The following is a 57,671-nucleotide window of genomic DNA, read 5'->3' as shown; positions in this document are numbered from 1 at the left end:
TCCCCATGTTCGGATGAAAAAAGAGCTGTAATCCTGCTCATCCCTGGCATGAAGAAGAGGCCCAGCGTTGGATCGCAGGGCCTCTTTATCGATCTTTTAGAATGTCGGCAGATTGTCCAAATTGTTGCTTGGATCGCCATCGGCATTCGAACGGAGATGCTCGTCACCGTCACGTCCGCGAAATACATTCACATTCTTGATTTGTTTATTCTTCGCCATTTGCTGGGCTGTTTTGTAATCGACGACCGTTCCGTCCTCGAGCTTCAGCTCGACGATATCGCCATCGCCGTTTTTCCGTACGCCTACGACTTCTTGAGAATTGTTTTCCATGATATATCGCCTCCCGGGTATAGAGTTCCCGGGTCCGATCCTATCTATGCACCCCAAAACCATGCAGTATTCTGAATCTTCCGTCGGTCTGCTGCGGATATTCAAGCCTCAGACAGCTTGGAATCTCTTTTCCCGTTTCGACCTATAACTCGTAGATGCGCTGCTGCTCCAGAAATTCCATCAATCCGGTCTTGCCGATATAATCTTTGGCATTGTCCCCATAGTGCATTAGATAAGTGCGTTCTTGAATATTCTCCGGCAGACTAAGCAGCTCCTCCAGCGTGGTGTGGACCTCGCCCGGCCCCTGCAGCTGACACTCATGCAGAATTACCTCGCACCCCCGGTCCTGTACCAGTGTACGAAGCAGCGCAGGATCGAATACCATATCGGCGCTGTAAAAAATCCGTTCATTCAAATAAAGCGAATAGCTGCTCTTCCCCGGGATATGCCGGGTTTGAATCAGCTCCACGGACAATCCGGACGAAATATCCGTCTTTACCCCCGGCTTCAGCGGATGGACGTCAAAGATATCGTCCAGCGAGGTGATTTGACCTTCTTGATACATGCCGCCCCGCAAGGTGTTCTCCCACAGCGGCTGGACAAGCGCTTCGCCGATGTAGAGCGGAAGCTTGCGCTTGTATTGCAGCTTTGTGATAAAAGCAAGCTCCTCCAAACCGCCGACATGGTCCCCATGAATGTGGGTGATCAGCACCGCATCGATGTCATTGAACGTAGCCCCGAGCTGGTGCAACGCCATAGGGGCTGTAATCCCGCAATCGACCATCAGCGTATACCCGTTGTCATCAATCAGCGCGTTATTGTTGTAGTACTGCTTGGCAAACGCACCGCCGGTGCCAAGCATTTGCAATTTCAAAGTCAATGTGCGTAACCTCCTGATGTATGATGTGAAAATCCTGGCAAGCTACTTTATATTGTACCGAAACCAGGGCGGAAGTACACGGTCTTTAAATACCTTCTTAGGCGGTAGTTTCATCAACAAAATTAGACAAATTTTTTTCCACAAACTGCTGGACAGAGCGCAACTTGTTATTTGGGTTGTAGTATACACATATAACAACATGATGAGCTATTGGGGGGAACGGATAAGATGAAGTGGAAGAAAGTGATGGCGTGCGTTCTGGTCCTTTCGTTAATGGGTGGCAGTACGCTTTTATTTGCGGATTCCGTACAAGAGCGTGTCCGGGTATGGCTCAACGGACGCGAATTAAAGGACGGCGGTTATGTGATCGACGGCAAAACCTACGTGCCGGTGCGGGAGTTTGACGGTGCCGTGGACTGGAATTCGAAGACAGGTAATGTCGAAGTGATTAAACCTAATGTGCATATTTTCCTGTTCAAAGGGGACACTGTATTCGGGAACGTCAACAGGGGCAAGCTGAAATTCAACGTATTCAGCCAGGTCGACAGCCTGAATAACGATATCCATGCGGTGAAGGTTGCGATCGAAGACCCATCCGGTCATGTCAAGGATATTCAATCCCAGGTCGTTCAAGACCGGAAGGACAATTTTTGGTTCCGCACCTATGATTTTACGTATGACTTTAAAACGTCAGGCAAATACTCGGTCGGCTTTTATGTCCAGGTTAAACCCGATTCCGGCTTCGTCAAGGTTGCCGAAAAGGTGATCACGGCGCTGAACTAAACGCAGGTTGTGGGCGCCTCAGGAAAAATTGACCTGAAGAAGCCTTACGTGATACGATACGAAAGTATGATAATTTAACCCGAAGTGAGGTTTTTTCAATGAGCGAACACAAACACGAACACGGAGATGCTTGCGGCTGCGGTCACGATCATGACCACGACCATGATCATGAGGAGTTTGTGCTTACATTGACGGATGAGCAGGGCAAAGAAGTGGAAATGGTTCTCGTAGAAACCTTTGATGTGGGCGAGAAGCTTTATGCACTGCTGCTTGAGCGCGACAATCCGGAAGCGGACGGCGTCATCCTGCGTATGGAAGAAGAGAACGAGGAAATGGTTCTTTACAATATCGAGGACGAAGCGGAATGGAACGAAGTAGAGGCCGCTTATAACGAGCTGGTCGCTGCAGCGAATCAGGAATAATATCCGCATAGGAGCAAGAAAGCAGGCTGCCTCTGGGAGATCTCCCGGAAGCGGCCTGTTTTTGCGTTCGATAAAGGAACCGGATTTCATCCTGGTATGCGCCGCTCTATGCGTTCACTCCATCAGGTTAGTGATAAGTATTTGTGCCACACCTCCAGATTACAGTATCGTTAATGGCCGCCCTTTCTTGCGAAGACGACCTCCGTCACGATCGGCAAATGATCTGATGCCTCTGTGTGGATGACACGCTGGTTTGCGTGCGAAACGCCGGGAGAGGTTAAAATATAGTCAATCGTCACCGACGGGTTGCGAACCGGAAAAGTATAGGCGTCCTCGATGCCTTGGAAGCTGTCGACGAATAAGCCGCTGTTCAGCAATAGCCCAACTTCCTCGCTTGCAGGCTCGGCGTTCAGATCACCAAGCAGCAGGGCCGGACCATCGGAGGCGGAGGTCGAAGCGAGATCGACGATTTCCTGCGCCTGCGCCAAACGGCTCGTTACATCAAGGCCAAGGTGCGTGTTATATACATTGACATGGACTCCTCGTACATTGATCACGGCATGCAATACACCGCGTTGCTCCTTGCCGAAGCTGCTAAGCCATACGTTTTCGGACTTCAGGATCGGATATTTGCTAAGAATCGCGGTTCCGTACTGACGGTTCTCAGTCTGTCCTTCGGCTGGAGCCAAATCCAGGTTTGCCCCGTAAGCATAATGATAGCCAAGCAATTCAGCCAATTCTTTGGCTTGATCCTGGAAGCCGCTTCGCTCCCCATAGAACCGGTCCACTTCCTGCAGACCGACGATGTCCGCTCCGGCATCCCGGATGACTCCTGCAATCCGTTCGAGACTTAATTGATTATCCAGGCCGACGCCATGGTGGATGTTGTACGACATAACGGTTGCCGGCACCTTGCCTCCATATCCGTTGTCCGCGGCCTGAGCGCCGAATGGAAGCATGGACATAAGCAGCAGGGCAGTGAAGAGCGAAACTACTTGTTTTTTCATCAACAAATCTCCCTTCTATGAATAGATGCTGGAAGAACAAATAACCATGATATGGATGGATGAAGCGGTTCCAAACTTATTATACATCGCTACTGTAAATGCCGGATGAAATTGGATAGAGGGAGGGGAAAATTGAGGAGAAGGACATAGCCTTCCGTTAAGCAAAGCCCTCGGGTGATTCAAACGGCCAGTGTCATTAGCCCGTGTTATTTGCAAAAAGGAGAGACTATGGTCCCTGATCACGCTGGTTAAATGGATGGTAAAGGACAAAAACCCGGAGCAAACCTGCTCCGGGTTAGACTAGCGTAAAATAAGTTTCATTAGAAGATCGGATCGGCTTCTACAATAACCTTAACATTCTGAATGCTGCGGTCCTCAGGGCCTTTCACCGGGAGTCCGACCTCGACGTGATCGATAATGTAGTCGATGTTTTCCTGGGAAATAACTTCACCCGGCAGCAGGATCGGGATTCCCGGCGGATAGACATAAATAAATTCGGCGATGATCCGTCCGGCCGATTCTTTAAATGGAATGATCTCGGTGTCCCCGTAGAAGGCATCGCGCGGGATAAGCGACAGCTGCGGAATCTCCGGTGTCTTCACAACAAGCTCATTGATTTCATTCACATGAATATATTCGTTGGACAGCTCGCGCAGAGCGGTCAGCAGCGTATCGATCGTATCCCGGTTATCCCCCGGGGTAATGAGGCACAGGATGTTGTACATATCGCTGAGCTCTACTTCGATATTATAATGATCGCGGAGCCAGTTCTCGGTCTCGTACCCGGTAATGCCCAGATGGCGGACATGGATCGTCAGCTTGGTCGGGTCATAGGAGTAAGTCGCCTCGCTGCCCAGAATTTCATCCCCGAAGCAATATAGCCCCTCAATCTCGTTGATCTGACGACGGGCATACTGTGCGAGCTCGATCGTTCTCGCAGCCATTTCCTTCCCGTGCAGCGCCAAATTGCGGCGTGACGTATCCAGCGATGCAAGCAGGATATAGGAGGTCGAGGTCGTCGTCAGCATGCTGATGATGGTCTGCACCCGATACGGATTAATATAGCCGTTCTTCGTGTTGACGTTCAGCACCGAGCTTTGCGTCATGGAGCCGCCGAGCTTATGGACGCTGGTCGCAGCCATGTCGGCGCCTGCTTCCATAGCGGACATCGGAAGCTCTTCATGGAAATGGATCAGCACGCCATGTGCTTCGTCCACCAGAACCGGCACGTTGTAGCTGTGGGCAAGATCGACAATTTCCTTCAGATTGGCGCTGACGCCGAAATAGGTCGGGTTGATGACTAAGACGGCTTTGGCGTCCGGATGGCGCTTCAGTGCTTTGCGCACCGAGCTGATCGTAATCCCGTGGTCGATCCCGACGTTGGGGTCCTGAGCCGGGGATACGAATACGGGCTTGGCCCCGGTGAAAATGATGGCGGACAAAACGGATTTATGCACGTTGCGGGGAACGATAATTTTATCCCCCGGGGCACATACGGACATGATCATGGTCATGATCGCCCCGCTTGTCCCTTGTACGCTGAAAAACGTATGGTCCGCGCCAAAGGCGTCGGCGGCCAGCTTCTGGGCCTCTTCGATAACACCGGTAGGCTGATGCAGGTCGTCCAGCGGCGCGATGTTGATCAGATCTATGGAAAGGGTGTTATCCCCTATAAATTCTCTAAACTCGGCATCGGTGCCTAAGCCCTTCTTATGCCCCGGAATGTGAAATTGAACCGGGTTTTTGGCCGCGTGTTCCTTGAGTGCGGTGAAGAGCGGTGTACGGCTATGGTCCATTGACGCTGTCACAACCTTTCCTTATGTGTATGGTTAATATTTGTCGGTTACTGCTTTTATATAAGCAAAATTGAGTATAGCAAAATGGGGGGGGAATGCAAGAAGTTTTCAAGCACGAAAAAAAGAGCTGCTCAAGCAGCCCTTTCGAATGATGATCCTGCGATCAAAACGACATTTTGTAAAGCGGCAGAAGCGTCTCGAAGGTCTCCTGGACCTTCTCCAGCAGCTTGTCCCCGCTCAGCTTGACCGCTTCCTCGCGCGGGATGCGAAGTCCGCACATCACTTCAGCCTTCTTGACCTCCTTCAGCTTATGAATAAGCTTCTCGAAGTCGCCTTGGCTCATCGATTGATGGGGCGTTCCCTCGGGGTTCATATGGTCCATAGACCAATAGAAATGACCCGGCAGCGCTTTGATCGTCTTCTTCAGCTTCGCTTCAAGGTTGGCTGCGAACACGGCTTTGTTCGGGCTTTCGTAAATGATCGCAAAAATAACAAACAGATGCGTGCCGAAGAGACCCACTTCAAAATGAGGGAGCGCTTTGTAGCCGCGCTTATTGGCAGCCCAGGCGACCCATGTATCGATCGGGGGGTTAACCTTGCGTCTGGCATGCTTCGCAACATGAACGAACATGTCCTCGCCTGCGAGAGCGGAAACAAGGGGGGCCAGCTCCGCTCCGATCAACTCCAGCTTTGGCCGAACGTGCTCGATGAGCGCTTCCATTCGAGCTTCGAGCCCAGGGACGGAGAATACGTCGAAATCTTGATCGTTAAATCCTGTGAACGCTGTTGTCATCTATGTGAAATCCTCCTGTTAAGTATCTTCATATGACCTATACTAGCTCTTTCCAATACCTTATTATACCATAGCTGACCCGTACTTCCCGCATGATGGGCATAAGCTTCACTGTAATTTCATCTGGGGAAAAATAGTCAATAAACCAAGTTACCGTTACATAAGATGGAGTATAAGATATAGATAAGACAACGTCAAAAAGCTGTGCAAGAGGGGGAATCTTCACCGTCGTTTTGTGATCGGTAGTAAACCGGAGGAGGGAGTGCCGTGAATAAGAGCGAGGAAGTGGAGTATTGCAACCTGGAGCTCCGGTTTGATCGCCGGCATATCCAGGACCTGATCAAGGAACTGATCCAAGAAGGATACTCACTGTATTGGAGCGAGAATGAGTCGCAGTTTATCATATCAATCCGGACAGGACGCAAGCTGGTAAAGCTTCGGTTTCAGCGCACAGGCAGCGGGTTTAAACTGGTCGGCGATTACATGATCCGGGATCCGAGGCTGGCGGAATGGATGGAGAAGCTGATCGAGAATACCCGAGGGCACGCTGTCGTCAAACGCTTCAAGGACCGGCAAATTTTAATCGAAAATATACTGTTCGGCGAAGTTATCCGCCTTGTGGAGATTACGGGCTATCGCCAGCGCGTCCTGTTCCAGAAGGGGACGCCGATGACAGAGCAGGAAATGATGCGATTATTCGAATCGGACGAAGGGGAACGAAGACTGCTGCTGTGCAGGCTGGAGACCGATGATGAGCTGGAGAAGCTGTATGAAGCGATGCAAGCGGGCGACAAGGAGAAGATCATGAGCTGCAAGCAGAGATTGAAGGAGCTTGCCTTAGAGCTGATGAGGCTTGAGTGGTAAGTCCCATTTTCATAGTTCCATGCCAAAAGCACGAACAACACTCCGAGTCAAAAGGGGTGTTTTCGCGCGCGTTCGCAGGTGATCCCCTTGAAGCCGGCGATCGACGTTTTTGTTACAGGGGTTCACTTCTCCACAGAAAAACGTTAAAATGAGAATAATGTAATCATCCCGATAGGGATTGGGTTGCTTATAAAATATACTGGAGTAAAGGATGGAGAACCAGATGTCAAAACAACAAATCGGTGTCATCGGCCTTGCTGTCATGGGTAAAAACCTGGCCTTGAACATCGAAAGCAAAGGTTTTACCGTTTCTGTATATAACCGCTCTCCGCAAAAAACGGAGGACATGCTGAAGGAAACCGTCGGCAAGCAGGTTAAAGGCACCTATTCGATCGAGGAATTCGTGGATTCCCTTGAGAAGCCCCGCAAAATTCTGATTATGGTTCAAGCCGGACAAGCTACGGATGCTACCATCGAGCAGCTGATCCCGCACTTGGACAAAGGCGATATCATTATCGACGGCGGTAACGCCTACTTCCCGGACACGCAGCGCCGCAGCAAGGAATTGGCCGAGAAAGGCTTTAACTTCATCGGTGCTGGGGTATCCGGCGGCGAAGAAGGCGCCCTGAAAGGTCCATCGATCATGCCTGGCGGACAAGAAAGTGCATACAAGCTGGTTGAGCCGATCCTGACGGCCATTTCCGCTAAAGTGAACGATGAACCTTGCTGTACATATATCGGTCCTGACGGTGCCGGACATTATGTGAAGATGGTTCACAACGGCATCGAGTATGGAGATATGCAGCTGATTTGTGAAGCATACCAATTGCTGAAAGACGTGCTTGGTCTGAATGCGAAGGATCTTCATGAAATCTTCACGGAATGGAATAAAGGCGAGCTCGACAGCTATCTGATCGAGATTACCGCCGACATTTTCTCCAAATACGACGAAGAAACAGGCAAGCCGATGGTGGATGTCATCCTGGATACAGCCGGACAAAAAGGCACGGGCAAATGGACAAGCCAAAGCTCCCTGGATCTTGGCGTGCCGCTCTCTATGATTACGGAATCCGTATTCTCCCGCTTCCTTTCCGCGATGAAGGACGAGCGCGTTGCGGCAAGCAAAATTTTGAATGGTCCGAAAACCGCTCCATTCGACGGCGACAAAGCGGAATTTATCGAAAATGTCCGCAAAGCGCTGTTCGCAAGCAAAATCGTATCTTACGCGCAAGGCTTCGCTCAGCTCCGCGTTGCATCCGATGAGTACGGCTGGAATCTGCAGTACGGCAATCTTGCTAAAATCTGGCGCGGCGGCTGCATTATCCGCTCCCGCTTCCTGCAGAACATCACGGACGCTTATGAGAACAATCCGGAGCTGAAGAACCTTCTGCTCGATCCGTTCTTCAAAGAAATTATCGAATCGTACCAAGATGCATGGCGTAAAGTCGTGGCATCCGCGGTATCGCTCGGTATTCCTGTTCCTGGCTTCTCCAGTGCGCTGGCTTACTACGACAGCTACCGTACGGCGAACCTTCCGGCGAACCTGCTTCAGGCTCAGCGCGATTACTTCGGGGCGCATACGTTCAAGCGTGTAGACAAGGAAGGAACGTTCCACTACAACTGGATGGAGTAATTGTCCATGGCAAGATGAGCTTGTCGTCTCACCAGGAGGAGGTCAATTCCCCTCCTCCGCCGGAGGGAGAAGCTGAGGTTTGCGGACCGGAGAGGGGGCTAACGCCTCCTGCAGCTCCGAAAGTCCGTGCATGGCCTCCAGCAGGCAAGTGCGAATGTCGCCGCTTTGGGCGTGGACATGGCTTCCGCTTCCAAACAGGAGCAGTGCGGCTTCGCAATAGCTGTAGAAGTTTTGCAGCAATCGTGGCTTTGAAAGATCCAGCAGGGCTGGATCCTTCGAAGCCACTTTTTTTTGTACAAAATGCAGCACCCAAACCACATCCTCTCTGCATAGAGGATAGGAGGGATCGAGGATCCGGCGGATACGCAAGGGCGCCGAGGCGATCGAGGAACGGTGATCGGACATATGGACGCGGTTCCTCCTTTCTTTCATTCTTGTATTCTTCCATTTCAGTATATGATCCGGATGTCCAAACTAGACTTTCTGTTAGATTTATCAGTTACCCTTACTAAAGCGGCGTGTTGTTCAGTAAGCCAGTAAGCCAGTAAGTCAGATCCATTGTCGAAAGTTTTCGGGCTATGGTATGATATGAACAACTTTATAGTGAAGCAGCAAATGGGGTGTAGCATTGAATACAAGGAGCGGGAACATCATCTTGATCGGGATGATGGGAACGGGGAAGTCAACCGTAGGGCGTCTCGTCGCCGATCATCTGAACTATTCGCTGGTCGATCTTGATGCCGAGATTGAGAGAATGGCCGGTAAAAGCATTCCGGATATATTCGCAGCGGACGGAGAGGGCTGTTTCCGGGATATCGAGACGGCGGCGCTTCGCGAGGTGCTGCATCGGACGAGCCAGATCATCGCGACCGGAGGGGGAGCGGTGCTCCGTCCCGAGAATTGCGAGGCGATGAAGCGGGGAGGCTGGGTCGTCGCATTGACGGCGGATGCCGATACGATTGTGGAACGGGTCCGGGGCGATGCCAACCGGCCGCTGCTTGCGGGCAATGTAGAGGAGCGAGTGCAGAGCATCCTAATGGAAAGAGCCGATAAATATCGTTTTGCCGATCTGATGGTGGATACCGCAGGGCTGACGGCGGATGAAGTCGCGGCTGAGATTTTAATGCATTACCGCGGCTAAGATGATCAGTGCTGGTCGGATGATAAAGAGCCTGTTCCAGGGAAAATGTGAACTGTTCTAGCGGGAGAGACAACAAGGCGGGGGAAACTGTAGCTTCCCCCGCCTTCCTGCAGACAATGAGCGGCTACTCCTCTTCATGCCACTGAAGCATGCCGCCTTTCAGGTTGATCACATTATGAATTCCTTGATGGCTCAGAAATTCGCACACATGCTGGCTGCGTCCGCCGCTGCGGCATATAATGACGACCTCTTCATTTCGAGGGATCTCATCGAGCCTGGCGGGGATTTCGCCCATCGGGATATGCTTGGCGCCGTTGATCATGCCGGCTGCCACTTCCTCGTCTTCCCGGACATCGATCATGTACACTTGCTCGCCGTTGTGAAGACGGCGTCTAAGCTCAGAAGTTTCCATCTGGGGAATCGGTTTCATCAGTTGACCTCTTTTCTGCAAAATGATAACGTCCCGAACAATCGGGCCGCCGGAAAATTAAAAAGTGATATGAACAATGATAACCAAGCGGCGATTTCTCTGTCAATCGACTGCCTTAGGATCATTTGGAAAACAGCGTACAAGCGCTATACTATATACAAGGAGAGATACATATTATGGATATCATTGTAAGGCCTACTCCCAAACTACAAGGCGAGATCGGGGCGTTGTCGTCCAAAAACTACACGACGCGCTACCTGCTTGCAGCCGCGCTGGCCGAAGGAACGAGCACGGTTTATTATCCGGCTCACAGCGAGGACAGCGATGCGATGAGACGCTGCATCCAAGATCTTGGAGCCGTCCTCGAGGAGGACGATGAGAAGGCGGTCATTACCGGCTTCGGCAAATCGCCGCGAAACGTGAAGGAATTGAATGTAGGGAATGCCGGAGCGGTGCTGCGTTTCTTAATGTGCGTAGCGGCTTTGTCCGAAGAGGTTACATTTGTAAACACATATCCGGAATCGCTAGGGAAGCGTCCGCATGATGACTTGATCGATGCGCTCGGGCAATTGGGCGTACAGGTGGAGCATAATGACGGGAAGCTGCCGATCACGATTCGCGGAGGCAGCCCGAAGGGCGGACGCATTACCGTCTCCGGCGAGGTCAGCTCGCAGTATTTGAGCGCCCTGCTGTTCCTGACGCCGCTGCTTGCCGAGGACAGCGAGATTACGGTGACCGGGGATCTGAAGTCGAAGGTGGTTGTCGGTCAGACGCTGGAAGTGCTGGAGCAGGCCGGGATTATGATCCATGCGGACGAGGACTACATGTTCTTCCGGGTTCCGGGCGGCCAGTCCTACAAAGCGCAGGTCTACACGGTTCAAGGCGACTATCCGGGTTCCGCCGCAGTCCTTGCCGCAGCAGCAGTAACGGAATCGGATGTAACGATCCGCAACCTCGCGGAGGACAGCAAGCAAGGGGAGCGCGCGATTATCGACGTGCTCCGCATGATGCAGGTTCCTCTTACGCACGAGAACGGCAATGTGCGCGTCCAAGGGAACGGGCGGCTCAAAGCGCTGGAATTTGACGGGGACACGGCGACGGACGCGGTGCTGGCGATGGTGGCGGCCGCCGTGTTTGCTGAAGGCACCTCCCGTTTTTACAATGTTGAGAATCTTCGGTACAAGGAATGTGACCGAATTACGGATTATTTGACGGAGCTGCGAAAGGCAGGCGCTAATGTGGAAGAACGTCAAGCTGAGATTATCGTTCACGGCTGTCCGGAAGGCGTCGAGGGCGGTGTCGAAATTAATGCCCACTACGATCACCGCGTAATTATGGCTTTGACGGTGGTGGGGCTTCGCTCCAAGCAGCCGCTGCGAATTCAGGACGCGCATCATGTCGCCAAATCCTACCCGCAGTATTTCGATCATCTGAAGGCGCTTGGGGCCGATGTGGAATGGGTAAAATAAGGGTAGCAAAGAGCCATTCGAAAAACTCCGAAAGGTGGTAACCATCCCATGGCATTTGAAAATCCGAGCCGCGAGCAAATTGCGGATATCTTGAAAAATGCAGGCAACATCGCCGTAGTCGGCCTGTCCGACCGCCCGGACCGCACTTCCCATATGGTAGCTGCGGCTATGCAAAGCCGGGGGTACCGGATCATTCCGGTAAATCCCGGAGCAGACGAAATTCTTGGGGAGAAATGCTATCCTTCCTTGAAGGACATACCGGAGCCTGTAACGATCGTGAATGTATTCCGGCGGAGCGAATATTGCGCCGACGTGGCACGGGAAGCTGCAGAGATCGGCGCCAAAGTGCTCTGGCTGCAGCAGGGCATCATCAGCGAGGAGGCGGCAGCGATCGCCGAGGAGAACGGCATGATCGCGGTCATGGACCGCTGCATTAAGGTAGAGGATTCGATCGCCCTGCGCGGCAAATAATTTTTTTATTTCGAGTGGATGGAAGAAGGGCAAGTCTTGCGAGAGAGTAACCGGCAGTCAAGGATGCGGCACAATCGCGAATCCTGATTGTTTTTGGTTCGATCAAGCAGGACTTGCTTTTTCGTGTGGGGGTGCGGTTTTCTTTTTGACAAAAAGAGGTGGAACGCTTACCATCAAGGATAGAAAGGAGGGCTCGCCTTGAATTGGTTGGGATCGTTGCAGCAGCTGGGCAGAGCCGTTATGCTCCCTACAATGGCGCTTCCGGCCGCAGCTCTCCTGCTTAGCGTGGGCAGTCTGCCGTGGGCGGCCTGGGGCTTCGGAACTTTGGGCGAGATTGCCCAAGCGGCGGGACACGGCGTGTTTTATTATATGCCGTATTTATTTGCCATCGGGGTTGCCTGGGGGCTCTCGAACCAGGGAGGGCCTGCAGGTCTTGCGGCTCTGGCCGGCATGTTTATATATGATCAGGTGATTTCCCGTCTGGGGGATGGAGGCGTTCAGCCCTCCACCTTGATCGGGATCATTTTTGGTGTGCTATCCGGATATGTCTATAACCGCTTCAAGCATATTAAATTGCCTGAGGCGATCCAATTCTTCGGAGGATCCCGCTTCGTGCTGTTGTTCATGGGGCTGTTCTCCGCCGTGTTCGCATGGTTCATGCTGGGGATGGCTCCGATCGTGCAGCGCGGTCTGGACTCCTTCTACGAGCTGACGGTGCATATGGGCGCTTTCGGTTTGTTCCTGTACGGCATCCTGTACCGGGTGCTTACGGCATTCGGCCTGCACCATTTGCTGAATAATGTATATTGGTTCCAGCTTGGAACGTACGAGACCAGTGACGGCACGATTGTTCAGGGGGATCTGCCGCGGTTCTTCGCCGGCGATCCGACGGCAGGCGATTTCATGGCCGGACTGTTTCCGATCATGATGTTTGCGCTGCCGGCTATCGCATTCGCAATCATCCAGGAGGCGCGCGAGGATTTAAAGCCGAAGGTAAAGAAAACGTTTATGCGTTCGGCCCTCGTCTGTTTTTTGACCGGGGTATCGGAGCAGATCGAGTTCGCGTTTTTATTCGCCTCTCCTTATCTGTATGTGCTGCACGCACTGATGGCGGGCTTCGCCATGGTGCTTACGTACATGTTTGATATCCATCACGGCTTTTCGTATTCGGCAGGCTTCATCGACTATGTGCTCAACTACCACCTGTCACAGAATGCCTGGATGATCATACCGATCGGCATCGTATACGGGCTGGTCTATTATTTTCTGTTCCGCTGGGCGATTCGCACCTTCGAAATTCCGACGCCGGGACGCGAGGAAGGCTCGGCTCTGGAAGGACGGGCCGGAGATATTCCGTATCAGGCGCCGCTCATTCTGGAAGCGCTGGGGGGCAAGGACAATATTGTTCAGGTGCAGTCCTGCATGACCCGGTTAAGATTGACCGTGTATAATGACCGCCAGATCGATTCCGACGCGCTCAAGCTGCTTGGCTCGGCAGGCATTATCAAGCTTGGCGGGGGCAATGTGCAAGTGGTGTTCGGGACCTACTCCGAGCTGATCCGCGAGGAAATTAACAAGCTGATGCAGCAGGATCTGCCGCGGGTGCTGTTCAGCGCTCCGGTACAAGGACGCATGCTGCCGATTGACGAAGTGCCGGACGATATTTTCGCCGCCAAGCTGGTTGGCAACGGGGTGGCATTTATACCCGAGAAGGGGGAGCTCGTCTCTCCGGTATACGGTACGGTAATGCATGTGTATCCGACGATGCATGCCATCGGGATTTCCACCCCGGATGGTCTTGAGGTGTTGATCCATATCGGCATCGATACCTCCCAGCTGAAGGGGCCGTTTACGGCTGTCGTCAGCGAAGGGGATACGGTCGAGCCCGGCCAGCTGCTGGTCAAATTCGACCTGGCGTATCTGAAGGCGCACGCCGCATCGCTGGCTACGCCGATGGTGATCACGAATCCGGATAAGGTCAGATCCTGGAGCTATGCTCCGTTCAAATCGGTCAAGAAAGGACAGTCATCCGTCATGTCCGTCGTATTAAATGAGAGTAACGCTGGGGGTAGAGAAACATGATACAAGGCATTGGCGCAGCAACAGGCGTAGCGATCGGAAAGGCTTTCGTATTGCCGCATTGGGAGCTGGATCTTCCGGATTCCGAATTGGACGCCGTCGATTTGGCCAAAGAGTTCGAGCGTCTATATGAAGGCATACGAACCTCCAAGAACGAAATCGAATACATCAAGAATGAATTCAAAGAAATGGTGGGGCATGAAGAGTCGCAAATTTTTGACGCGCATCTGGCCATCCTGGACGATCCGGTGTTCATGAATGAAATCCAAGGAATCATCGAACGTCAGTACAAGGCGGCCGAAGTGGCGGTTAAAGAGGCGATTGACCATTTTGTCTCCATGTTCGATTTGCTTGACGACGAATACATGAAGGAACGGGCGCTGGATATCAAGGATGTAGGCAACCGGCTGCTGAAGCATCTGCTCGGTGCGCCGGAGGTTAAGCTGCCTTCCGACACGCAGCCTTATATCCTGGTTGCCAAGGAGCTCTCGCCGTCCCAGCTGGTTCATCTCAATCCGTCCCATGTTCTCGGGATTGTCACCTTGAACGGGGGCAAAACCTCCCATTCTGCAATTATGGCCCGTGCCCTCGGCATCCCGATGGTATCCGGCATCGAGAACAAGCTGGAGAAGCCGATCCAGACCGGTGAGCTGCTTATTGTGGATGGGGATGCAGGGCATCTTTACCTTGAACCGGATCAGCTGACTTTGGAGCGTTATGAAGGCATTCGCGACGAGCAGCGGAAGCGTAAAGAGCAGCTCCAGCTGCTGGCCACGGTGGATGCCGTCACCAAAGACGGGACGTTCTTTAACCTGGCTGCCAACATGAGCTCGGTGAAGGAGCTTGATATCGCTCTGCAGAACGGGGCTAAAGGAGTGGGCTTGTTCCGGACGGAATTTCTGTATATGGACCGCCACAGCTTCCCGACGGAGGAGGAGCAGTTCGAGGTCTACCGTCATGTTGTGGAGAAGGCCGGGCAGTCCTCCGTCGTCATTCGCACCTTTGATATCGGCGGTGACAAGCAGCTTGATTATTTCTCGCTGCCGGAGGAGGATAATCCGTTCCTGGGCTACCGCGCCATCCGAATCTGCCTGGATCGCACGGAGCTGTTTCAAACCCAGCTGGCTGCGATTCTTCGGGCCAGCGCCTTCGGCAATGTCAAAATCATGTATCCGATGATTTCGTCGGTTGAAGAGATCCGGCAGGCCAACGGGATTCTCCATCAAGCGATGGCGGATCTTGACCGCCGTGGCATCGCTTATGATCCGAATATCAAAGTAGGCATCATGATCGAAGTGCCGGCAGCGGTGGCCATTGCGGATCTGTTGGCGGAGGAAGCGGACTTCTTCAGCATCGGCACGAATGATTTGGTTCAATATGTGTTGGCCGTGGACCGGATGAACGAGCAGATCGCCCATATGTACCATCCCTTTCATCCGGCTGTCTTGCGCATGCTCCGGACGACGGTTGAAGCGGCGCATCAGGCGGGGATTCCGGTCAGCGTATGCGGGGAGCTTGCCGGAGATGAGCGGGCGATCCCAATCTGGCTTGAGCTGGGCGTTAAAGACCTCAGCATGTCGCCGCAATCGCTGCTGCGCGTGAAGCACCGTATTCTGAATACCAATGCGGCGGAGGCGAAGAAGGAGGCGGCTGCCTGCTTCAAGCTGCGGACCAACACGGCTGTGGAGGAACGGCTGAATGCATTTGCCGAGCGATGCAGCTTTGCAAGCGGAGGCAGCGGCACCGACAGTTCGGCTTCATAGGAGCTTCCCTGCACGTTGTCCGGCTCTATCGTGCGACTCTTTTTTCGAAGGACAAGCTATAACGGACATACGGAAACCTTAGGACATAGGGAGCGTAGTCCGGGATATAGAAGCAAATGGAGTCATTAGAGCATATCCGATCAAAACGAGTATATCGTGGCTATAATAATCAAAAGCCGCCTGTTTCATGCGATTTTCAAGAAGGAATCGCATTCGAAACAGGCGGCTTTAGTGTTTAGAGATGGACGAAGCTTACCCGCGTTCGGCGAGCGCATCGCAAAAGGCCTTGCCGTATGGCGGCAAATCCGGCGGGCGGCGGGCGGATATGATGTGGCCGTCAGTCACGACCGCTTCATCCTTCCAGATCGCGCCGGCGTTCTCCATATCATCCCGGATCCCCGGCGTGGACGTGACGGTGACGCCGTTTAATATTTTGGCAGAAATGAGGACCCAGCCCGCATGGCAGATCTGGCCGATCGGTTTCTTGGCCGCATGCATTTCCTGAACCAGCTGGAGCACTTTTCCATAACGGCGCAGCTTGTCCGGCGCCCATCCGCCCGGTACGAGGATTCCGTCGTAATCGCTGCTGTCCAGCTCATCGAAACCGTATTCGGCTGTGGCAGGCACGCCATATTTGCCGATATACGTTTTTCCTTTTTCGGCACCGGCAAGATGAACTTCGGCCCCTTCCTCACGAACCCGGTATACCGGGTACCATAATTCCAGATCCTCGAATTCTTCATCCACAAGCGCAATGACTTTTTTTCCTGATAGTCTTGTCATCGTTATAAGCTCCTTTCCCGTGTGCACCTCTTGACTTCAGCACAGGCTGCGATCTCTTCATCATTGTAACAAAGATCGGCTGAGGTTTCATGGAAACCGTCACGTCCGCACACCGATTAAGAAATCGGATACATATTTGGTAAATAAAGCATTATCACATTTTTGAAGGAATCTCTGGTATGATAGTCGAATAGAACTAATTTAGGTGACAGATTTGTGACAATAGAGTTTGAAAAAGATTATGTTGTTAGATTTGGGGTGGGCGATTTGTTCAAAACCTGTAACTGCGGACAATCGATGAGGTTGGAACTGCGAAAGCTGATTCATGAAAAAAGGATCCGAATATGCCATGTACCAGTATACTCCTGCCAGGCCTGCAAGAAGTATGAGCTGCTTCCACTGATTAAACCGCATCTGCTTCGATATATTGCATCACTGGGCCATGGCACCGAGAGACTAAGGGTTTCGTTCGCGGACGTTAATGAAGCGGCTTACGTTCTGCGGGAGGTGTTCCGTACATACGTGGATGAATCAACGGTGGATGAAGAGGACCAAGAGCTGCAAGCACGCTGCAGGGAGGCTTTTGACGAAAGGATCAATATGCTGCTGGACCTGTTTTGCTGTGCGCAAGGAATGAAGGATGAGGAGTGGATGAAGCAAATCGAGGGACGTTTGGAGCAACTTAGCGCTTTGAAAACGCTGATTCCTGAAAATTCAGGCTATTTCGCCAGATAATTTTCAGAAAATTTTCGTGGTTGTTGGATTTTTCACGCACTTTTTGTTAGGATAGAGGGTAGGAACTTCAATACAATGATAGGGAATGTATATCCTACGGCGTCGTTGTCGAAAATGACTACTATTAAACAATTACGCGCCGCGCTTGATTCTACGGATAGAAGACCCTTGCTATTGTTCAAGCATAGTACCGGATGCCCAATTGTGTGCGTGAATCTACGGGAAGCGAAGGCAGTCTTGCTTTTGCGTCCCAGCGGGCAGCATGGCTATGATTTGACTTAGGCCACCCGCGATCCGTCCGGTATCGTACCAGGCAGCAGAGGATCTTGGCATCCGACATGAATCGCCTCAAGTTCAAGTTATACTTGTGTAGAAGGAGCGCCAGTCTGGCATACATCCATTCCCATATTACGACTGAAGCGCTGACCACCCGATTGAAACGGCATGAATTGCCGTGTCATTGCATGAAGCAGTAATTTGTCGTATCATAAATTCAATTGGTATTGAACGAATGAAAATCTATTGGCAATGGAGAGAAGGAATTTGACGGTAACCATTTACGATGTTGCGCGCGAAGCAGGCGTTTCCATGGCGACGGTATCCCGGGTTGTTAACAATAACCCGAACGTAAAGCCTCAGACCCGGAAGAAAGTTTACGAAGCGATTGAACGTTTGGGATATCGTCCGAATGCGGTAGCCAGAGGCCTGGCGAGCAAGAAGACGACAACCGTAGGCGTTGTAATCCCTGATATTTCGAACTCGATCTTTGCGGAAATTGCCCGCGGTATCGAGGATATTGCGAATATGTACCACTATAATATCATCTTGTGTAATGCCGATAAGCGGAAGGAGAAGGAGATCCGCGTCATTAACACCTTGCTCGAGAAGCAAGTGGACGGGCTCCTGTTCATGGGCGGAACCGTGACGGACGAGCATATCCAGGCGTTCCAGACCTCCGCTGTTCCGATTGTCCTGTGTGCCACCAGCGATGAGAAGGGCTCCTATCCGTCGGTAGATATCGACCATGAGCAGGCTGCATTTGATGCGGTGAACACCTTGATCCGGCACGGACATCGTGAGATCGCGATGATCAGCGGCACCCTTCAGGATCCAGCGAACGGCTATGCCCGCTTCCAGGGATACAAGAAGGCGCTGGAAGCTGCCGGTATCGAATATCAAGAGGATTTGGTCCGTATCGGCAACTATCGCTATGAATCCGGCGTTGAAGCGATGAAATATTTTCTCGGGCTGAAGAAGAAGCCGACGGCTATTTTTGCGGCTACCGATGAGATGGCGATCGGCGCCATCCACAGCATCCAGGATGAAGGCTACAAGGTTCCGGATGATTTCTCGATCATCAGCGTGGACAATATCCGTATGGCCTCCATGGTTCGTCCTCAGCTGACAACCGTGGCTCAACCGATGTATGATCTTGGTGCGGTGGCGATGCGGCTGCTGACCAAACTGATGAAAAAGGAAAATGTGGAGAATCCACGCGTGATTTTGCCGCACGAGACGATTCTGCGTCTGTCGGTAAGCCATGTAAACGAGTAGGCTTGAAATGGATGCATCGGATCGAGGCATCCATAAATTTGAAAAAAAGCTCCTGAAATCAAGGGGCTTTTTTCTGCTGAAAGCATTTTCGAATATCATTTGCGGAGGGGTACAGGAATGTCAACACAGGTAATCGGTCTGATCGGGGCCATGGACGAAGAAATCGAATTGCTGCTGCAGCAGCTGGAGAATAAGGATACAACGGTGAAAGCAGGCGTTTCCTATGCCGCCGGGACCATTCACGGCAAGCAGGTGGTCGTATGCAAGAGCGGCGTCGGTAAGGTGAACGCTGCGGTTACAACCCAAATCTTAATCGATGCCTTTGGCGTGTCGAAGATTGTGTTTACCGGTGTTGCCGGTGCCCTCCACCCGGAGCTTAACATAGGCGATATCGTCATTTCGTCCTCATGCATGCAGCATGATATGGATGTGACGCCGCTCGGTTTTGCGAAAGGGGTCATCCCTTACCAGGAGGTATCCGATTTCCCGGCGGATCAAGCGCTGATAACGCTTGCCGAGGAAGCGTGCAAGGAGCTGGCGGACGGGCATTATATCGTCGGCAAAGTCCTGTCCGGCGACCAGTTTATCGCAAGCCGGGATACCGTGCAGATGCTGTACAGCGAGCTGAACGGGGCGTGTGCGGAAATGGAGGGCTCTGCCGTAGCTCAAGTATGCCACATGAATGCGGTGCCGTATGTTGTCATTAGATCGATGTCGGACAAAGCGGACGGCTCGGCCCACGTCAATTTCCCCGAGTTTACGGTGAAAGCTTCCAAGCGCTCCCACGAGATTGTAAATCATATGCTGTCGAGGCTTTAAGAGGCCTCAAGAGGCGTCAGATCCCTTAGGCTTAGGCTAGGATGAACGCAGCGGACCTGCCCGCAGAACAATATCCCCGAGGGTAAGCCCCCGGGGATATATTGGTTTCTTAGTACATAAAGCGTTGCCTGAAGCGAATGCGGTCGAACTGCTCCTGCGATGACAGCGGGACTTGCCGGCCGATCCTCACCATAAGACAGTTGGCAGGATGGGAGCATATTTCCGGATCGTCGGTCGCGTACCATTCCATATCCACTACCTTCATCAGCCGTTCCATCATCTTGCGGTAGTCCCATACGTTCAAGCCGCTCCCCTTAAGATCCCAATGCCAGTAATATTCGGTCGTAAATACGATATACCGCTCCATCTGGTCTTCCTCGAATGCGGTTTTGATCATCTGCTGGCCGAGGCCCATCGAGCGATAGTCACTAGCGACTTCGATCGCCCCCAGCTCAATTAAATCTTCCATCTTCCCTTCAGACCACCGTTCTTGCTCATCGGGGTAATGGAAGGTTACATATCCTACAATCCTATCGCGGTCCCGCGTGATAATAATTCTGCCCTCGGGGAGGCCTGCAATTTCCACCAATGCCTCATGCTGCTCCGCAGGACGGCGAAACGCCTTTAGATCAGGGTGCATCGTAAGCTTGGATAACTGCTCGGGAGGTACAGGGCCTTCGATGATCAGGCGGCGGTCTTCAGGAAACAAAACATGAGACTGGTAAAGCTTGCAGTGTTCCATCCGTTACGCTCCTTTCATTTCCATACCCTACTTATAGCAAAAAAATAAAAAAATGAAAAGCAATGACAGGAAAACATAACATATGATATAATCACTTCGACATAAAACCTTCACAATTATAACATTGACAACAGGAGTTGGCTTAACGAATCCCTAGGGTTAATTGCTCGATAATCGGAGGCAACGTGACGACCCGCCGCAAGCGCAATGTGCAACTTCCAATGTTTCATTCAATTCAATTTGAAAGCGCTGTCCACCAGGACGAGACTGATTTGAGAATGAGGAGGATGTTATGATGAATCAGACGCATAGCGAAATTTTACCAAGTGAAGTCTCGCATTCCAATATGAAGAGCTACGAGGAAGCACGTTCCGAGTTTTCATGGGATACGATCGAGAGACATTTTACATGGTACGAGACGGGGAAAGTCAACATGGCTTATGAAGCCATCGACCGTCATGTAGCGGAGGGAAAAGGGGATAAGATCGCGCTTTTGTACAGCGATGCGACAAGAGACGAAGCGATTACCTATTCCGAGATGAAAGAGCAGTCCGACAAATTTGGCAATGTACTTCGTAAGTACGGGATCGGAAAAGGCGACAGAGTCTTTATTTTCATGCCGCGGAGCCCGGAGCTCTACGCGAGTCTGCTGGGAATTCTCAAGGTCGGCGCCGTAGTAGGGCCATTGTTCGAAGCCTTTATGGAGACGGCGGTGAAGGACCGGCTGGAGGACAGCGGTGCCGTAGCCTTGGTCACGACGCCTGCCCTTCTGCCGCGCGTAAAGCGTGACGAGCTGCCTGAGCTGAAGCATATCTTCGTGGTTGGGGATCTGGAGGAAGAGGATCCGCAGCTGATCTCTTATTTCCGGGAGATGGAATCCGCGTCCAGTGAGCTCGAGCTCGAGTGGCTGGAGCGGGAAGACGGATTGATCATGCATTATACTTCGGGCTCGACGGGGAAACCAAAGGGCGTCTATCATGTTCAGAATGCCATGATTCAGCATTATTATACCGGCAAGGTCGTTCTGGATCTGAGAGAAGACGATATATACTGGTGTACGGCTGACCCGGGCTGGGTAACAGGTACCTCGTACGGCATTTTTGCACCGTGGCTGCACGGCGTTACGAATGTGATCCGCGGCGGCCGGTTCAGTCCGCAGGACTGGTACGGCACGCTGGAGAAGAACAAGGTGACGGTGTGGTACAGCGCCCCGACCGCCTTTCGGATGCTCATGGGAGCAGGTTCGGATCTCATCGACCAATTCGACCTGAGCCATCTGCGGCACGTATTGTCCGTAGGAGAGCCGCTGAACCCTGAGGTGGTACGGTGGGGCTATAAAGCTTACAAGCAGCGGATACACGATACATGGTGGATGACCGAGACCGGCGGGCAGCTGATCTGCAACTATCCGAGCATGGCGATCAAGCCGGGATCCATGGGGCGTCCGCTTCCAGGCATTACAGCCGCGATTCTGGATGATCAGGGGAACGAGGTTGCTCCATATACGATGGGCAATCTGGCCATCAAGACGCCTTGGCCGTCCATGATGAGAAAGGTCTGGAACAACCCGGCCAAGTATGAAGAATACTTCCGCATTCCGGGCTGGTATATCTCCGGCGATACGGCGTATATGGACGAAGAAGGCTACTTCTGGTTCCAAGGCCGAATCGATGATGTCATCAATTCTTCCGGCGAGCGCATCGGGCCGTTCGAGGTCGAGAGCAAGCTGGTTGAGCATCCGGCCGTAGCGGAGGCGGGCGTCATCGGGAAGCCGGACGTAACCCGCGGCGAAATCATTAAAGCGTTTATCTCCCTGCGCGAAGGATATACGCCTTCCCAGGAGCTTAAGGATGAAATCTACCGTTTTGTAAAAGAGGGACTGTCCGCTCATGCCGCTCCGCGCGAGATTGAGTTTAAGGATAAGCTGCCGAAGACACGGTCAGGCAAAATTATGCGCCGGGTACTGAAAGCCTGGGAGCTGGATCTGCCGACCGGGGATTTGTCCACCATCGAGGATTAATAACCTAACCTTATGCACAAGCAAGCTGACTTGCCACTGATCCAACAGTGGGGGTCAGCTTTTTTTAATGTGAACACCGTGAATCGGCAAATGGATGCCGAATTATCGCGTCCCGAACGGAGGAACGGGGAGGTGATTGCATGAAAAAAAGGAGGCGCCCCGAGGCAAATGAATTGAAATGTGGTTCGCTGTCTGCTGTAACAACGTCTAGGCTTGTCGTCCAAGCGAGACGCTGAGCATCGTGCAGCAGTCATCAAGACACATTGCACAGCATAAAAAAACCGCTTCTAACGAAAGCGCACCCGGAAGGATGCGGTTCTTTCGAAAGAAGCGGCTTCGTTGATGTCTTTATTCGGTTTTCTCGAAATAGACGGTTGGCGAAGGGGCTGATTCCCCGGCCGAATTCACGGCAGTCACTCGAAACGTACCGCTCATCGGCCCGCCTACGTAATAATAGTCGGTGCTTTTGCTTGTGCCGAGAACTTGATAGTTCCCGTCACTGTTCGGACTGTAGTAAATGTTATAGGCGATGACCTCTTCCTCCGGCGCATTGCCGCTCCATTTGGCCGTGAAGCCATCCGGCGTAGCGGTTATCGTTGGCTGCCCGGGAGCTGCCGGAGGAGCAGTAACGCCTTCGGAGCCCAGGTCATCCTCCGGAACCTCTTCGGTTAGCCCTTCATCCGTGCCGAGGTCTTCTTCCGGATCCGCCTCTTCCGAGGTGGTAAAGCCCGGTGCGCCGGTACCTACGATCGTGCTAGGCTCGGAAGCATTACCGGCCACATCCACCGCCACTACGTAATACGAGGCAAACAGGCCGTCGGATCCCAGGCCGGAGAAGACGTAATTGCCATCGGCCAGAACAACCTGGCCTTGATGGGTGAACGGGCTGCCGTTGACCGATTTATAGAGGCGATAGCCTACGACGTCCGGCGAGCCGCTCGCGCTGAAGCTGATCGATCCGCTGCCGATGTTGTAATGAACGTTTTTCGGCGGCGTAGGCGCCCTGCCGTCATCTTTTCTCGGATCGATCTTGGTCGGCATGCCTTTCTTGGCGTCTTGCGGAAGATAGTATTCCAGCGGTCTGCGTTCTCCCTTCATGACCTTCAGCGCATTCTCGAGCTCTTGGATCAGCTCATCGATCGGCTTCTCCCGTTTAACGACGATCTGCTCTTTGAGCATATCGAGCGGAGTTGCTTCCTGCGGAATGTAATTCACGCCGCGATAGGTAATGTATTTAGCCTTGGCAATGCCATCGTCCGGCTCGGTCGGTACATATTTGGCGTTGAAAATATCCGTAACGAATCGGTCGGTTAGCGCCGTAGGCACTTTCCCGCTGTACGCGGATACGGTCTTGGAGATGATACCCTCCGGCTTCTCAAAGCTCTTCGTCGGGAACAGCTCAGGCTTAACGTCGGTGACCTCATTCATAATTTTCGCCCAGATGCTCTGGGCATGCTTCCGCTGATCTCCGACGAGCACATGCTTTTGCTCCTTGTAGCCGACCCAGACGCCCAGCGTGATGTCAGGCGAATAGCCCATGAACCAGACATCACCGTAGTTCTGCGTAGAGCCGGTTTTGCCGACAATCGGAATTTCATTGAATTTCTTATACGTATCCCGGACCTTGCTTCCGGTACCGTTCGTAATGACGGTACGCATCATGTCGGTCATGAGATAGGCTGTTTGCTCGGAGAACACTTGCTCCGGCTTCACTTCGTGCTTGTAGACGATATTCCCTTTGGAATCGACGATCTTCTCGATCATAAAAGCATCGTTGAATCTTCCTTTATTGCCGATGGAGCTGTATGCATTCGTCAGCTCTTCGACGGTTACGCCCCGACTAAGGCCGCCCAGTACGCCCGTCGCTGCGGAGTAATCCTTCTCCTCCAGCGTGGTGATGCCGAGCTTTTTGGAGAATGCCCAGGCATTGTCGATACCGACGGTGTTGTTGAACAGTTTCAACGCGACCGTGTTGGTGGAATCGTTCAGCGCTTGCCGGGCCGTCATCAGGCCTCTGTAGCCGGTGTATGCGTTCTTCGGTATATGATACACTTTCGAGTAATCTTTCAAAATGATGGGTGAGTCATCCACAACGCTGGCCGGCTGAATCGCTCCGGATTCAAGCGCCGGCAAATAAGCGGCGATCGGCTTCATGGCCGAGCCCGGCTGTCGTTTCATCTGGGTGGCGTGGTTCATCTGCTCGATGTTGAAATCACGCCCTTCGATCATGCCGAGGATGGCTCCGGTTTTGTTGTCGATCATCATCGCGCCCGTTTGCTCCACGCCCTTCTCGCTGTCCGGGAAGAAGTTGCTGTCATCTTCCGCAATGGCGCGCATCGTGCGGTATACCGTGCGGTCAATCGTTGTATATACTCGATACCCGCCGGTCAGCAAATCCGGTGTTTCCTCATCTTTTTTCTCTTTGCGGTCATTGGCAGAACCCTCGAGTTCCAGCTGTGCCAAAATATCGGATGCCTGGCGTTCCACTTCCATCATGAGATACGGATAAGTCACATAAGCCTTCTGCGTCCGCGGTGCCAGCGCTCCCTTAATATCGAAGTCCAGCGCTTCGCGATATTCCGCCTGCGTAATTTTGCCTTCCTTGAGCATGCTGTCCAGCACCCGATGCTGGCGATCTATCGCCCGTTTGAAGGCCTTTTCATCAAATTCGCCCTTCCCGTTAAAGGCAGAGTAGGAGGATGGAAGCTGCGGCAGGCCGGCAAGATAAGCAGCCTGGGCGATATTCAGGTCCTCCAGCTTGTTGATGTTGAATATCCCTTTAGCGGCAGCTTTGATACCGAACACCTGGTAACCGCTTGAACCGTTGCCGTAAGGCACCTTGTTCAAATAGGCGGTCAAAATCTGATCCTTGCTTAGAAACCGCTCCATACGCATCGCCAGCAGCATTTCCTTCACCTTCCGGTTATCCGTGCGGTCACGGCTGAGGAAGGTCAGTCTTGCAAGCTGTTGGGTCAGCGTGCTTCCCCCGGTCTGGACCGGCTCGTTCAGCAAACGTTCTTTAACTGCGCGCGCAGTGCCTTTTATGTCAACACCCTTATGTGTATAAAAACGGTTGTCTTCTATGGATATGACGGCATCTTTAACGATTTGGGGAATTTCTTCAAATTCGACAGGTCGTCTGTCTTCTTCCGTCCTGAGCTGCCCGATCGGCGAGCCGTCACGGAAGTAGGCAAACCCGGTAATGGCATTATCGTTCATCGTCTTCTCGATGAGTGCCCGCGACCTTACAGGCTCATCCTTAACGATCGAGGTGACATAGCCCGCAACGGCTCCTCCGGCGAACAACACACCTGTCAGGCCTATAATAAAAAGCCATCCGATGACAGATCCGAAAACCCGCAGAAAGGAACGTTTTCGCGGTTTTTTCTGTTTTCCGGAACCCTGTTTTTTCTCCTCAACCATGAATGATACTCCTCCTTTTTAACGCACCTATTATAGCATAAATCGAAGGGTTTGAATCATTTGTCCTTTATAGAATGTCCTTTTTTAAAGAAGAATGATTTATTTTGGAATGCTTAAATGCTGGATGCATTTATTACCACACCAAGGAGGCTTCAAGGAGGCGCTGCTAGCGGCCGATCGCGGAGCAAACAGACGGGGAAAACGGTTAACGCGAGCAGTCGACTCAGGCCGCATGAACCGCCAATCGACAGCTCCTGGCTCAAAATACGGACGGAGAGGGGCGGGGAACAAGCATGGACGCGAAACAAGTGGATTGGAAACAAGCATGAATTGGAATCAAGGATGGATTCGAAACCAGCAGGGACGGGGAGGGCAGGGGAAGGCTCGAGAGGATCGTGGGTGGCGGCAGCTTCGACGCTGCATATTGAGGTAATGAATGGGAAAGCCGGCAACAAAAAAAGAAACCTGAAGGCCGCTATGGCTTTCAGGTTTCTTGGGCTCCGCAGAATCTTAGCGGTTGTAGAATTCGACGATTTGCTTCTCGTCGATATCTTGGGAAAGCTCGGAACGCTCTGGAAGACGGATATATTTCCCTTCCAATGCAGTTTCGTCGAACTCAAGGTAAGCAGGCAAATGTACGCGGTTAGCCAGTGCTTCTTTAACGGAAGTAAGGTTGCGGCTTCTTTCACGAAGACCGATTACATCGCCAATGCTTACGGAGTAAGAGGCGATATCAACTTTCTTGCCGTTTACAGTTACATGACCGTGAGCAACGAGCTGACGGGCACCTGCACGGGAATTGCTGAAGCCAAGACGATACACGAGGTTGTCCAAACGGCTTTCAAGCAGGAACATGAAGTTCTCACCCGCGATCCCTTTCATGCTGGTTGCTTTATCGAACAGGGTGCGGAATTGCTTCTCGCCCAAGCCGTACATGTGGCGCAGCTTTTGCTTTTCTTGAAGCTGCATGCCGTAGTTGCTGACTTTTCTCCGTTGGTTAGGACCATGTTGTCCAGGAGGGAAAGGGCGTTTTGCTAATTCTTTACCTGTACCGCTCAGGGAGATTCCCAGACGGCGGCTCAATTTAAATTTAGGACCGGTGTAACGTGCCATTGTTATATAGACTCCTTTTTTAAATAAATTTCATTAGGGCTCTATTTGCGCCGTATTTGTTTGCTCTAACCAGTTAAGCCCGGAAGATCTGCCAGGAAAGTTCAGCCGCTGTCCCGACAGTAACAAATAACGTGAGGGTGACACAACGTTTCCGCCCAAATTCATCGAATGCATTGCATTCTTACTCAACAATAAATATTATATGAAGTAATGACTTAAAGTCAAGCTTAACCTATCGAAAAGGTTGAAAGGAGTTTGTCTAATTTTGTCGATAGGACCATGGACCTAAAAATATTGCGATGAATGCAGAAAAGTTAATGCAAAAATGGGTAGAAAAGAGTAATATAAGATTGGATTATGTAGTCGTTTATATCTAGATGTCTTTCAGCAAGAATGGAATCCTTACATATATTAAATACAATTTATGGACGCCAATGTCTTAGACAGGCCTTTATAATGGTACAAAGGAGCGCCCAATATGTCAGAGGAACAACCGAAAGTGTACGAAAGACCGCCCGGTTATGCGGACATGTTCAATGATGCCGGGCGTAACGCTGGAAGCAAGTCCGGTCTGTCCCTTCAGGGATTGGATATAACCGCTTATGATTATCCCTATCTTCAAACGCTAATCGAAAAGAGCTATTCGGAGTGGCAGAAGGAGAACGCAGGTGCAGAAGCATTAAAGAAGTTCAGGTGGGCCGTTCTGTCTCATCAAGGGGCATGGCTGTCAGGGGATTCTGAGCTAAGGGAATATTTTGCTGCCGGGGAAGACGGAGCCGTGCACCGGTCATTGAGCGACAAGATGCCCGCATCCGGAATGAATCCCGGCCTGTACGAAGGCAGTGTCGTATGCTCGGTGCCGCTGTTTACACGAAGCGAGGGCGACTTGTTCGCTGTGATGGTCAGCGTGTCGCCCGGCTCTGCGGGGGAAGAGCTGGCGCTGATGGTGACGGAGTCCCAGGCGCTTCTGTTTCGGACATGCTTCTACCGGAAATTCGAATCCATGTTTGTTAATGATCTTGTGCGGGTTCATGACCATGCCAAGCTTGAAGCTTACCGTCGTTCGGTGCTGTTTCAGTACGTGAAGCGCATGCATGTCCAGATCGATGTTCACAGCGTGTTAAGCGAGGCGATCGAAAGCGTGCTTGCGTTGTATCCGGAAGCGAAAGTGGAGCTGTTCATGTCCCAGGACCATGAGAGCAGCCATCCGCTCGTACGCCCCCTGCTTCTTCAGCATTGGCAGGAGGATGTATATGTCCGGACCTTTATGGAGGGCACCCTAACGATCCGCGAGCATCCCGAGCCGCAGAATACCGTCGAGATCGGAATACCGATGGGCGGCAAGCAGGGGGGTTACGGGGTTCTGCATATCGAGGTGGACAAGCCGATGCTGCCGGATATGGACCTTGAGCTGCTGGGGATGATGGCCGACGCTGCGGGGACCGCGTTTGAGAATGCTAAGCTGTATGAGCAGTCCAACCTGATGATCCATGAGCTGCGGATGATCAACGAGCTGACGCAGAGGCTGAACAAAAGCCTGCATTTGGCGGAGATATTCCAGTTCGCGAACCATGAGCTGCTTAAGATCCTCGAGGCGGACTATTGCTGCATTCTAATATACAATGCGGAGCTCGGCGGCCTTGAAGTGGTGTCCTGCAATGCGGAATGGCTGGCGAAGGAAGTCTTTGAGAAGGATTATGGCCTCGGCGGCCTCGTATATCATTCGAAGGAGCCGCTGATTCTATCGGATTACAATGAAGAGCGGCCGGCCGAATCGAAGCTGATGGAGACCACGAACTCGAGCTCGATGATTGCGACGCCGCTAACGGTGAACGGCGAGGTTCGGGGCGTCGTGCTGCTGACCCATGCCAAACGGCATTATTTTTCCTATGACAGCTACCGCCTGCTTCAGGCGCTGACCAGCCACATCGGCCTGGCGATCGGGAATGCCTTCCTGCACGCCGAGGTCCGCAGAATGGCGAACCGGGACATGCTGACCGAGCTGTATGCAAGGCATTATCTCGACGAAGTGATCTATGAATGCCAGAACCGTGATTTTTGCGGAGCCCTCATCGTTATTGATATCGACCAGTTCAAACAGGTGAATGATACATTCGGCCACCAGCGGGGCGACAAAATATTGAAGCAGGTCAGCAACATCGTCAAGAGCACGATCCGTCACAGCGACATTCCGGCCCGTTGGGGCGGAGAGGAGCTGGCGGTATATCTGCCCGGCATCGAAATTCAACAAGCCGTGCAGGTGGCGGAGCGGATACGCACCAGGGTTGCCGAGGAAACGGATCCGAGAGTGACGGTATCCTGCGGAATTTCGGAATGGAACTGGACGAACAACAAGATCAGCGTGGAATCATTGTTTTATAGAGCGGATATGGCTTTGTATGAAGCCAAGAAGAACGGCAGGAATCGCATTGTTGTCGAGAAAGCCGAAACGGTATGAACGAGGCTGTCCCGTAAGAGGGGATAGCCTCGTTTTATTATCCTCCTGACATTCAGGAAGTTCAGGCCCAGACCAACGTTTCCCGAAAGCTATAACAACCCGGCCGCTAATGGGTATACCGGTCTGTTAATAAGATGCAAGGCTGCGCTTTTGATTCACGGCTGCATAATGTCGTGCCCTGCAAGATAGCCTAAGAGCATGACAAATGAAAGGCTGATGATCATGTGGAAAAAACTGCGGGTCGTGCGGGGCATGCTCTGTACCGCCCTGTTGCTGTTAAGCCTGCCTGCCTGCGCATGGCAGGATAGTCTAAGTCCGGAGGATTCTTTCAAACGGGCATTGGCTGGGTTATCCGGGGTTGATAATTTCGCTTTTAAAGGGGAGGCTGCGATCCGGACGGAGGAGAGCGGCTTGTTCCAGCAGACACTTGCTTTCGAAGGCAAGCTGCAGAACCATACGAATTTAACGTTGTCCTCGAGAACATCGGGGCGTACGATACAGGATAAGACTTCGAAAGGGAGTCTACAGCAGGCGACAGGCGATTCGGTTTATTCGACGGATGGAATGACCGTCTCACTGAAGCGCAAGGAGGGCAAATGGAATGCGCTTACCTCCGGGCAGGCGGAGGAGTTGTGGATGACCCGGCTCAATCCGCTGGAGCAGCTTGAATATATTGGAGAATCGGATAAGAAAATATCCGCGGAGCTGGGCGCGGCCAGGGGGACGAAGGTGCTCCGGATTGAGCTGTCGCCGGAGGCCGCGGCCAATATGACGAAGCGATCGCTTCAAGGACAGATGAAACTGCTTCTCGAGCGAATGCAGCGGAAGGGTGACCCGCTGTACAGTGAGGACCCCAAAGTCCGGGCCCGGCTGAAAGCCGTATGGGAGCGGGACCATGAGGAATTGACGCGAATGCTTGATCAAGCGGAGGCTGCCTCTATCTGTCATCTGACGATCGATAAGCGGTCACAGCTGCCGATCCGCATGACGATGGAGAGGTCGGTGTCCTATGTGGACCGGTCCGGCAAGGCGAGAACCGAGGCGCTCTTATCCGACGTTACATTTATTGGCTATTGATAAGCGGGGAGAGCAGCAATTCTGCATCCTTTAGCTGACGGAGGGCGGCAGTGCGTGCTACAATGAGGTATAAATTTACCGCTGTTCAATTTTTGGCAGCGGTCTCAACATAAGGAGGACTAGACATATGCGTGACCCCAGAATTCAGAAGCTGGCTCATAATCTCGTGACCTACTCGGTCGACATGCAGCCGGGTGAAAATGTGCTGATCGAAATGATCGGCTCGGAACGGGATTTGCTGAATGCAATCATCGAAGAAGTATCCAAGCATGGTGGACGTCCGTTCGTGCAATTGACCGACCGTACCGTTCAGCGCGCCATGCTGAAACATGCAAGCAAGGAGCAGCTTGAGCTGTGGGCGGAGTTCGATGTCGCCCGTATGAAGAAGATGGACTGCTACATCGGGATTCGGGCAGGCGAGAACGTGAACGATTTGGCCGATGTGCCTGAAGAGAATATGAAGCTCTATAACGCACTATATTCACATCCGGTACATAGCGAAGAGCGCGTCAAGCACACGAAGTGGGTGGTGCTCCGATATCCGAACGCCAGCATGGCGCAGCTAGCCAACACCAGCACCGAGGCGTTTGAGGACTTCTATTTCGACGTCTGCAACCTGGATTATTCCAAAATGGACCGCGCCCAGGACCCGCTTGCAGAGCTGATGAGAAAGACCGATAAGGTCCGCATCGTTGGTCCGGGCACGGATCTTACCTTCTCCATCAAAAATATCGGTGCCGAAAAGTGCTCCGGCCAGAAGAACATTCCGGACGGAGAAGTATATACCGCGCCCGTACGGGATTCGGTAAACGGGACGATCGCATACAATACTCCGACGTTGTATAACGGCGTCACCTTTGAAAACATCAAATTCCGTTTCGAAAACGGTAAAATCGTAGAGGCGACGGGCAGCGACACGAAGCGCCTGAACGAGATTCTGGATTCGGATGAAGGGGCGAGATACATCGGAGAATTCGCCATCGGCTTCAATCCGTATATTTTAACGCCGATGAAGGATATTCTGTTCGACGAGAAAATCGCCGGCAGCCTGCATTTTACGCCGGGGCAGGCATATGATGTAACAGACAACGGCAACCGTTCCTCCATTCACTGGGACCTTGTGCTGATTCAGCGTCCGGAGTACGGCGGCGGTGAAATCTATTTCGACGATCGGCTGATCCGCAAAGACGGATTGTTCGTCATTCCGGAGCTGGAGGCGCTAAATCCGGAAAATCTTAAATAGATTGGAAAATAGGTTGCATAAGAAAACGGATTCAATGTATCATGAAGGTGCAATGTGAGATATTTTTTCAGATCCTAAAAGTTACGGAGGGATTCGTATGTCCAATAACAACACAGCGATCGTAGAAATTTCGCAAACGGCCAGTAAGTTCTCGTCCTCCATCGTCTTGCAGGCGGAGAACAAGTACATCGATGTGAAGAGTATTTTGGGCCTGTTCACCACGCTGGTGAGCAACCAAAGCTACGAGCTGCATGTACACGGACCTGATGCTGACGAAGCTAAACAAGCAATGATCGACGTATTTAACAAGCATGGCTTGAATGTCTCCGTCGTGGCTGAATAACAGCCGAAGAACACCCTTCCACCGAATGGAAGGGTGTTTTTTCGTTAGCAGGGGGTCTATTTTTTTCAGGTCCTTGTATTGCTCCGCGATTTCGACTAATATTAAAGATAGTAACTGTGCTGTGATTTTGGACATAGGGGGGAAGATCATGACTTCATCTGATCTACAGGAACAGCTGAATCTTAAAGCGATCAGTCTTCTACATGAAGATGCAGATAAAATCCTAAAGCTTATTGAAGTACAGATGGAGAATCTGGCGACCCGTTATTGCCCTCTCTATGAGGAAGTGCTGGATACCCAAATGTACGGTTTTTCGAAAGAGGTCGATTTTGCGGTACGGGCCGGACTTCTTCCGGAAAGTACAGGGAAGCAGCTGATCAGCAAGCTCGAACGCAATCTGGCGCTCCTGTACGAAGCCATGAATCAATCCGAATAGCCTGTACTTGTACAGGCGCATACATAGAAGAGGCTGTCCGAATGGTCTATTGACCCGGACAGCCTCTTGGTATGTTATGGGACGTTAGTTAACGGCGGAGAATCCTGCGGCCAATCAAATGACGCGTCCCAAAGGCTATACTAGGAAGAAGGACACGCCAAGGATGATATAGACAGCTAATAGCAGCAAGCCCTCGTACCAGTTGGAGGCGCCGTCCTGGGTGATGGATCTGGCTATGAATACGGCAACGCCGATGGCCACAAGCTCGAGCGTCGTGAATACGAGATCCATGGTGTCGCCCATAAAGAAGCTGACGAACACAAGGACAGGGGCGACAAACAGGGCGATTTGCAGGCTGCTGCCGACCGCAATTTCCACGGCGGCGCTGATCTTGTTCTTCAGTGCCAGCATGATCGCTGCGCTGTGCTCAGCCGCGTTACCGATGATGGCTACCAGAAATGCACCGATAAACAGCTCGCTGAGACCGTATTCGTGGCTGATCGGCTCCAGCACGCCGACAAGCCATTCACTGACGAAGGCGACCATAACCGTTGCAATGATGAGATACAGAACGGAGCGTCCTTTCGACCAGGTCGGTTCTTGTTCATGTGCAAGCGCATCCTGATCGCTCTTATCTTCGCTGACATCCGCCAAGTACTCCTTATGCGTGATCATGGAGAAGCCGAGCCATGCTATGTAGGAGACGATCAGAATTCCTGCGACGATCAGGCTGAGCAGCTTCGTTTCGTCTTCCGTAATCGAATGGGTATTCAAGAAGACAGCGGGAACGAATAGTGCGATGATGGCCAGCGTCATAAGGGAGCCGTTCAGCCCTGCCAGCGTCATGTTGAATTTCTGGATTTTAAACTTGAGCCCTCCCGCAAACAGGCTCAGACCGAGTACAAGCAGCAAATTGCCGATGATCGAGCCGGTGATGCTCGCCTTAACCATGTCGTACAGGCCTTCACGAATCAGCAAGATCGCGATGATCAGCTCGGCGGCATTGCCGAAGGTGGCGTTCAGGAAGCCGCCAAGGCGCTGGCCGGCATAATGGGCGACGCTTTCGGTCGCTTTGCCCAGAAAGCCGGCGACAAAGATGACCGAAATGGAAGAAAGGATGAACTGGAGGGTAAAATTCCACCCTGCATAATGACCGATTGCGCTGAGCAGAAAGGTCACGATGAGAAGCGCCGGGCTCAACCATTTTTTCATAATGTACACCTGCCTTTTGTATTGTCATTCGAAGAAGCGATCGTACGAGCCGAAACGACGATTCTCGGGGTTCTTTTTACAATATACCCATTTTGTTTGAAAAATTATCCGGTGTTTGTGATGCGGGCATTTGCTTTTTGGGCCTGTTAGGATTTACAATAACGGATAATGAGGTGAAGGAGGATTTGGCATGACGGAACAACTTCAACTGGATAACGGTTTAATTCGGATATCGGATGATGTCGTATCGAAAATTGCCGGACTGGCAGCCTTGGAGACACCAGGAATTGCAGCGATGTCCGGCGGATTGTCGGAGGGCTGGGCCAAGCGGCTTAGCGGTAAAAATGTGCAGAAGGGTGTTACGGTAGAGGTAGGGCAGCTCGAGGCCGCAATCGATTTGCGCATCATTGTGCTCTATGAGACGCCTATACATGAAGTGTGCCGCATGCTTCAGCAGAATGTCCGCGAAGCGGTCGAGAGCATGACCGGCCTTCGTGTCGTTGAGGTCAACGTCAAGGTCGAAGGCGTGGCGTTCAAGGATGACGAAATCGACGATCTTCCGCAGCGCGCGAAATAAGTCGATACGCTTGGGAGGGGAAGCGGCTCTCCCTGCAGCAATGAACACAATGGATTGTACATAAAAAAGACTACCGGGCTGTCCGGTAGTCTTTTTTAATGACGGATTTGACCTGTTCCTGCTTCGCCGGCCGGTTGCTGTCCCTTGAGATGCTGAGGACAATCCCCATGCTGAGCATCATGACGAGCAGGGATGAGCCGCCGTAGCTGATAAACGGAAGGGTCACGCCGGTAATCGGAATCGTGTTGGTCACGCCGCCGATATTGATAAAGGCCTGAATGGCGATGAGGCCCATGATGCCCACGCCCGTCAGCGTCCCGAAAGGATCGGAGCATCGGAGCGAGACGATAATGCCTCGGATAATGAAATACAAGTAGAACAGTAAAAATAATGCCGTGCCGATAAAGCCGAATTCCTCGCCGATGACGGAGAAAATAAAGTCGTTGTAGGGGTTCGGCAAGTAATGCAGCTTCTGCACGCTCTCGCCGAAACCTGCTCCGGTGACACCGCCTTGGCCGATGGCAATCAGGGATTGAACCAGGTTGTAGCCCGTACTCGATTCATCCTTGAAGGGATCCAGAAACGCCTCGATCCGTCCGACCTTATAGTTCTTGGAGGCTTGCTCGGGAGTATCGTCCGAGTTAAAGAGCGAGCCGACGCCGAGCGTAAGCACCAAACCGAGCGCGACGAGCGAAATACAGCCGAGAATATGCTTGAGGTTGGCACCGCCCGCATAGATGAGCAGCCCGCAGGTCGCGACCAGAATGAAGCAGGAGCCGAGATCCGGCTGCAGCATGATGAGTCCTGCGACGATGCCCACGATGATCAGGACGGGGAAGAATCCGCCCTTCCATTGACGGATGCGTTCCCCTTTCTTCGTGATCAAGGCGGACAGATACACGATCGTAGCGATCTTGGCAAGCTCGGTAGGCTGAATGCCCAGGGATCCGAGCTGGAACCAGCTGACGGCGCCGTTGGTCGTCTTACCGAGCATTACGACCAAGATAAGCAGGATCAGTGTTAGAAAAAATACAGGAAGAAACAGCTTCTTGTATTTCTTGTAGTTGATGTTCATTGCCACGAACATGACAAAGGTACCCAGAACGGCAAAGGCGGCCTGACGCTTCGTGAAGTAAAGCGGATCGTTGTTGAATTTCTCATTGAAGACGGTCAAGCTGGAGCTGGAACTGAACACCATAATCAGTCCGAATCCCACCAGCAGCAAGGTCATGATGAGCAGCTGGAAATCAGGAGTGCCTCTCTTCGGCTGAGGTTTGGTCGTATTCATGGCGTAACCACTACGCTTCCAGCAGAGCTTTCAGCTCCTGAATCTTCTTGGTGGCCACATTCATAACCGGCTGAGGAGCCATGCTCTCATACTCCAGACCATGAGGGAAGGTAGCCTTGCCCATGTAGACCGCTTCAATCTTAAGAATGGTGTCAGGCTTCTCCAGCTTGCCTTCCACGGCGCGGGTGTTGATGCGCAGGAAGTATTCTGCCTGGTTCTTTTTATCTTCGATTTTCAAATCGTATGTAGCGCGGTAGTATTCCCACTGCCAGCGAATGAACCCTACCTTTTCCGCACATTCGTCGAGGTAAGCCAAATCGCTGTGTAAACCGTCTAAGCCTGTATTTTCAAAAATCATGTGGTCATAAACCCCCTTAATATTCCTAGCAAAGTTCTTTAATATGATAGTATGTTTCAGGAACTTCTGCAAGCCTGTAGCGCCCGTCCGGCCTCAATTTGAGACCATGTATCCAGAAGATATTTTGGTGACGACAGGCATTCCTCTTTTCTGTTAGAATAAAACGAGGAGCAAATCGGTTTTGAAATGTACGCTTTCCATCCGCGCGGTTATATATTCATATGGTTTATATCATACAGCGAAAGGCGGAGGGCCAAATGAACCGGACCGTGTACAAGACGGAATATTATGCAGTCGAGGTGAACGATCAGCACGAAATCGTTGTATTCGACCAGATGCCGGAGTCAGCCTCGGTGGTAGCGATGCATGAAGGCTGCCTGCTGCTGGTTCGCCAGTATCGGGAAGCGGTGGACGAGATAACCTGGGAGCTTCCCGGAGGGACCGTCCGTCCCGGGGAAGAGGCTGCTGCGGCCGCCCGGCGCGAACTGGAGGAGGAAGCGGGCATACGATGCAAGGATCTTAGCTATATGGGCAGCGCTTACCCGATGGCTTCGCTTGCGAACCGGAAGGTGCATTATTATTTTACGGATGTGTTGAAGCCGGCAGGCGCTTTGGACCGCCGTCCGGACGATGACGATGTGGCCGCCGCATGGGTTCCGCTTCGGGACGTGTTCCGAAAGGTTCAGCAAGGCGGCGTTGACGCCATGGTCGGACATGGCCTGCTTCTGGGGAGCCTTAACGGTTATTTTTCGATCGAATGATCGTTCATAGTTCGGGGAGGATGATGAAGCTTGATGAAGGAAGCATTTTGGGAACAGTGGTTTCCGCGAATGGTAGAGTGGCGACGTCATTTACATATGAATCCGGAAGTATCGTTTCATGAGAAGGAAACCTCGAGATTTGTTGCGGACCGGCTGCGGGAGCTCGGCCTCGAGGTAAAGACCGATGTCGGCGGTCACGGCGTCATTGGCATTTTAAGAGGCGACAAGCGGGGAAAAACGATCGTGCTGCGGGCGGACATGGACGCCCTGCCGATCGAGGACGGCAAGAGCTGTGAATATAAATCCAGAGTTCCGGGGGTAATGCATGCCTGCGGGCATGACGGCCATACCTCCATGCTGCTTGGAGCGGCCGCTTACTACAGCACGTACCGGGAGGAGCTTCCGGGCGAAATCCGGTTCATGTTCCAGCCTGCGGAGGAGGTGTGCCCCGGCGGGGCGATCGAGATGATCAAGGACGGCGCCATCGAAGGCGCCGATGTGGTCTACGGGCTTCACCTGTGGACACCGCTCCCGGTCGGCACCGCAGCGAGTGCTCCGGGTCCGCTCATGGCCGCAGCCGATGAATTCTTCATCGATATTACCGGCCGCGGCGGTCACGGCGGGATGCCGCATGTAACGGCTGATGCGCTTGTAGCCGGGGCCGCGCTTGTCATGCAGCTGCAGACGATCGTGAGCCGAACGGTCGATCCGCTTCAGCCTGCGGTCGTCACGATCGGTACGATGCAGGCAGGCACAGCGCAGAATGTGATCGCATCGTCCTGCCGGATTACGGGAACGGTGCGCACGTTCGACGAGGCTACGCGGACGCTGATCCGTGAGCGGATCGAAATGATGGCCCGCACCGTATCCGAGACCTATGGCACGGAATCGTCGGTCCGTTATCTGATTGGCTATCCGGCCCTGGTGAATGATGAGCAGGAGACGGCCCGATTCTTCCGTACGGCGCCGAAGGTGTTCGGAGACGAGTTTGTGCAGCTGTCGCCGAAGCTGATGCCGGCCGAGGATTTTGCTTACTATCTACAAGAGCTTCCGGGCTGCTTCATGTTCGTGGGCGCAGGGAACCCGCAGAAGGAAGCGGTATACCCGCATCACCATCCGATGTTTGATTTCGATGAAGAGGCGATGCGGTACGGCGTTCGGCTGCTCGTGGAGATGGTATCAAGCTGCCGGGAGGAAGGCTAGAGAATCTGCCTTCTTTGACGGCAGGCGCATGAATGGACGTTTTTTGGCAATCCTATAGATTATAAGGGGAAGTTCAGATCCAATGTTTGTTTGGATGTGGACTTCCTTTTTTTAGGAGCTGGAAGACCCTTGCCGCAAATTCATGCAAAAGGAGGAGTAGACGATGAACCCAAAGCCATGCATCGTCCAAAGGGATCGGACCATTCTGCTTGAGACCGCACACCCCGAATTCGAGCAGGCCCGCCGGCAGCTGTCGCAGTATGCCGATCTGGTCAAAAGTCCTTCGTCGTTTCATACATATCGCATTACCCCCTTATCGCTCTGGAATGCCGCCGCCAGCGGAAAGAGCGCCGAAACGATCTGCTCCAGCCTGCAGGGGCTGGCCAGATGGGAGGTTCCGGTACAGGTTCTGGCCGAAATTCGACAGCTTGTCAGCCGTTACGGGCAGCTGTCGCTGCTGCCGCATCCGGACAAGGAGCAGCGCCTGCTTCTGCGCAGTGTCAGCGAGTCGCTGCTGAACGAGCTGCGGAGCCTGCGCACGCTGGCGGACATCGGGCTCGACTTCCGCTCATCCAAGGAGGCGGAGGTCCCGGCGGACCGGCGGGGCTTATTGAAGCAGGAGCTGACGCGTCTCGGCTATCCTGTCCTGGACCATGCGGGGTATCAGGACGGGCAGTATTTGGACATCCGGTGGCGGGGAGAAACCGATCCGTTGGCCGCAACTCCAGGCAACGAAAGCCTGCCGGAAGCTTCCGATCCCCGGAAGGAGGAGAAGGTGCAAGGCTTTCGGCTTCGCGATTACCAGCGTGAGGCGGCCGCATCCATTCGGGATGCCGGGGGTTCAGGGGGCAGCGGCGTGATCGTGCTGCCTTGCGGGGCGGGGAAGACGGTGATCGGCATGGCGGCAATGCGCGAGCTGCAGTGCGAGACGCTGATCCTCACGTCCAATACAACCTCGGTCAGGCAGTGGGTCGATGAGCTGTTAAGGAAAACGACGCTGACCCCGGAGGACATCGGCGAATATTCCGGACATCGGAAAGAAGTCCGGCCGGTCACCGTCGCCACGTATCAGATATTGACGCATCGGCCGGGCAAGGGGGACGAGCAGCTCCATATGAAGCTGTTCAATGAGCGCCGCTGGGGGCTGATCATATACGATGAGGTTCATCTGCTGCCCGCCCCGGTATTTCGAGCTACCGCCGATATCCAGGCCACACGCCGTCTGGGTCTGACCGCGACGCTGATTCGGGAGGATGGACGGGAGCATGATGTATTTTCGCTGATCGGTCCGAAGCGGTATGAGATGCCGTGGAAGGAGCTCGAGGATCAGGGGTGGATCGCCGAGGTGGACTGCCTGGAGGTTAAGGTGCCGATGACTTCGCATCTGAAAGAGAAATACCTGGCTGCAGGAAAGAGAGAGCAGTATCGGCTCGCGGCCGAAAATCCGTCCAAGCTGTCAACCCTTATCCGGCTTGTCGAGCGCCATCCGGGGGCACAGATCCTCATCATCGGCCAGTACCTGGATCAGCTGAAAGCCATTGCCGATCGGCTGCAGGCGCCGCTCATTACCGGGCGGATGGCGCAGAACGAACGGCATGCCTGGTATGCCGCTTTTCGCAGCGGGGAGACCCGGCTGCTCGTCGTCTCCAAGGTTGCCAATTTTGCGGTGGATCTGCCGGATGCGTCGGTGGCTATCGAGGTTTCCGGCAGCTACGGCTCGCGTCAGGAAGAAGCCCAGCGTTTGGGGAGACTGCTGCGGCCCAAGCAAGGTGAGAATAAGGCGCATTTCTATACGCTCGTAACGGAGGACAGCCGTGAGGAGTTTTTTGCGCTGCGTCGCCGTATGTTCTTGATTGAGCAGGGCTACGAGTATCGGACGATGACCGTCATGGAGGGGGCGGTCCCCGCCCCTGTGCATGCGAAGCAGACTTCGGGTCGCAAAGAACCGAGACCGGCGGGCAGAAGGGAGGCGTCAAGCCCATGACGGCGATGGGGGATCATGAAAGGGGAGGAACGGCCAGCCTGGATCAGCTGCGTCCCCTGGAGCGCACAGTGCTTTCCTTCATTTGGCGCAGGTTCGCCGGGAGGCCATTTAGCGACGACCATTTGCGCACGCTGATCATTCCGCGTTTGAGCGGCGCGGAGGTGCAGCTTGGGGTGCTGCTCTTACGGAGGCGGGGATGGATTAAGGCGGCAAGCAAAGGATGGAACGAGTGGGAGTACTGCATTCCGTTTCATAAGCTCGGATTCCTTCAATCGTCGTTTGGCGGTTTGCAGGCAGTTCCGTCCGCGGGAGAACCTTCCAAGCTGCTGCAGGAAGGAAGAGCCGGCATATCGCTTGATGTATTCAATACGCTGGTATATGCGGAGAAAACCTCTTTGGCCGTTACTTCCCGTGGCGTGCTGCACAAAAAGCATATCCGGCGGCTGGAGGAGATCGCAGCCCTTTCTCCAAACGATTTGGATCCAGCAGTGCTCCGGTTCACTCAGCATGAAGCGTATCCGCCTCAAATAGCGCTTATTCTTGACCTGCTCCAGTCTCTCGGGCTTGCCGCCATCCAGTCTCTCGGGCTTGCCGCCATCCAGCGGCACGGGCTGATCATTGATCGCCGGGCTCTTGGAGAATGGCTGGAGCTTTCGCGCGAAGCGATGGATAACAGGATCCTCTTCATTCTTATGGAGCGCTGCACTCCGGAGAATCCGGCCTACCAGCATTTCGTCTGGCGTCTGTGCGATCCGTCCTTGACTTGCGGGCGGTGGATCGATCCGGGCCTGCTGCTGTCGGACAGCCATGACGGCAGTCAGAAGGAAGATGGTGCCGGCACCATTAGCCGTTTACACGCCGGGGAAGCCTTCCCATGGCTTCGTTTGCTGGCAGGCTGCGGGTACATCGACCTCGGAGAGAATGATGACGGAAGGATCGTGTTTCGATGGCGCATGACGCCGCTCCCTGCGTTATTCGGAGGTTTCGCAAACAGCGAAGCAGGAAGCGGCCGGTTGTATATTCAGCCCGATTTCGATATCCTGATCCCGCCCGACGTTCCTTATACGCTTAGATTTCAGGCTGCGCTGTTTACGGAACGGTTATCGGATGACGTCATGTCCGTTTATCGGCTGACCCGCGACTCGGTCATGGAGGCCGCAAGGGCAGGCATCGGCCCGGAGCAGATCATCCAACTGCTCGAGAAAGGGGCGGCGGCCGGATTCCCTGACCATGTCCGGACCGCGATCGTCCAGTGGGGCATGGGAGCGGACGATTCGGAAAACCGCCCGGGCCACCGGCTTCAGCTGGGTAACGCGGACCTTGCCGATGGTGCCGATGGTGGGAGCAGTCGATATCCGCTGCCTTGGTCCCTTGATTCCGCAGCGGCTGTGATCACGGAGCGGGCTGGCAGCACTGGCGAAGCGGAGAACGAGCCTAACGAGGTGGATGAGCGGTTGCCGGATATTCGCTCTCTGCTCCCGGATTTGACGCGGATTCCTGCCATGTGGACGAAGGATTGGCGGGCTTACCACAGCTCGACGGCCAAGCAAATGATGGAGCAGGCACTCGCTTTATCCGTAAAACTGGAAATTTCGATCAACGGCAGACGAATGGAATTCATTCCGCGCGAGCTGGGGCGAAACCCCTGGACAATAACAGGCGCCCTGTTTCCCCCTGGCGCTGACGGCCCGGAGTCGATCGTGCAGCTTAGCGAAGGACAATGGAGAGAAATGCGCTTGCTTATCCCTGAAAGCGTATGAATTCCCCCTTCTTAAGAGACGCACGTTATGCTATGATGGAAGAGTCCACGAATGCACAAGCAAGGGACGAATCTAATAGAGAAGCGGGATGAGTTCATGAGCGTATCGGAAATAAACACGATCGATATGGCCGAGGTGCTCACCTATGCCTACGAGATCGGCGATATGATTAATGCTTCCGTCGAAGTGGCGGATTACTTATATTGGAAGCAGGCGGTTGAGCGAGACCCGGCCATCCAGAGCTTGATCAAGAAGCTGGAAGCCAAGAAGGAGCTGTTCGAGGAGACGCAGCGGTTCGGTCACTTCCATCCGAACTACCATTCGGCGAAGGATGAGGTCAGCAAGGTGGAGGCGGAGCTGGAAGCCTTTGAGCCGGTCGCCCGGTTCAAACAGGCGGAGAAGAATCTGGATGATCTTCTGCACTCAATGTCCGAGCGAATTGCCTTCTCGGTTTCGAGCAGCATCAAGGTCCCTAGCAACGATCCTCTTCCGAAGAAGGGCTGCGGCAGCGGTGGCGCCTGCCAGTGCGGCTAAAGCGCTGCGAGCCGATAAGAGAATGAAAGCGAGGCGAGGACCTTAGGATGTTGGCGGAACGTACCGGTTTTATTATATGGGTCAGCGATGTCAAGGCAGCGAGGAATCTGGAGAAGTACGGCAGCGTGCATTATATTTCACGCCGGATGCATTACGTTGTGATGTACGTCAACGCGGACCGTGCCGAGGAAACGATGAAGAATATCCGGAGATTATCTTACGTACGTAAGATCGAGCGCTCTTACCGGAACGAGATAAAGACGGAATATAACAGCAAAGGTCCTGACAAGGCGAAGTTCTACGGTCCATAGACCGGAGACGAAGCTTGCAGGCGCAGTTTGAGGACAGAAACGACATAAGGCAACCACTGGTTGCAACAGCGCGGATTAGCGGCCCTCCGGGGCCGTTTTTTTTATTGTCCGGCGGGGAAGACGATGATCCGACGTGAACCCGCGTTTTCATTTTTATAAAAATTATCGGCAAAAGCTAGAAATCAATTGGAATAAATCGGAATCTCCGGCGATAATATAGATACAACTAGAGGAATTACTAAATTTTCGGTAAATGTTCACAAGAAGCAAGGTTTCAATCTTGTGAATCCTAGTGGAATGATGTAATATGTTGGGTATATATACATAGATATAAAGACCCATTTGGTGGAGAGTGATATTCCATGCGCGACAAAGGGACTGAGCGTTGGAGCACATACGAGCCGTTTTATATTACATTGAATGATAAAAAAGTGGCTGACATCGTCGTTACCAATCATGCGAGAAGCCGGTATACGGATCGGGTAAAGGGCGACGACACGACCCATGAGGAAATCGGGGCCTGGATGTGGGAATGCCTGAAGCAGAACCGGATCGTGCCGTACTATCGCAATGAACAGGACGTTTATTTAATTGACGACGATTTGGTCGTGGTAGCGGAGTTTTCGGAGCTGGAGGATGAGCGTGATCTTATCGGCAACCCGCTGCATCGGATGATTATCGTGACTTTTTTGGGGCGCATGTCGGAGACGATTGAGCTTCGCGACCTGAAGTCATATTATTCGTGGCTGCGCCATTCGCGGCGCATGACCTTGATCAAGAACAGTCGTAAACGAAAATAATTTTAAAAAATAATAGATAGAAATCCACATTGGCATGCGAGCGATCTGCGCGGATGTCTTTTTTGTGCGTTTGCCGGCAATCGGCTACAATGGTGTTGAGCCAGGCAGCGAGAGGGGTAACGATCGTTATGAATTTTCATCAGCTACATATTTTTTATACGGTGGCGGAGCGGGGGAGCTTCTCGGCGGCCGCTCAGGCGCTCCACATGAGCCAGCCTGCGGTCACGATGCAGATCCAGGCTCTGGAGGAGCATTTCGGCACGAAGCTGCTGAACCGCTCCACGAAGCGCATCGAACTAAGCGAGGCCGGTCGGATTCTGCTGCCCTATGCCCGGAAGATCCTCGAGCTCTCGCGGGAAACGGATGCGGCGATGGCGGCCTTTTCCAATATGCTGCTCGGAAGGCTCCAGCTCGGCGCAAGCCTGACCATCGGCGAATATGTGCTGCCGCGCCTCCTTGGACCGTTCGGGCGGGCGTATCCCGACATATCGATTATGCTGAAGGTGATGAACACATCGCAGATTCTCGAGGAGATCGCGGGCCATCAATTGAATTTCGGGCTGATCGAAGCACCGGTGGAGCATCCGGATATGGTGCTTGAGCCGGTCATGGAGGACGAGCTGAAGCTGATTGTCCCATCGGGGCATCCGATTGCGGAGAGACCGGATCCAATCGAGCTGAGTGAAGTGCTGACTTATCCGTTTGTGCTTCGAGAGAAAGGCTCCGGTACCCGGAAGGTGATGGAGGATGTGTTGATAGAGCGGGGAATTGACCCCGGGGCGATTCGGACCGTCATGGAGCTCGGCAGCACCGGCGCGGTCAAATCGGCCGTGGAGGAGGGGCTGGGGATCACTATGCTCTCCACCTCAACCGTCAAGCACGAAACCGCGCTTGGGCTGGTCAAGATGATTGATATCGCGGATGCATCGTTCAAACGCAATTTCTATGCGATTCAGCTGCGGTCCGCCCTGCTGCCGATGTCCGCGACAACCTTCCTGACTTATTTGAAAGAGCAGCGGCAGTAACCAGAGGCTTGTTGAGAGCGGCTGCAAGCTTTGTGGTTATGGTCAAACGCGAAAGGAGAATGGAAATGCCCATACGATTACCGGATGACGTAAAGGGAGGCTGTGATTTGCATACGCACACACAGGCTTCGGATGGAATGAATCGTCCCTCTGAAAATGTACAGCTCGCATTCGAGCGCGGCTTAAACGCGCTGGCCATTACGGATCATGACACGGTCGCCGGCGTCGAAGAAGCTCTCCTTGCCGGACAACGTCACGGCATTGAGGTTGTGCCCGGCGTGGAAATCAGTACCATGGCCGGCGGCAAGGACATTCATATCCTGGGGTATTATGTGGATATCCATGACGAAGTCTTTCTCGGACGGCTGGCGGAGCTCCGGCGAACGAGGGAGCTGCGCAATGAGAAGATTTTAGCGAAGCTTAAGGAGCTCGGGATCAGCATCACGATGGATGAAGTCATTCGAGGATTGGGGCGGGAGCTTGCTCCCGATGAGAGCATCGGCCGACCTCATATCGCCGATGCGCTAGTCCGCAAGGGACATGCCGGCAGCATGCGCGAGGCGTTTGACCGCTATCTTGCGCAAGGAGCGGCAGCCTATGTGCCCCAGGAGCGGATTCATCCGTCGGTGGCTTGCGATTGGATTCGCGATGCCGGAGGCGTGCCCGTGCTCGCCCACCCGGGCATTTATGAGGACGATGAACTGGTGGAAATGATCATTCGGGAGGCCGGGCCGAGGGGAATCGAGGTGTACCACTCCGACCACGGAGCGGACGATGAAACCCGCTACCTGGCCATGGCCCAGCAATACAGCCTCATCGTGACCGGCGGCTCGGACTATCATGGCGTGAGGCAGGGCGAGGTGTTTCACGGAGACATCGGTGCAAGGCGCGTAGCGGCCGAGGTGCTGGAGCAGCTGCGGAATTCGCAGGGATCCGTACAGTGAACGGACATGGATCAGACATATAAATAAAAACGGGTATCCCCGATTTTCGTTTTCATGGGGGATACCCGTTTTTTTATTGTCTTGGCTTTTATTTGTTCTTGGTTCTTATTTGTTCCAGGCAGCCCAGATAAGGACCGGCACTATCGGTTGTTTTTCACGGTGCTCGGCAGTCCCTTGATCAGCTGTTCATCCGGCGTGACGAACAACGTCTTCTGATTGTCGTAGATCACATATCCCGGCTTCGCCCCGCTTGGCTTGCGGACATGCCGGATCAAGGTGTAGTCGACAGGCACGCTGCTGGACTCCTTGGCCTGGCTGTGGTAGGCCGCCAGCTGCGCCGCTTCCTGCAGCGTCGCCTCCCCGAATTCGCTGCTGCGGATCACGACGTGCGACCCCGGAATATCCTTCGTGTGAAGCCAAGTATCGTTAGGGGATGCAAGGCGGTTGGTCAGGTACTCGTTCTGCAGATTGTTCTTCCCGACGTACAGCTCGATGCCCTCCGATGATGTGTAGACATGAAGCGTAGGCTTGTCGTTCTTCTTCTTTTTCTTCGTCTTGCGGCTTCGGTCCCGGAGGTACCCTTGCTGGATCAATTCTTCCCGTATTTCGTCAATGTCGTTCAAGGTGGCATGGTCCAGCTGCTGAAGGAGATTGTCGAGATAGCCGATTTCCTCACGGGTTTTGATCAGCTGCTCGTTAATGACGGCCAGGCTGTTTTTATATTTGTTATATTTTTTAAAATAGCGCTGGGCATTATCCGATGGCGTCAGGAGAGGGTCCAGCGGAATGGTGACGAGCGACTGCTCTTCATCGTAATAGTTGACGAGCCGGACTTCCCGGTCCCCCTTCTGAATTTGGTGCAGCGAGGCGAACAGAAGCTCGCCGAAGATCCGGTAACGGTCCGCATCGCCGGCTTCCTCCAAATCCTCATGCAGTTTATCGAGCTTCTTGATATTCTTGGTCCGCTCGTTCTGCAGAAAACGCAGAAGATCGCTTACCTTCTGCTTCACGGCGTCGCGCTGGGCTTTATCGCCGTAATAATCCTCCATGCACTCGCTCACCGAGCCATAGGTCTTGGTCTCTTCCGCCAAGTGGGTGAGCGGAATGACCGAGAACACCGACTTTCCCTTTGCATTAAGTCCGGATACGGGGCTGTACCGATGATGGCGCACCATATCCATCACCTCGTTGAATGCGCTCCACAGGCTGCCGCAATTTTTCTCGGACTCTCCGCCGGAGGCATCTTCCGCTCCGGCCCGGTGCGTGATCTCTTGGGCGGCGAGCGGGCTCAAACCGCTGAAGGTGCCCACAAGCCATGAAACTGCCGGCTCCTCGCTGAGCAGGCATGCCTCACGGAAAGCGTCTTGTCCCGTTTCAAGCGGATTCTGCTTGAACTGCTCGGGCGGGCTCGTGTAGGCAAAGCCCGGCATGACAACTCTGTAGCTGCTGATCGCCGGCGTGACATGGTGAATGCCGTCCAGGATCGTGCCCGTGGCCGGATCGAGCAGAATGATGTTGCTGTGCCTGCCCATCAGCTCAACGATGATTTTTTTGGTGGATACATCGCCCAGCTCGTCGCGCTGCCGGACCGTGATCTCGATAATCCGCTCCATGCCGACCTGCGTTATGTCCTCAATGATGCCGCTCTCGCAGTGCTTCCGCATCACCATGCAGAACATGGGCGCTTCCGCCGGATTGACGAACGCTTCGCCGGTAAGATGCACCCGGGGATACGTCGGGTTCGCGGACAGCAGCAGCTTTGCATTGCCTTGCTGCGTGCGGATATGCAGGACGATGTCCCTCTCATTCGGTTGATATATTTTATTGATCCGCGCGCCCCGGCATGATTGAAGCTCATGCACGAGCGCACGTGTAACGATTCCGTCCAGTGCCATGAATACATTCTCCTTCTGTCTCTTACCCTTCCTATCGTACTTCTCTATGATGCCATATTTCCCGTAAAAACTTAATAGCCCCTTCTGTGATAATTCAGGTTTTGTCCGAATACATTTACGTAGCAGGGGTGGAAAAGCTGTCAATCCGCCGGAACTTGCGTAAAACAACCGGGAGGGAAAGGAAGCATGGAACAAAAGCAATGGCACCAGATGGATGTGGATGAATTGCAGCAGGTGCTGCATTTGCGTCCGGAGCAGGGCCTCACGGAAGAGGAAGCCGGGGAAAGACGGAAAACCAGCGGTTATAACGAGCTCTCCGAGGGGGCGAAAATTTCCCCGCTTGTTCTGTTTTTGAACCAATTCAAGGATTTCATGGTGCTCGTGCTCCTTGGGGCGACCCTGATCTCCGGATTGCTTGGGGAGTATCTGGATGCCGTAACCATCGTGGCGATTATACTGATAAACGGGATACTCGGTTTTGTCCAAGAGTTTAAAGCGGAGCGGTCGCTGCGGGCTCTGAAGCAGCTGTCCGCCCCGTCCTCCAAAGTGCTGCGGGACGGTAAAGTGGTGCATCTGGCGGCCAGGGAGCTGGTGCCTGGAGACGTGGTGCTGGTGGAGAGCGGCGACCGCATTCCGGCCGACGTCCGCTGGCTGGAGACGAGCAGCTGCAGCGTTGAGGAGTCGGCATTAACCGGGGAGTCGATGCCGGTGAACAAGCATGCCGAGCCGATCCCCGAGGCGGATGTGCCGCTTGGCGACCGCAAAAATATCGGCTTTATGGGCACGATGGTCACCCGCGGTTCCGCCAAGGGCGTTGTCATCCGGACTGGAATGGATACCGAAATGGGCAAGATCGCCGATCTGATCCAGAGCACCGAATCCCAGGAAACGCCGCTGCAGCATCGTTTGGAGCAGCTAGGGAAAATATTGATCGGCGTTTCGCTCGCGCTCACGGTTCTGGTCGTCGTGGCGGGCATCCTCCACGGGCAGCCGGCGGCAGGCATGTTCCTGGCAGGCGTCAGCCTTGCGGTTGCAGCCATTCCGGAGGGGCTTCCGGCCATCGTAACGATCGCCCTGGCGCTCGGCGTCCAGCGGATGATCAAGCGCAAGGCCATTGTGCGGAAGCTGCCTTCGGTCGAGACGCTTGGCTGCGCCTCCGTCATCTGCTCCGACAAGACGGGCACGCTGACCCAGAATAAAATGACCGTCACCCGGATCTGGCTTGGGGGCCGCATCTTGGAGGTGACCGGACAAGGCTATGATCCGACTGGACAAATCCTCCATAAGGGCAAGCCGGTCGAGCTGCGGTCCGATCAGGCGCTGCGCCGGCTCCTGCAGATCGGGGGACTGTGCAACAACGCCGAAATCGTCGAGACTATACAGCAAGATACGCGTAACAAGCGCAAAGGCAAGGAGGAGCCTGCGGCCCCTTCCGCTTGGGAATTGAAAGGGGACCCGACCGAAGGCGCCCTGCTGACCCTGTCGTCCAAGATGGGTTTGACCAAAGCAAGCTTGGCATCCGTGTACCAGCGGGATAAGGAATTTCCGTTCGATTCGGAACGGAAGCTGATGTCCGTCATCGTCAGCCATCAGGGGGGACGCCTGCTCTGCACGAAGGGCGCGCCGGATGTGCTGCTTGAAGCCTGCACGTATATTTTATGGGACGGAAACGTCGTGCCGCTTACACCGACGCTGCGCCAGAAGGTGCTGGCCGCGAACGAAGGCATGGCTTCCGAAGCGCTCCGGGTGCTCGGCCTTGCATACCGCGATCTCCGGCCTTACGACAAGCCGGAAACGGACAAGGAGGCGGAGGGCCAGCTGATCTTCGTCGGATTGGCAGGGATGATCGATCCGCCTCGACGCGAGGTGCGCGACGCGATTGCAACCTGCCGCCGGGCGGGCATCAAGACCGTGATGATTACCGGCGACCACAGGACCACCGCCGAAGCGATTGCCGGCCAGCTTGGCATCATGCCGAGGAACGGCTTGTCCTTGACCGGGCAGGAGCTGTCTCGGATGGATGACAAGGAGCTGGACGCCAAAGTGGACCAGACCTTCGTCTACGCCCGCGTATCCCCGGAGCATAAGCTCCGAATCGTCAAATCGCTGCAGCGCAAGGGCCATGTGGTAGCGATGACCGGCGACGGGGTCAATGATGCGCCGGCCATCAAGGCGTCGGATATCGGCATCGCGATGGGCATCACTGGCACGGATGTGACCAAGGAAGCCTCATCGCTCGTGCTCAGCGACGACAACTTCTCGACCATCGTGTCGGCCATAGAGGAAGGCCGGAGCATCTATGAGAACATACGCAAGTTCATTCGCTATTTGCTGGCATCGAATGTCGGGGAAATTCTGACGATGTTCTTCGCGATGATGCTTGGCCTGCCGCTTCCGCTCGTGCCGATTCAGATTCTATGGGTAAACCTCGTGACCGACGGGCTTCCAGCGATGGCGCTTGGCGTGGACCAGCCGGAGAAGGACCTGATGGAGCACAAGCCGAGAGGGGCCAAGGAGAACATTTTCGCCCGCCGGCTCGGCTGGAAAATTATCAGCCGCGGCGTTTTGATCGGCCTTTGTACGCTTGGAGCCTTCTGGATTACGCTGTCCGGCTCGCCAGACGATTTGGTGAAAGCCCAATCGGTCGCCTTTGCCACGCTTGTGATGGCGCAGCTGATCCACGTGTTCGACTGCCGCAGCTCACGCTCCATTTTCCACCGTAATCCGCTGCAAAACAAAGCGCTGGTACTGGCAGTGCTCTCTTCGATCCTTCTGATGCTGGGGGTTATGTACATCGAGGTATTCCAGCCGATCTTCAAGACGGTTCCGCTCGGACTGAAGGAATGGGCGCTGGTGCTTGTCGCCGCCGGAATCCCGACCTTCCTGATGGGAGCCGGCAGCGTATGGGGTGGACGAAGAAACCGCAACCGCAGCCGCCGCAGCATGATGCCGAAGAGTGCAAATATTTCGGCATAAAGTCAATGGGTGAGCCCATCCGATCTAGTATATGCTAAACTCAAGTTTTGCTATTGCAGAGGAGATGGGTTTGACGATGGAATTTACAAAAATGCACGGACTCGGCAACGACTTCGTTGTCGTGTACGGAGAACAGGAATTGCCTTCGAACGCCTCCGAGCTGGCTGTGAAGCTGTGTGACCGCTTCTTCGGCATCGGCGCGGACGGACTCGTATATATATTGCCTTCAGCCAAGGCGGATTTCACGATGCGGATCATGAACTCCGACGGATCCGAAGCGGAGCAATGCGGCAACGCGATCCGCTGTGTTGCGAAGTATGTTTACGATCATGGCCTGATCGATCGCACGGAGATGACGATTGAGACGCTGGGCGCGGGCGTGCAGAAGCTGCGCCTTACCGTCGAGGCAGAAAGGGTCGCCAGCGTGCGGGTCGATATGGGCGAGCCGATCCTGGATGGACTTCGCGTGCCGACAACGGTGGATCAGCATCCGGTGGTGAACCATCCGATCGAGGTTGACGGGCGGGAATTTCGCTTTACGGCCGTGTCGATGGGGAACCCGCACTGCGTAATCTACGTAGACGACGCCGTCAGCTTCGATCTCGGCACCTGGGGGCCGAAGCTGGAGGTTCACCCGCTGTTCCCGCGGAAGACGAACGTCGAATTCGCGACGGTCAACTCCCGGAATCAGATCGATATGCGGGTATGGGAGCGCGGGGCAGGACCAACGCTTGCTTGCGGCACCGGCGCCTGCGCCACGCTTGTAGCCTCCGTCCTGAACGGTGCGGCTGACCGCAGCGCGACCATTTCCCTTAAAGGGGGAGACTTGTTCATCGAATGGGATGAGCGTGACAATCACGTATATATGACCGGGCCTGCCGAAGTTGTGTATACAGGAACCGTTGTCCTGTAATATGATTCCTGAAAGGCTGCTGAAGCGTTGATATCGGAATCGTTAGATCGAACTGGATATACCGCTATTTGCGGCATTATCTGTCCATTGCCTGGAATTACAAGAAGGAGACCTGAAGGAGACCTGAACGGGTCTCCTCTTTGTCTCTTTATCTTTAGGAAGGTTTTGTGATACATTAGTGAAAATATTAGTCAGGTGGAGGGAAGGCACAGTGAAACCGGATCTAAGGCAGGCGTGGGAGAATCAGGTACTGATCGGGGACGGCGCCATAGGTACCTATCTATATCAACTAGGGTTCCCCGTAGGGATATCATATGAGGAGCTGAACCTGACCTCTCCGGAGGTTATCGGAAACGTTCACCGGCAGTATGTTGACGCCGGCGCGCAGTTGATCGAAACGAATACATTTTCGGCCAACTACGACAAGCTGTCCAAATACGGCCTGGAGTCCAAGGTCGGGGAGATCAACCGGGCAGGCGTGCGCATTGCCCGCGAGGCCGCAGGCCGCGACGGCTATGTCGTCGGCGCTGTCGGCTCCATTCGGGCCGGCCGCAGAAGCAACATATCGACTGGCGAGCTGAAGCGGTACTTTGAGGAGCAGCTCAGCGTTCTATTATCCGAGGGCGTCGACGGCATCCTGCTGGAAACCTTCTATGATGTCGAAGAAATCCAGCTGGCGCTGCAGCAGGTCCGCAAGCTGACCGACCTGCCCGTCATTTGCCAGTTCGCGGTCGAGAATATCGCCCGGACGCTCGACGGCTTCTCGATGCAGGACGCTTATCGGATTCTCAGCCAGGAAGGGGCCGACGTGATCGGTTTCAACTGCCGGACGGGACCGAACGGGATCATGCGCGCATTGGAAACGCTAAGCGGGGTTATGAATCTGCCGGCATCGGTCTATCCTAATGCTGGGATCGCCGATTACGTGGACGGGGAATTCCGTTACGGCGCCAGCCCTGAGTATTTCGGTCAAATGGCGGTGCCGTTCGCGGACCTCGGCGCCCGGATTATCGGCGGATGCTGCGGAACGACGCCGGCTCATATCGCGGAGATCGCTTCGGCGTTATCCGGTTACGTGCCATCGCCTCTGCCGGAGGTTGAACCGGCCGAAATCAACCGGATCGTGATTCAGGAGCCTGCGGAAGGCAATCAGCCGGAGCGCTCTTCCGAGCCTTCCCTCGTCGATCTTGTGAAGGAACGCCACACCGTCATTGTGGAGCTGGATCCGCCGCGCGACCTCGACATCACGAAGTTTATGAAGGGGGCCGAGGCGCTGAAGAACGCGGGAGCGGATGCGCTGACGCTAGCCGACAACTCCCTCGCGGTCACCCGGATGAGCAACATGGCGCTGGGGCATCTTGTACAAGCCAGAATCGGCCTTCGGCCGTTGATTCATATCGCCTGCCGTGACCGGAACCTGATCGGGACCCAATCCCATATGATGGGCTTTGACGCGCTTGGCATCGACCATGTGCTTGCAGTTACGGGCGACCCGGCCCGTTTCGGCGACCTTCCGGGCTCGAGCTCGGTTTACGATATGACCTCGTTCGAGATCATTCGGATGATCAAGCAGCTGAACGAAGGCATCGCCTTCTCCGGCAAGCCCTTGAAGCAAAAAGCCAAGTTCGTTGTCGGGGCTGCGTTTAATCCGAATGTGCGCCATTTGGATAAGGCGGTTGCGCGCCTGGAGAAGAAGATTGCGTCCGGCGCGGACTATGTAATGACGCAGCCGGTATATGATCCGGAGCTGATCGTTCGGCTAAGAGAAGCAACCGCTCATCTGGATATCCCGATTTTTATCGGCATTATGCCGCTGGCCAGCGGACGGAACGCAGAGTATCTGCACAATGAGGTGCCGGGCATTCAGTTGTCCGATGAAGTACGCAGCCGCATGGCAGGGCTGGAAGGGGAAGCCGGACGAGCGATGGGCGTCCAAATCGGCAAGGAGCTGCTGGATGTCGCAACCAAGCATTTCAACGGCATTTACCTGATGACGCCGTTTATGTTCTACGAAATGAGCGTGCAATTAATGGAGTACGTCTGGGAGATATCGGGCCGCCGACTGTCCCCCTTGTTTCATTAATAATTATCAATTACAATAGTGTAATGGATGTGATTCCGATGTCATTGAGTATGACCGGATATGGACAGTCCGCCGTCGATTTTCAAGGGTATCATGTGTCAATAGAAGTGAAGTCGGTCAATCACAGGTATTGTGAAGTCGTGTTCAGAATGCCTCGTGAATGGTCCCGCTTTGAGGATTCGCTTCGGAGGGCCGTGCAGACCCGGATCGGCCGCGGACGGGTTGATGTTTACATTAACAAGGAAAATAACGGCGAGTCCCCGGATGCGGTGCTGAATCATGCCATGGTAAAAGCATACTTGCAGGCTGCAGAGGAATTGAAACCTTACGGTATTCAAGGAGAATTGACGGTACGCGACATGCTGTCCCTGCCGGATGTCCTCGTCAGTCCCGGGGGGCTTCCAATGGATGAAGCGCAGCAGCAGGAGTGGCATGATGCGCTTCTTCAAGGTCTCAACAAGGCGCTTGACGGCTTGGTGCAGATGCGGAGCAAGGAAGGGGCATTCCTGGTGAAGGACATCGAGGAGCGGCTTGGCCGTCTTGAATCGCTTCACAGCGAAATGGCCGAGCTGGCGCCTGAAGTGCCGGAGGAATACCGGAAGCGTCTGAGACAGCGCATTGAGTCGCTCGATGACGGGTCGCTTGCCGTTGATGAACATATATTCGGTATGGAAGTGGCTTTGTTTGCCGAACGCTGCAACGTCGAGGAGGAGCTGATCCGTCTTCGCAGCCATTTGGAGCAATGCAGGGAATTGCTTAATCAGAAAGGCCCTGTTGGCCGCAAACTTGATTTTCTGATTCAGGAAATGAACCGAGAAGTCAATACGATTGGATCGAAGGCCAATCATCTGACTCTGGTAAACCGTGTTGTCGAAATGAAAGCGGAACTGGAGAAGATTCGTGAACAAGCCGCCAACGTGGAATGAACTCGGCTTAATCGGCAAATAGAGTCAAATGTATAGGGGGAGCAGTCGCACTATGGCAATCAAACTTATTAATATTGGCTTCGGAAACATCGTATCGGCCAATCGGATCATTTCGATCGTGAGCCCTGAATCGGCGCCGATCAAGAGAATTATCCAAGAAGCACGGGACCGTCATATGCTGATTGACGCTACATACGGCCGAAGAACGCGGGCTGTTATTATTACCGACAGCGACCACGTGATTTTATCGGCCGTGCAGCCAGAAACCGTGGCGCACCGTCTATCCAGCAAAGATGACGACAACGACGAATAAGATGAGGAGTACTATGTCTAGAGGATTATTGATTGTATTATCCGGTCCATCCGGGGTAGGGAAGGGAACCGTCTGCACCGCTCTTCGGAGCCGTGTTCCGGAATTGGTCTATTCCGTGTCGGCCACGACACGTTCGCCTCGCCTCGGCGAGGTAAACGGCGTAAACTATTTTTTCAAAACCCGCGAGCAGTTCATGGAGATGATTGAGAACGATCAGCTTCTGGAGTATGCGGAATATGTCGGGAACTACTATGGTACTCCGCGGGATTTCGTGGAGGAGACGCTCGCCCAGGGCAAAGACATCATCCTGGAGATTGAGGTCCAGGGCGCTCTGAAGGTGAAGGAGAAATTTCCGGACGGAATCTTTGTGTTCCTGATGCCGCCGTCGCTTGAGGAGCTGAAGGACCGAATTCAGGGCCGAGGCACGGAAAACCAGGCAACCATCGAGCACCGCATGTCCGTTGCCGTCGATGAGATCAATTTGCTTCAGCATTATGACTATGCGGTCGTAAATGACGAGATTAATCTCGCATGCGAGAGAATAGAAGCTATTATTATAGCCGAGCATTGTAAAGTGAGAAAATAAATCTTGCCAGCCCATATCGGCTGCGAGATTTCTAGTATAGAAAGAAGAGGTGTTAGAGCTATGTTATACCCATCCATTGATGAAATGATGAACAAAGTCGACAGCAAGTACTCGCTCGTTGTTGCGGCTTCCCGCCGTGCACGTCAGCTCCGCGAGGGTCAACCGAGCGAACTCCAAAATCCGAAATCACATAAATTCGTAGGCGTTGCGCTTGAGGAAATCTACGGCGATTATGTGAAGATTGAACGGGAAGAAGCTTAAACGGCTTCTCCTACATCTGAATAGGAATGCGTTCGCGCAAAAAAATGTGACAACCGAAAGGTTGTTATTTTTTTGCGGGAGTGATGATAGGGTACCTTCAGACCAATCGAAAGCGGGGGAATTGTCATGTTGAACGGGAAAGTCATCGTCCTTGGCGTAACCGGCGGCATTGCCGCTTATAAAGCGGCCACGCTGTGCAGCCGGCTTGTTCAGAGGGGAGCGGACGTGCATGTCATAATGACGGAGTCCGCGAAGCAGTTCATTACGGAATTGACGCTCCAATCCCTGACCAAAAACCCGGTATATTCCGATACCTTCGACGAGAGGGATCCTTCGGTCGTTTCGCATATCCATCTCGCCGATATGGCGGACCTCTTCCTCGTTGCGCCGGCGACGGCCAACGTGATCGGCAAGATGGCCCACGGCCTGGCGGACGATATGCTGACAACGACGCTGCTCGCCACGACGGCGCCTGTCATGATCTCGCCGGCGATGAACGTCCATATGTATACGCATCCGGCGGTTATGGCAAATTTGGAGACGCTGGCTTCACGCGGCGTTGGCATGATCGAGCCGGGCGAAGGGCTTCTGGCTTGCGGCTATGTCGGCAAGGGAAGGATGGAGGAGCCGGATACGATCGTGGAGGTCGTGGAGCGTTTTTTCCAAGAACAGGACAAGCAGGGCGGCCCATCCTTAAGGGTTGACGGAATGCCCGGGTCTTCAGCCGACCATGCAGCGAACGGATCGCATGGCTTGCTGAGCGGCAAGAAAGTCGTCGTTACGGCGGGCGGCACGATCGAGCGGATTGATCCGGTCCGATATATTACGAATGATTCTTCCGGCAAAATGGGATTTGCGATTGCCAAAGCCGCGAAAGAGCTTGGAGCCGAGGTCCATTTGATCGCTGCGCATACCGACGAGGCGCCGCCCGAAGGGATCGAGACGGAAAGGGTGGAATCCGCGGAGGATATGTACCAGGCGGTGCTGCGCGCGTTTCCTGACAGCGATATCGTGGTAAAGGCGGCGGCCGTTGCCGATTACCGTCCACGGGAGGCGGCTTCGTCCAAAATCAAGAAGCGCGGCGATACGATGACGCTGGAGCTGGTGAAGACAACGGATATTTTGGAGAATTTGGGACGCCGAAAGACGACCCAATTCCTGATCGGCTTTGCAGCCGAAACCGACTCCGTAGAGCAGTATGCCAGAGAGAAGCTGAAGCGGAAAAATTGCGATTTGCTCGTAGCCAATGACGTCACGGCAGCGGGCGCGGGATTCGGCACGGACACCAACCTCGTCCAGATTTATGACGCAGAGGGGCTCGTCGAGCGGCTTCCGCTCATGTCCAAGGAGGAAGTGGGCCGGCGGCTGCTGACGCTGGCGGCCGAGCGGCTGTCCGGGAGGTTTTCTTAATGGAAATGGCACGGGTTATTGTGGACGTGCCGTCCAAGGATACGGACCGTCCATTCGACTATTTGATTCCGGAGCGGCTCCGTCCATGGATCGAGGTCGGCAGCAGGGTCGGCGTCCCATTCGGCCACCGGACGCTGCAGGGCTTCGTCGTATCCCTTCATCCGCGTCCGGAAATGGAGACGTCGAAGATGAAGCCGATCCAGGAAATATTGGACGTTATGCCGCCCCTGTCGCCAGAGCTGATTGAGCTTGGCGAATGGATGAAGGAGCGCTACGCCTGCCGGCTGATTACGGCGCTGCAATCCATGCTCCCGACGGCACTGAAGGGGAAAGCGGAAAGGTATATCTCGCTTGGGGACGGCAGCGGGCTGGAAGCCGAGCAGCCGGACAGCCTGTTTGCGCTGCTGCCGGAGAGTGAGCTGGAGCAGCAGCTGATCGCTTTTGTATCCCAGCGGGGCGAAGTGTCTCTGCAGCAGCTCACCCGCGCGTTCCCGGATGCCGCCCAAGCTATCAAGGGGCTGATTGAACGCGGAAGGCTGAGCGAGCATCAGCAGATTAAAGATAAATTGCAGAAGAAAACATTGAAGGCGGTTGGTCTTGCCGTTACGGCAGAGGAGGCGGAAGGGATCCTGGCTTCGTTTCCGGCAAAGGCTCGGAGGCAGAAGGAGATTCTGCAGCATTTGCTTGAAATGGAGCCCTTCCTGCCGCTCCCGCTGAAAGACCTGCTGCAGACGCTTGGCGTTACGGCGGGGACGGTCAAGTCGCTTGCCGATAAGGGCTGGGTCACGCTGGAGGATGTGGAGGTGTTCCGCGACCCTTACCGGGGACGGAATTTCAAGCCGAGCGAGCCGCTGGCGCTGACGCCCGAGCAGCAGCATGTTTACGACAGAATTGTTCGTACGCTGGATGAGCGTGCGCACGGCGTGTTCCTGCTGCACGGGGTA

General features: G+C 53.8%; 54 protein-coding genes (2 of these 54 cut by a window edge). 39 read left to right on the top strand and 15 right to left on the bottom strand.

Annotated elements, in window-relative coordinates; genetic code table 11:
* Positions 1 to 31, top strand: partial view of a GNAT family N-acetyltransferase gene (locus NST44_RS26320; protein ID WP_007129598.1) — the 3' end only. The gene continues 413 nt to the left of window position 1, outside the view; 31 of the gene's 444 nt are visible here — the last part of the coding sequence; its start codon lies off the left edge, out of view; its stop codon occupies positions 29 to 31.
* A 65-nt stretch (positions 32 to 96) separates the two neighbouring features.
* Here the strand turns inward: NST44_RS26320 and NST44_RS26315 are convergent, their stop codons facing one another.
* Positions 97 to 330 carry a DUF3892 domain-containing protein gene (locus NST44_RS26315; RefSeq protein ID WP_007129599.1) on the bottom strand — a complete coding sequence of 78 codons (234 nt, stop codon included), beginning with the start codon at positions 328 to 330 and terminating at the stop codon, positions 97 to 99.
* A 142-nt stretch (positions 331 to 472) separates the two neighbouring features.
* On the bottom strand, positions 473 to 1,210 hold the full coding sequence (locus NST44_RS26310; RefSeq protein ID WP_007129600.1) for an MBL fold metallo-hydrolase: 738 nt from the start codon (positions 1,208 to 1,210) through the stop codon (positions 473 to 475).
* Positions 1,211 to 1,438: 228 nt separating this feature from the next.
* Here NST44_RS26310 and NST44_RS26305 point away from each other — a divergent pair, with 228 nt between their 5' ends.
* On the top strand, positions 1,439 to 1,993 hold the full coding sequence (locus NST44_RS26305) for a hypothetical protein (protein WP_007129601.1): 555 nt from the start codon (positions 1,439 to 1,441) through the stop codon (positions 1,991 to 1,993).
* Positions 1,994 to 2,091: 98 nt separating this feature from the next.
* Positions 2,092 to 2,415 carry a DUF1292 domain-containing protein gene (locus tag NST44_RS26300; RefSeq protein ID WP_007129602.1) on the top strand — a complete coding sequence of 108 codons (324 nt, stop codon included), beginning with the start codon at positions 2,092 to 2,094 and terminating at the stop codon, positions 2,413 to 2,415.
* A 170-nt stretch (positions 2,416 to 2,585) separates the two neighbouring features.
* Here NST44_RS26300 and NST44_RS26295 read toward each other — a convergent pair whose 3' ends face one another.
* The 3 genes from NST44_RS26295 to NST44_RS26285 all read right to left on the bottom strand — a co-directional run bounded on the left by NST44_RS26295 (position 2,586) and on the right by NST44_RS26285 (position 6,011).
* Positions 2,586 to 3,422, bottom strand: coding sequence for an endonuclease/exonuclease/phosphatase family protein (locus NST44_RS26295; RefSeq protein ID WP_007129603.1), 837 nt, complete (start codon positions 3,420 to 3,422; stop codon positions 2,586 to 2,588).
* Positions 3,423 to 3,742: 320 nt separating this feature from the next.
* Positions 3,743 to 5,218, bottom strand: a complete 1,476-nt coding sequence (locus NST44_RS26290) for an aminotransferase class I/II-fold pyridoxal phosphate-dependent enzyme (RefSeq protein ID WP_210095536.1) — start codon at positions 5,216 to 5,218, stop codon at positions 3,743 to 3,745.
* A 163-nt stretch (positions 5,219 to 5,381) separates the two neighbouring features.
* Positions 5,382 to 6,011, bottom strand: a complete 630-nt coding sequence (locus NST44_RS26285) for a YktB family protein (protein ID WP_007129605.1) — start codon at positions 6,009 to 6,011, stop codon at positions 5,382 to 5,384.
* Between the two features lie 267 nt (positions 6,012 to 6,278).
* Between NST44_RS26285 and NST44_RS26280 the strand changes: the two genes are divergently transcribed.
* The gene (locus tag NST44_RS26280) at positions 6,279 to 6,875 is read left to right on the top strand and encodes a hypothetical protein (protein WP_007129606.1); all 597 of its coding nucleotides are present in this window, start codon (positions 6,279 to 6,281) and stop codon (positions 6,873 to 6,875) included.
* 223 nt (positions 6,876 to 7,098) lie between these two features.
* Positions 7,099 to 8,508 (top strand): NADP-dependent phosphogluconate dehydrogenase, encoded by a 1,410-nt coding sequence (gndA, locus tag NST44_RS26275; RefSeq protein ID WP_028405207.1) that lies wholly within the window; start codon positions 7,099 to 7,101, stop codon positions 8,506 to 8,508.
* A gap of 42 nt (positions 8,509 to 8,550) precedes the next feature.
* Here the strand turns inward: gndA and NST44_RS26270 are convergent, their stop codons facing one another.
* Complete coding sequence (locus NST44_RS26270) at positions 8,551 to 8,913, bottom strand: hypothetical protein (protein ID WP_007129608.1); 363 nt, start codon at positions 8,911 to 8,913, stop codon at positions 8,551 to 8,553.
* 223 nt (positions 8,914 to 9,136) lie between these two features.
* Here NST44_RS26270 and NST44_RS26265 point away from each other — a divergent pair, with 223 nt between their 5' ends.
* Positions 9,137 to 9,649: a shikimate kinase gene (locus NST44_RS26265; RefSeq protein WP_028405209.1), complete on the top strand. Its 513-nt coding sequence runs from the start codon at positions 9,137 to 9,139 to the stop codon at positions 9,647 to 9,649.
* 124 nt (positions 9,650 to 9,773) lie between these two features.
* Here NST44_RS26265 and NST44_RS26260 read toward each other — a convergent pair whose 3' ends face one another.
* Entirely contained in the window at positions 9,774 to 10,079 is a 306-nt protein-coding gene (locus NST44_RS26260; RefSeq protein ID WP_007129610.1) for a rhodanese-like domain-containing protein, read from the bottom strand.
* 176 nt (positions 10,080 to 10,255) lie between these two features.
* On the opposite strand from NST44_RS26260, the gene aroA reads away from it, so the two are divergent.
* From aroA to ptsP, 4 genes are all read left to right on the top strand, one after another.
* Positions 10,256 to 11,548 carry a 3-phosphoshikimate 1-carboxyvinyltransferase gene (aroA, locus tag NST44_RS26255; RefSeq protein WP_340901052.1) on the top strand — a complete coding sequence of 431 codons (1,293 nt, stop codon included), beginning with the start codon at positions 10,256 to 10,258 and terminating at the stop codon, positions 11,546 to 11,548.
* A 48-nt stretch (positions 11,549 to 11,596) separates the two neighbouring features.
* Positions 11,597 to 12,019, top strand: coding sequence for a CoA-binding protein (locus tag NST44_RS26250; RefSeq protein ID WP_007129612.1), 423 nt, complete (start codon positions 11,597 to 11,599; stop codon positions 12,017 to 12,019).
* A gap of 198 nt (positions 12,020 to 12,217) precedes the next feature.
* A complete protein-coding gene (locus tag NST44_RS26245) occupies positions 12,218 to 14,101 on the top strand; it encodes a glucose PTS transporter subunit IIA (protein ID WP_007129613.1) in 1,884 nt (627 codons plus the stop codon).
* Positions 14,098 to 15,861 (top strand): phosphoenolpyruvate--protein phosphotransferase, encoded by a 1,764-nt coding sequence (gene ptsP, locus NST44_RS26240; RefSeq protein WP_340901051.1) that lies wholly within the window; start codon positions 14,098 to 14,100, stop codon positions 15,859 to 15,861. The genes NST44_RS26245 and ptsP overlap by 4 nt, the downstream gene beginning before the upstream one ends.
* A 252-nt stretch (positions 15,862 to 16,113) precedes the next feature.
* Here the strand turns inward: ptsP and NST44_RS26235 are convergent, their stop codons facing one another.
* On the bottom strand, positions 16,114 to 16,644 hold the full coding sequence (locus NST44_RS26235; RefSeq protein WP_210095533.1) for a type 1 glutamine amidotransferase domain-containing protein: 531 nt from the start codon (positions 16,642 to 16,644) through the stop codon (positions 16,114 to 16,116).
* Between the two features lie 297 nt (positions 16,645 to 16,941).
* Here NST44_RS26235 and NST44_RS26230 point away from each other — a divergent pair, with 297 nt between their 5' ends.
* The 4 genes from NST44_RS26230 to NST44_RS26215 all read left to right on the top strand — a co-directional run bounded on the left by NST44_RS26230 (position 16,942) and on the right by NST44_RS26215 (position 19,752).
* Complete coding sequence (locus tag NST44_RS26230) at positions 16,942 to 17,379, top strand: hypothetical protein (RefSeq protein WP_232239315.1); 438 nt, start codon at positions 16,942 to 16,944, stop codon at positions 17,377 to 17,379.
* Positions 17,380 to 17,671: 292 nt separating this feature from the next.
* Positions 17,672 to 17,752, top strand: a complete 81-nt coding sequence (locus tag NST44_RS26225; RefSeq protein ID WP_232239316.1) for a monothiol bacilliredoxin BrxC family protein — start codon at positions 17,672 to 17,674, stop codon at positions 17,750 to 17,752.
* A 170-nt stretch (positions 17,753 to 17,922) separates the two neighbouring features.
* Entirely contained in the window at positions 17,923 to 18,933 is a 1,011-nt protein-coding gene (ccpA, locus tag NST44_RS26220; protein ID WP_007129617.1) for a catabolite control protein A, read from the top strand.
* Between the two features lie 117 nt (positions 18,934 to 19,050).
* Positions 19,051 to 19,752 (top strand): 5'-methylthioadenosine/adenosylhomocysteine nucleosidase, encoded by a 702-nt coding sequence (locus NST44_RS26215; RefSeq protein WP_213614202.1) that lies wholly within the window; start codon positions 19,051 to 19,053, stop codon positions 19,750 to 19,752.
* A gap of 109 nt (positions 19,753 to 19,861) precedes the next feature.
* Here the strand turns inward: NST44_RS26215 and NST44_RS26210 are convergent, their stop codons facing one another.
* The gene (locus tag NST44_RS26210) at positions 19,862 to 20,494 is read right to left on the bottom strand and encodes a GNAT family N-acetyltransferase (protein ID WP_007129620.1); all 633 of its coding nucleotides are present in this window, start codon (positions 20,492 to 20,494) and stop codon (positions 19,862 to 19,864) included.
* 295 nt (positions 20,495 to 20,789) lie between these two features.
* Here NST44_RS26210 and acsA point away from each other — a divergent pair, with 295 nt between their 5' ends.
* Positions 20,790 to 22,514: an acetate--CoA ligase gene (gene acsA / locus NST44_RS26205; protein ID WP_028405213.1), complete on the top strand. Its 1,725-nt coding sequence runs from the start codon at positions 20,790 to 20,792 to the stop codon at positions 22,512 to 22,514.
* 348 nt (positions 22,515 to 22,862) lie between these two features.
* On the opposite strand, the gene NST44_RS26200 is transcribed toward acsA, so the two are convergent.
* Both NST44_RS26200 and rpsD read right to left on the bottom strand, forming a co-directional pair.
* Positions 22,863 to 25,937, bottom strand: coding sequence for a transglycosylase domain-containing protein (locus NST44_RS26200; RefSeq protein WP_340901048.1), 3,075 nt, complete (start codon positions 25,935 to 25,937; stop codon positions 22,863 to 22,865).
* Between the two features lie 510 nt (positions 25,938 to 26,447).
* Positions 26,448 to 27,050: a 30S ribosomal protein S4 gene (gene rpsD / locus NST44_RS26195; RefSeq protein ID WP_007129623.1), complete on the bottom strand. Its 603-nt coding sequence runs from the start codon at positions 27,048 to 27,050 to the stop codon at positions 26,448 to 26,450.
* A 478-nt stretch (positions 27,051 to 27,528) separates the two neighbouring features.
* Between rpsD and NST44_RS26190 the strand changes: the two genes are divergently transcribed.
* The 5 genes from NST44_RS26190 to NST44_RS26170 all read left to right on the top strand — a co-directional run bounded on the left by NST44_RS26190 (position 27,529) and on the right by NST44_RS26170 (position 32,607).
* The gene (locus NST44_RS26190) at positions 27,529 to 29,508 is read left to right on the top strand and encodes a sensor domain-containing diguanylate cyclase (protein ID WP_340901047.1); all 1,980 of its coding nucleotides are present in this window, start codon (positions 27,529 to 27,531) and stop codon (positions 29,506 to 29,508) included.
* 222 nt (positions 29,509 to 29,730) lie between these two features.
* Positions 29,731 to 30,585: a hypothetical protein gene (locus NST44_RS26185; protein WP_251536958.1), complete on the top strand. Its 855-nt coding sequence runs from the start codon at positions 29,731 to 29,733 to the stop codon at positions 30,583 to 30,585.
* 127 nt (positions 30,586 to 30,712) lie between these two features.
* Positions 30,713 to 31,828 (top strand): aminopeptidase, encoded by a 1,116-nt coding sequence (locus NST44_RS26180; RefSeq protein WP_007129626.1) that lies wholly within the window; start codon positions 30,713 to 30,715, stop codon positions 31,826 to 31,828.
* Between the two features lie 97 nt (positions 31,829 to 31,925).
* Positions 31,926 to 32,171 (top strand): HPr family phosphocarrier protein, encoded by a 246-nt coding sequence (locus NST44_RS26175; RefSeq protein ID WP_007129627.1) that lies wholly within the window; start codon positions 31,926 to 31,928, stop codon positions 32,169 to 32,171.
* 148 nt (positions 32,172 to 32,319) lie between these two features.
* A complete protein-coding gene (locus tag NST44_RS26170) occupies positions 32,320 to 32,607 on the top strand; it encodes a YlaN family protein (protein WP_007129628.1) in 288 nt (95 codons plus the stop codon).
* A 135-nt stretch (positions 32,608 to 32,742) separates the two neighbouring features.
* Here NST44_RS26170 and cax read toward each other — a convergent pair whose 3' ends face one another.
* Positions 32,743 to 33,822, bottom strand: a complete 1,080-nt coding sequence (gene cax, locus NST44_RS26165; RefSeq protein WP_312889674.1) for a calcium/proton exchanger — start codon at positions 33,820 to 33,822, stop codon at positions 32,743 to 32,745.
* Between the two features lie 187 nt (positions 33,823 to 34,009).
* On the opposite strand from cax, the gene NST44_RS26160 reads away from it, so the two are divergent.
* Positions 34,010 to 34,396: an Asp23/Gls24 family envelope stress response protein gene (locus NST44_RS26160; RefSeq protein WP_007129630.1), complete on the top strand. Its 387-nt coding sequence runs from the start codon at positions 34,010 to 34,012 to the stop codon at positions 34,394 to 34,396.
* A 70-nt stretch (positions 34,397 to 34,466) separates the two neighbouring features.
* On the opposite strand, the gene ftsW is transcribed toward NST44_RS26160, so the two are convergent.
* Positions 34,467 to 35,684 (bottom strand): putative lipid II flippase FtsW, encoded by a 1,218-nt coding sequence (gene ftsW, locus NST44_RS26155; protein WP_028405217.1) that lies wholly within the window; start codon positions 35,682 to 35,684, stop codon positions 34,467 to 34,469.
* 10 nt (positions 35,685 to 35,694) lie between these two features.
* Positions 35,695 to 36,042 carry a YugN family protein gene (locus tag NST44_RS26150; RefSeq protein WP_007129632.1) on the bottom strand — a complete coding sequence of 116 codons (348 nt, stop codon included), beginning with the start codon at positions 36,040 to 36,042 and terminating at the stop codon, positions 35,695 to 35,697.
* Between the two features lie 257 nt (positions 36,043 to 36,299).
* Between NST44_RS26150 and NST44_RS26145 the strand changes: the two genes are divergently transcribed.
* The 9 genes from NST44_RS26145 to NST44_RS26105 all read left to right on the top strand — a co-directional run bounded on the left by NST44_RS26145 (position 36,300) and on the right by NST44_RS26105 (position 45,364).
* On the top strand, positions 36,300 to 36,803 hold the full coding sequence (locus tag NST44_RS26145) for an NUDIX domain-containing protein (protein WP_210095528.1): 504 nt from the start codon (positions 36,300 to 36,302) through the stop codon (positions 36,801 to 36,803).
* Between the two features lie 33 nt (positions 36,804 to 36,836).
* Complete coding sequence (locus NST44_RS26140; RefSeq protein ID WP_144878108.1) at positions 36,837 to 38,006, top strand: M20 family metallopeptidase; 1,170 nt, start codon at positions 36,837 to 36,839, stop codon at positions 38,004 to 38,006.
* A gap of 163 nt (positions 38,007 to 38,169) precedes the next feature.
* Complete coding sequence (locus tag NST44_RS26135; RefSeq protein WP_210095527.1) at positions 38,170 to 39,990, top strand: DNA repair helicase XPB; 1,821 nt, start codon at positions 38,170 to 38,172, stop codon at positions 39,988 to 39,990.
* Entirely contained in the window at positions 39,987 to 41,750 is a 1,764-nt protein-coding gene (locus NST44_RS26130) for a helicase-associated domain-containing protein (RefSeq protein ID WP_007129636.1), read from the top strand. The genes NST44_RS26135 and NST44_RS26130 overlap by 4 nt, the downstream gene beginning before the upstream one ends.
* 96 nt (positions 41,751 to 41,846) lie before the next feature.
* Entirely contained in the window at positions 41,847 to 42,284 is a 438-nt protein-coding gene (locus tag NST44_RS26125; RefSeq protein WP_028405222.1) for a YlbF family regulator, read from the top strand.
* 47 nt (positions 42,285 to 42,331) lie between these two features.
* Complete coding sequence (locus tag NST44_RS26120) at positions 42,332 to 42,595, top strand: YlbG family protein (protein ID WP_007129638.1); 264 nt, start codon at positions 42,332 to 42,334, stop codon at positions 42,593 to 42,595.
* A gap of 362 nt (positions 42,596 to 42,957) precedes the next feature.
* Positions 42,958 to 43,395 carry a hypothetical protein gene (locus NST44_RS26115; protein ID WP_007129639.1) on the top strand — a complete coding sequence of 146 codons (438 nt, stop codon included), beginning with the start codon at positions 42,958 to 42,960 and terminating at the stop codon, positions 43,393 to 43,395.
* Positions 43,396 to 43,523: 128 nt separating this feature from the next.
* A complete protein-coding gene (locus NST44_RS26110; protein WP_040738469.1) occupies positions 43,524 to 44,420 on the top strand; it encodes a selenium metabolism-associated LysR family transcriptional regulator in 897 nt (298 codons plus the stop codon).
* Between the two features lie 65 nt (positions 44,421 to 44,485).
* A complete protein-coding gene (locus tag NST44_RS26105) occupies positions 44,486 to 45,364 on the top strand; it encodes a PHP domain-containing protein (RefSeq protein WP_007129641.1) in 879 nt (292 codons plus the stop codon).
* Between the two features lie 140 nt (positions 45,365 to 45,504).
* Here the strand turns inward: NST44_RS26105 and NST44_RS26100 are convergent, their stop codons facing one another.
* Positions 45,505 to 47,259 carry an Rqc2 family fibronectin-binding protein gene (locus NST44_RS26100; protein ID WP_007129642.1) on the bottom strand — a complete coding sequence of 585 codons (1,755 nt, stop codon included), beginning with the start codon at positions 47,257 to 47,259 and terminating at the stop codon, positions 45,505 to 45,507.
* A 186-nt stretch (positions 47,260 to 47,445) separates the two neighbouring features.
* On the opposite strand from NST44_RS26100, the gene NST44_RS26095 reads away from it, so the two are divergent.
* The 9 genes from NST44_RS26095 to priA all read left to right on the top strand — a co-directional run.
* Positions 47,446 to 50,235: a calcium-translocating P-type ATPase, SERCA-type gene (locus tag NST44_RS26095; protein WP_007129643.1), complete on the top strand. Its 2,790-nt coding sequence runs from the start codon at positions 47,446 to 47,448 to the stop codon at positions 50,233 to 50,235.
* A 76-nt stretch (positions 50,236 to 50,311) separates the two neighbouring features.
* Positions 50,312 to 51,148 carry a diaminopimelate epimerase gene (gene dapF, locus NST44_RS26090; RefSeq protein ID WP_007129644.1) on the top strand — a complete coding sequence of 279 codons (837 nt, stop codon included), beginning with the start codon at positions 50,312 to 50,314 and terminating at the stop codon, positions 51,146 to 51,148.
* A gap of 211 nt (positions 51,149 to 51,359) precedes the next feature.
* Positions 51,360 to 53,231 (top strand): bifunctional homocysteine S-methyltransferase/methylenetetrahydrofolate reductase, encoded by a 1,872-nt coding sequence (locus tag NST44_RS26085; RefSeq protein ID WP_007129645.1) that lies wholly within the window; start codon positions 51,360 to 51,362, stop codon positions 53,229 to 53,231.
* 38 nt (positions 53,232 to 53,269) lie between these two features.
* Positions 53,270 to 54,157, top strand: a complete 888-nt coding sequence (locus NST44_RS26080) for a YicC/YloC family endoribonuclease (RefSeq protein ID WP_028405229.1) — start codon at positions 53,270 to 53,272, stop codon at positions 54,155 to 54,157.
* A gap of 52 nt (positions 54,158 to 54,209) precedes the next feature.
* The gene (gene remA / locus NST44_RS26075; RefSeq protein ID WP_006209218.1) at positions 54,210 to 54,470 is read left to right on the top strand and encodes an extracellular matrix/biofilm regulator RemA; all 261 of its coding nucleotides are present in this window, start codon (positions 54,210 to 54,212) and stop codon (positions 54,468 to 54,470) included.
* A 13-nt stretch (positions 54,471 to 54,483) separates the two neighbouring features.
* The gene (gene gmk / locus NST44_RS26070; protein ID WP_007129647.1) at positions 54,484 to 55,056 is read left to right on the top strand and encodes a guanylate kinase; all 573 of its coding nucleotides are present in this window, start codon (positions 54,484 to 54,486) and stop codon (positions 55,054 to 55,056) included.
* Positions 55,057 to 55,116: 60 nt separating this feature from the next.
* Positions 55,117 to 55,317, top strand: a complete 201-nt coding sequence (gene rpoZ / locus NST44_RS26065; RefSeq protein WP_007129648.1) for a DNA-directed RNA polymerase subunit omega — start codon at positions 55,117 to 55,119, stop codon at positions 55,315 to 55,317.
* Between the two features lie 126 nt (positions 55,318 to 55,443).
* A complete protein-coding gene (gene coaBC / locus NST44_RS26060) occupies positions 55,444 to 56,727 on the top strand; it encodes a bifunctional phosphopantothenoylcysteine decarboxylase/phosphopantothenate--cysteine ligase CoaBC (protein WP_007129649.1) in 1,284 nt (427 codons plus the stop codon).
* On the top strand, positions 56,727 to 57,671 hold the start of the coding sequence (priA, locus tag NST44_RS26055; protein WP_007129650.1) for a primosomal protein N'. 1,584 nt of this gene lie beyond the right edge of the window; 945 of the gene's 2,529 nt are visible here — the first part of the coding sequence; its start codon is at positions 56,727 to 56,729; its stop codon lies beyond the right edge, outside the window. The genes coaBC and priA overlap by 1 nt, the downstream gene beginning before the upstream one ends.

Origin of the sequence: Paenibacillus sp. FSL W8-0919 (genome assembly GCF_038003785.1) — a bacterium.
GTDB lineage: Bacteria > Bacillota > Bacilli > Paenibacillales > Paenibacillaceae > Paenibacillus_AQ > Paenibacillus_AQ lactis.
Note: the sequence above shows the minus strand (reverse complement) of the source record. Positions and strands in the feature narration are given on the sequence as shown.

Bases quoted from the DNA above. Each gene is read 5' to 3' on its own strand.
- NST44_RS26315 (WP_007129599.1), bottom strand. From the start codon at position 330: ATGGAAAACAATTCTCAAGAAGTCGTAGGCGTACGGAAAAACGGCGAT.
- NST44_RS26305 (WP_007129601.1), top strand. From the start codon at position 1,439: ATGAAGTGGAAGAAAGTGATGGCGTGCGTTCTGGTCCTTTCGTTAATG.
- NST44_RS26300 (WP_007129602.1), top strand. From the start codon at position 2,092: ATGAGCGAACACAAACACGAACACGGAGATGCTTGCGGCTGCGGTCAC.
- NST44_RS26295 (WP_007129603.1), bottom strand. From the start codon at position 3,422: ATGAAAAAACAAGTAGTTTCGCTCTTCACTGCCCTGCTGCTTATGTCC.
- NST44_RS26290 (WP_210095536.1), bottom strand. From the start codon at position 5,218: ATGGACCATAGCCGTACACCGCTCTTCACCGCACTCAAGGAACACGCG.
- NST44_RS26285 (WP_007129605.1), bottom strand. From the start codon at position 6,011: ATGACAACAGCGTTCACAGGATTTAACGATCAAGATTTCGACGTATTC.
- gndA (WP_028405207.1), top strand. From the start codon at position 7,099: ATGTCAAAACAACAAATCGGTGTCATCGGCCTTGCTGTCATGGGTAAA.
- NST44_RS26270 (WP_007129608.1), bottom strand. From the start codon at position 8,913: ATGTCCGATCACCGTTCCTCGATCGCCTCGGCGCCCTTGCGTATCCGC.
- NST44_RS26260 (WP_007129610.1), bottom strand. From the start codon at position 10,079: ATGAAACCGATTCCCCAGATGGAAACTTCTGAGCTTAGACGCCGTCTT.
- aroA (WP_340901052.1), top strand. From the start codon at position 10,256: ATGGATATCATTGTAAGGCCTACTCCCAAACTACAAGGCGAGATCGGG.
- NST44_RS26250 (WP_007129612.1), top strand. From the start codon at position 11,597: ATGGCATTTGAAAATCCGAGCCGCGAGCAAATTGCGGATATCTTGAAA.
- ptsP (WP_340901051.1), top strand. From the start codon at position 14,098: ATGATACAAGGCATTGGCGCAGCAACAGGCGTAGCGATCGGAAAGGCT.
- NST44_RS26235 (WP_210095533.1), bottom strand. From the start codon at position 16,644: ATGACAAGACTATCAGGAAAAAAAGTCATTGCGCTTGTGGATGAAGAA.
- NST44_RS26230 (WP_232239315.1), top strand. From the start codon at position 16,942: ATGAGGTTGGAACTGCGAAAGCTGATTCATGAAAAAAGGATCCGAATA.
- NST44_RS26215 (WP_213614202.1), top strand. From the start codon at position 19,051: ATGTCAACACAGGTAATCGGTCTGATCGGGGCCATGGACGAAGAAATC.
- NST44_RS26210 (WP_007129620.1), bottom strand. From the start codon at position 20,494: ATGGAACACTGCAAGCTTTACCAGTCTCATGTTTTGTTTCCTGAAGAC.
- acsA (WP_028405213.1), top strand. From the start codon at position 20,790: ATGAATCAGACGCATAGCGAAATTTTACCAAGTGAAGTCTCGCATTCC.
- NST44_RS26200 (WP_340901048.1), bottom strand. From the start codon at position 25,937: ATGGTTGAGGAGAAAAAACAGGGTTCCGGAAAACAGAAAAAACCGCGA.
- rpsD (WP_007129623.1), bottom strand. From the start codon at position 27,050: ATGGCACGTTACACCGGTCCTAAATTTAAATTGAGCCGCCGTCTGGGA.
- NST44_RS26190 (WP_340901047.1), top strand. From the start codon at position 27,529: ATGTCAGAGGAACAACCGAAAGTGTACGAAAGACCGCCCGGTTATGCG.
- NST44_RS26185 (WP_251536958.1), top strand. From the start codon at position 29,731: ATGTGGAAAAAACTGCGGGTCGTGCGGGGCATGCTCTGTACCGCCCTG.
- NST44_RS26180 (WP_007129626.1), top strand. From the start codon at position 30,713: ATGCGTGACCCCAGAATTCAGAAGCTGGCTCATAATCTCGTGACCTAC.
- NST44_RS26175 (WP_007129627.1), top strand. From the start codon at position 31,926: ATGTCCAATAACAACACAGCGATCGTAGAAATTTCGCAAACGGCCAGT.
- NST44_RS26170 (WP_007129628.1), top strand. From the start codon at position 32,320: ATGACTTCATCTGATCTACAGGAACAGCTGAATCTTAAAGCGATCAGT.
- NST44_RS26160 (WP_007129630.1), top strand. From the start codon at position 34,010: ATGACGGAACAACTTCAACTGGATAACGGTTTAATTCGGATATCGGAT.
- ftsW (WP_028405217.1), bottom strand. From the start codon at position 35,684: ATGAATACGACCAAACCTCAGCCGAAGAGAGGCACTCCTGATTTCCAG.
- NST44_RS26150 (WP_007129632.1), bottom strand. From the start codon at position 36,042: ATGATTTTTGAAAATACAGGCTTAGACGGTTTACACAGCGATTTGGCT.
- NST44_RS26145 (WP_210095528.1), top strand. From the start codon at position 36,300: ATGAACCGGACCGTGTACAAGACGGAATATTATGCAGTCGAGGTGAAC.
- NST44_RS26140 (WP_144878108.1), top strand. From the start codon at position 36,837: ATGAAGGAAGCATTTTGGGAACAGTGGTTTCCGCGAATGGTAGAGTGG.
- NST44_RS26135 (WP_210095527.1), top strand. From the start codon at position 38,170: ATGAACCCAAAGCCATGCATCGTCCAAAGGGATCGGACCATTCTGCTT.
- NST44_RS26130 (WP_007129636.1), top strand. From the start codon at position 39,987: ATGACGGCGATGGGGGATCATGAAAGGGGAGGAACGGCCAGCCTGGAT.
- NST44_RS26125 (WP_028405222.1), top strand. From the start codon at position 41,847: ATGAGCGTATCGGAAATAAACACGATCGATATGGCCGAGGTGCTCACC.
- NST44_RS26120 (WP_007129638.1), top strand. From the start codon at position 42,332: ATGTTGGCGGAACGTACCGGTTTTATTATATGGGTCAGCGATGTCAAG.
- NST44_RS26115 (WP_007129639.1), top strand. From the start codon at position 42,958: ATGCGCGACAAAGGGACTGAGCGTTGGAGCACATACGAGCCGTTTTAT.
- NST44_RS26110 (WP_040738469.1), top strand. From the start codon at position 43,524: ATGAATTTTCATCAGCTACATATTTTTTATACGGTGGCGGAGCGGGGG.
- NST44_RS26105 (WP_007129641.1), top strand. From the start codon at position 44,486: ATGCCCATACGATTACCGGATGACGTAAAGGGAGGCTGTGATTTGCAT.
- NST44_RS26100 (WP_007129642.1), bottom strand. From the start codon at position 47,259: ATGGCACTGGACGGAATCGTTACACGTGCGCTCGTGCATGAGCTTCAA.
- NST44_RS26095 (WP_007129643.1), top strand. From the start codon at position 47,446: ATGGAACAAAAGCAATGGCACCAGATGGATGTGGATGAATTGCAGCAG.
- dapF (WP_007129644.1), top strand. From the start codon at position 50,312: ATGGAATTTACAAAAATGCACGGACTCGGCAACGACTTCGTTGTCGTG.
- NST44_RS26080 (WP_028405229.1), top strand. From the start codon at position 53,270: ATGTCATTGAGTATGACCGGATATGGACAGTCCGCCGTCGATTTTCAA.
- remA (WP_006209218.1), top strand. From the start codon at position 54,210: ATGGCAATCAAACTTATTAATATTGGCTTCGGAAACATCGTATCGGCC.
- gmk (WP_007129647.1), top strand. From the start codon at position 54,484: ATGTCTAGAGGATTATTGATTGTATTATCCGGTCCATCCGGGGTAGGG.
- rpoZ (WP_007129648.1), top strand. From the start codon at position 55,117: ATGTTATACCCATCCATTGATGAAATGATGAACAAAGTCGACAGCAAG.
- coaBC (WP_007129649.1), top strand. From the start codon at position 55,444: ATGTTGAACGGGAAAGTCATCGTCCTTGGCGTAACCGGCGGCATTGCC.